The organism is Ruegeria sp. CDSC085 (genome assembly GCF_059610465.1).
Map to the genome: position 1 here is coordinate 1 of NZ_JBXWNR010000011.1, position 54,473 is coordinate 54,473.

Annotated in this window: 61 protein-coding genes (1 of these 61 running past the window's edge); 24 read left to right on the forward strand and 37 right to left on the reverse strand. The window is 57.5% G+C overall.

Going from position 1 to position 54,473, the window contains the following annotated elements:
* Window positions 1-68 precede the first annotated feature (68 nt).
* Both AC2FJB_RS15375 and AC2FJB_RS15380 read right to left on the reverse strand, forming a co-directional pair.
* On the reverse strand, window positions 69-683 hold the full coding sequence (locus AC2FJB_RS15375; RefSeq protein WP_496721227.1) for an amidohydrolase family protein: 615 nt from the start codon (window positions 681-683) through the stop codon (window positions 69-71).
* A gap of 62 nt (window positions 684-745) precedes the next feature.
* Window positions 746-2,137 carry a metal-dependent hydrolase family protein gene (locus AC2FJB_RS15380; protein ID WP_282022546.1) on the reverse strand — a complete coding sequence of 464 codons (1,392 nt, stop codon included), beginning with the start codon at window positions 2,135-2,137 and terminating at the stop codon, window positions 746-748.
* 180 nt (window positions 2,138-2,317) lie between these two features.
* Between AC2FJB_RS15380 and AC2FJB_RS15385 the strand changes: the two genes are divergently transcribed.
* Both AC2FJB_RS15385 and AC2FJB_RS15390 read left to right on the forward strand, forming a co-directional pair.
* Entirely contained in the window at window positions 2,318-3,343 is a 1,026-nt protein-coding gene (locus tag AC2FJB_RS15385) for a helix-turn-helix domain-containing protein (RefSeq protein ID WP_496818618.1), read from the forward strand.
* A complete protein-coding gene (locus tag AC2FJB_RS15390) occupies window positions 3,292-3,711 on the forward strand; it encodes a DoxX family protein (RefSeq protein WP_496719423.1) in 420 nt (139 codons plus the stop codon). Before AC2FJB_RS15385 ends, AC2FJB_RS15390 begins: the two co-directional genes overlap by 52 nt.
* A gap of 298 nt (window positions 3,712-4,009) precedes the next feature.
* On the opposite strand, the gene gyrB is transcribed toward AC2FJB_RS15390, so the two are convergent.
* Both gyrB and AC2FJB_RS15400 read right to left on the reverse strand, forming a co-directional pair.
* The gene (gene gyrB / locus AC2FJB_RS15395; protein ID WP_496719424.1) at window positions 4,010-6,427 is read right to left on the reverse strand and encodes a DNA topoisomerase (ATP-hydrolyzing) subunit B; all 2,418 of its coding nucleotides are present in this window, start codon (window positions 6,425-6,427) and stop codon (window positions 4,010-4,012) included.
* 114 nt (window positions 6,428-6,541) lie between these two features.
* On the reverse strand, window positions 6,542-7,114 hold the full coding sequence (locus AC2FJB_RS15400) for a TetR/AcrR family transcriptional regulator (protein ID WP_117872896.1): 573 nt from the start codon (window positions 7,112-7,114) through the stop codon (window positions 6,542-6,544).
* A 100-nt stretch (window positions 7,115-7,214) separates the two neighbouring features.
* Here AC2FJB_RS15400 and AC2FJB_RS15405 point away from each other — a divergent pair, with 100 nt between their 5' ends.
* Complete coding sequence (locus AC2FJB_RS15405) at window positions 7,215-7,781, forward strand: carboxymuconolactone decarboxylase family protein (protein ID WP_496675131.1); 567 nt, start codon at window positions 7,215-7,217, stop codon at window positions 7,779-7,781.
* On the opposite strand, the gene recF is transcribed toward AC2FJB_RS15405, so the two are convergent.
* The 6 genes from recF to mutM form a co-directional block, all read right to left on the reverse strand.
* On the reverse strand, window positions 7,778-8,875 hold the full coding sequence (gene recF, locus AC2FJB_RS15410) for a DNA replication/repair protein RecF (RefSeq protein ID WP_496719425.1): 1,098 nt from the start codon (window positions 8,873-8,875) through the stop codon (window positions 7,778-7,780). The genes AC2FJB_RS15405 and recF overlap by 4 nt on opposite strands.
* 59 nt (window positions 8,876-8,934) lie before the next feature.
* Window positions 8,935-10,056, reverse strand: a complete 1,122-nt coding sequence (gene dnaN, locus AC2FJB_RS15415; RefSeq protein ID WP_117870911.1) for a DNA polymerase III subunit beta — start codon at window positions 10,054-10,056, stop codon at window positions 8,935-8,937.
* Window positions 10,057-10,281: 225 nt separating this feature from the next.
* A complete protein-coding gene (gene dnaA, locus AC2FJB_RS15420; RefSeq protein ID WP_496675136.1) occupies window positions 10,282-11,667 on the reverse strand; it encodes a chromosomal replication initiator protein DnaA in 1,386 nt (461 codons plus the stop codon).
* Window positions 11,668-12,222: 555 nt separating this feature from the next.
* Entirely contained in the window at window positions 12,223-12,486 is a 264-nt protein-coding gene (gene rpsT, locus AC2FJB_RS15425; protein WP_152459792.1) for a 30S ribosomal protein S20, read from the reverse strand.
* Window positions 12,487-12,709: 223 nt separating this feature from the next.
* The gene (gene acuK, locus AC2FJB_RS15430; protein WP_117870917.1) at window positions 12,710-13,486 is read right to left on the reverse strand and encodes an acryloyl-CoA hydratase; all 777 of its coding nucleotides are present in this window, start codon (window positions 13,484-13,486) and stop codon (window positions 12,710-12,712) included.
* Between the two features lie 66 nt (window positions 13,487-13,552).
* Window positions 13,553-14,404, reverse strand: coding sequence for a bifunctional DNA-formamidopyrimidine glycosylase/DNA-(apurinic or apyrimidinic site) lyase (gene mutM / locus AC2FJB_RS15435; RefSeq protein WP_496719426.1), 852 nt, complete (start codon window positions 14,402-14,404; stop codon window positions 13,553-13,555).
* An 86-nt stretch (window positions 14,405-14,490) separates the two neighbouring features.
* Between mutM and ubiE the strand changes: the two genes are divergently transcribed.
* Window positions 14,491-15,243: a bifunctional demethylmenaquinone methyltransferase/2-methoxy-6-polyprenyl-1,4-benzoquinol methylase UbiE gene (ubiE, locus tag AC2FJB_RS15440; protein WP_299637000.1), complete on the forward strand. Its 753-nt coding sequence runs from the start codon at window positions 14,491-14,493 to the stop codon at window positions 15,241-15,243.
* Window positions 15,244-15,246: 3 nt separating this feature from the next.
* Complete coding sequence (ubiB, locus tag AC2FJB_RS15445; protein ID WP_496719427.1) at window positions 15,247-16,776, forward strand: 2-polyprenylphenol 6-hydroxylase; 1,530 nt, start codon at window positions 15,247-15,249, stop codon at window positions 16,774-16,776.
* A 95-nt stretch (window positions 16,777-16,871) separates the two neighbouring features.
* Here ubiB and AC2FJB_RS15450 read toward each other — a convergent pair whose 3' ends face one another.
* Window positions 16,872-18,047, reverse strand: coding sequence for an acetyl-CoA C-acyltransferase family protein (locus AC2FJB_RS15450; protein WP_496719428.1), 1,176 nt, complete (start codon window positions 18,045-18,047; stop codon window positions 16,872-16,874).
* 116 nt (window positions 18,048-18,163) lie between these two features.
* Here AC2FJB_RS15450 and AC2FJB_RS15455 point away from each other — a divergent pair, with 116 nt between their 5' ends.
* The 6 genes from AC2FJB_RS15455 to AC2FJB_RS15480 all read left to right on the forward strand — a co-directional run bounded on the left by AC2FJB_RS15455 (window position 18,164) and on the right by AC2FJB_RS15480 (window position 23,800).
* On the forward strand, window positions 18,164-18,727 hold the full coding sequence (locus tag AC2FJB_RS15455) for a helix-turn-helix domain-containing protein (RefSeq protein ID WP_117872897.1): 564 nt from the start codon (window positions 18,164-18,166) through the stop codon (window positions 18,725-18,727).
* A gap of 110 nt (window positions 18,728-18,837) precedes the next feature.
* A complete protein-coding gene (locus tag AC2FJB_RS15460) occupies window positions 18,838-20,025 on the forward strand; it encodes a glycine C-acetyltransferase (protein WP_496719429.1) in 1,188 nt (395 codons plus the stop codon).
* Entirely contained in the window at window positions 20,022-20,972 is a 951-nt protein-coding gene (locus AC2FJB_RS15465) for a PLP-dependent cysteine synthase family protein (RefSeq protein ID WP_496719430.1), read from the forward strand. Before AC2FJB_RS15460 ends, AC2FJB_RS15465 begins: the two co-directional genes overlap by 4 nt.
* Before the next feature lie 19 nt (window positions 20,973-20,991).
* On the forward strand, window positions 20,992-22,020 hold the full coding sequence (tdh, locus tag AC2FJB_RS15470; protein ID WP_496719489.1) for an L-threonine 3-dehydrogenase: 1,029 nt from the start codon (window positions 20,992-20,994) through the stop codon (window positions 22,018-22,020).
* A 64-nt stretch (window positions 22,021-22,084) separates the two neighbouring features.
* Entirely contained in the window at window positions 22,085-22,969 is an 885-nt protein-coding gene (locus AC2FJB_RS15475; RefSeq protein WP_496719431.1) for a tryptophan 2,3-dioxygenase, read from the forward strand.
* A gap of 3 nt (window positions 22,970-22,972) precedes the next feature.
* Window positions 22,973-23,800, forward strand: a complete 828-nt coding sequence (locus AC2FJB_RS15480) for an alpha/beta hydrolase (protein ID WP_496719432.1) — start codon at window positions 22,973-22,975, stop codon at window positions 23,798-23,800.
* Window positions 23,801-23,868: 68 nt separating this feature from the next.
* Here AC2FJB_RS15480 and infB read toward each other — a convergent pair whose 3' ends face one another.
* From infB to pip, 6 genes are all read right to left on the reverse strand, one after another.
* Window positions 23,869-26,343 (reverse strand): translation initiation factor IF-2, encoded by a 2,475-nt coding sequence (infB, locus tag AC2FJB_RS15485; protein ID WP_117870935.1) that lies wholly within the window; start codon window positions 26,341-26,343, stop codon window positions 23,869-23,871.
* 8 nt (window positions 26,344-26,351) lie between these two features.
* Window positions 26,352-26,975 (reverse strand): RNA-binding protein, encoded by a 624-nt coding sequence (locus AC2FJB_RS15490; protein WP_496675154.1) that lies wholly within the window; start codon window positions 26,973-26,975, stop codon window positions 26,352-26,354.
* Between the two features lie 22 nt (window positions 26,976-26,997).
* Entirely contained in the window at window positions 26,998-28,617 is a 1,620-nt protein-coding gene (gene nusA / locus AC2FJB_RS15495) for a transcription termination factor NusA (RefSeq protein ID WP_496719433.1), read from the reverse strand.
* Window positions 28,617-29,207, reverse strand: a complete 591-nt coding sequence (gene rimP, locus AC2FJB_RS15500; protein ID WP_117870941.1) for a ribosome maturation factor RimP — start codon at window positions 29,205-29,207, stop codon at window positions 28,617-28,619. Before rimP ends, nusA begins: the two co-directional genes overlap by 1 nt.
* A gap of 159 nt (window positions 29,208-29,366) precedes the next feature.
* A complete protein-coding gene (locus AC2FJB_RS15505) occupies window positions 29,367-30,188 on the reverse strand; it encodes an ABC transporter substrate-binding protein (protein WP_496719434.1) in 822 nt (273 codons plus the stop codon).
* Window positions 30,185-31,162, reverse strand: coding sequence for a prolyl aminopeptidase (gene pip, locus AC2FJB_RS15510; protein ID WP_496719435.1), 978 nt, complete (start codon window positions 31,160-31,162; stop codon window positions 30,185-30,187). The genes AC2FJB_RS15505 and pip overlap by 4 nt, the downstream gene beginning before the upstream one ends.
* A 48-nt stretch (window positions 31,163-31,210) precedes the next feature.
* Here pip and ubiG point away from each other — a divergent pair, with 48 nt between their 5' ends.
* Window positions 31,211-31,957 carry a bifunctional 2-polyprenyl-6-hydroxyphenol methylase/3-demethylubiquinol 3-O-methyltransferase UbiG gene (ubiG, locus tag AC2FJB_RS15515; protein ID WP_496719436.1) on the forward strand — a complete coding sequence of 249 codons (747 nt, stop codon included), beginning with the start codon at window positions 31,211-31,213 and terminating at the stop codon, window positions 31,955-31,957.
* Between the two features lie 11 nt (window positions 31,958-31,968).
* On the forward strand, window positions 31,969-32,550 hold the full coding sequence (locus tag AC2FJB_RS15520; RefSeq protein ID WP_496719437.1) for a hypothetical protein: 582 nt from the start codon (window positions 31,969-31,971) through the stop codon (window positions 32,548-32,550).
* Between the two features lie 100 nt (window positions 32,551-32,650).
* Here AC2FJB_RS15520 and AC2FJB_RS15525 read toward each other — a convergent pair whose 3' ends face one another.
* Genes AC2FJB_RS15525 through AC2FJB_RS15540 form a run of 4 tightly spaced genes read right to left on the reverse strand, consistent with a single transcriptional unit; the run spans window position 32,651 to window position 34,994 of the window.
* On the reverse strand, window positions 32,651-33,091 hold the full coding sequence (locus AC2FJB_RS15525; protein ID WP_117870951.1) for a MarR family winged helix-turn-helix transcriptional regulator: 441 nt from the start codon (window positions 33,089-33,091) through the stop codon (window positions 32,651-32,653).
* 12 nt (window positions 33,092-33,103) lie between these two features.
* Complete coding sequence (locus AC2FJB_RS15530; protein WP_496719438.1) at window positions 33,104-33,934, reverse strand: carbon-nitrogen hydrolase family protein; 831 nt, start codon at window positions 33,932-33,934, stop codon at window positions 33,104-33,106.
* Window positions 33,934-34,191, reverse strand: coding sequence for a glutaredoxin 3 (gene grxC, locus AC2FJB_RS15535; RefSeq protein WP_117870955.1), 258 nt, complete (start codon window positions 34,189-34,191; stop codon window positions 33,934-33,936). Before grxC ends, AC2FJB_RS15530 begins: the two co-directional genes overlap by 1 nt.
* Window positions 34,192-34,229: 38 nt before the next feature.
* Window positions 34,230-34,994 (reverse strand): double zinc ribbon domain-containing protein, encoded by a 765-nt coding sequence (locus AC2FJB_RS15540; protein WP_496675169.1) that lies wholly within the window; start codon window positions 34,992-34,994, stop codon window positions 34,230-34,232.
* Here AC2FJB_RS15540 and AC2FJB_RS15545 point away from each other — a divergent pair.
* Together AC2FJB_RS15545 and hemH are read left to right on the forward strand one after the other, a co-directional pair.
* Window positions 34,975-35,805, forward strand: coding sequence for a methyltransferase domain-containing protein (locus AC2FJB_RS15545; protein ID WP_117870959.1), 831 nt, complete (start codon window positions 34,975-34,977; stop codon window positions 35,803-35,805). The two genes, AC2FJB_RS15540 and AC2FJB_RS15545, sit on opposite strands and share 20 nt — an antisense overlap.
* A 56-nt stretch (window positions 35,806-35,861) precedes the next feature.
* A complete protein-coding gene (gene hemH, locus AC2FJB_RS15550) occupies window positions 35,862-36,911 on the forward strand; it encodes a ferrochelatase (RefSeq protein ID WP_299900122.1) in 1,050 nt (349 codons plus the stop codon).
* Between the two features lie 72 nt (window positions 36,912-36,983).
* Here the strand turns inward: hemH and AC2FJB_RS15555 are convergent, their stop codons facing one another.
* Together AC2FJB_RS15555 and AC2FJB_RS15560 are read right to left on the reverse strand one after the other, a co-directional pair.
* A complete protein-coding gene (locus tag AC2FJB_RS15555) occupies window positions 36,984-37,166 on the reverse strand; it encodes a hypothetical protein (RefSeq protein ID WP_117870963.1) in 183 nt (60 codons plus the stop codon).
* 139 nt (window positions 37,167-37,305) lie between these two features.
* Window positions 37,306-37,905 carry a L,D-transpeptidase gene (locus tag AC2FJB_RS15560; RefSeq protein WP_299900125.1) on the reverse strand — a complete coding sequence of 200 codons (600 nt, stop codon included), beginning with the start codon at window positions 37,903-37,905 and terminating at the stop codon, window positions 37,306-37,308.
* 169 nt (window positions 37,906-38,074) lie between these two features.
* On the opposite strand from AC2FJB_RS15560, the gene dalA reads away from it, so the two are divergent.
* Complete coding sequence (gene dalA, locus AC2FJB_RS15565) at window positions 38,075-38,590, forward strand: divisome-associated lipoprotein DalA (RefSeq protein WP_496719439.1); 516 nt, start codon at window positions 38,075-38,077, stop codon at window positions 38,588-38,590.
* A gap of 57 nt (window positions 38,591-38,647) precedes the next feature.
* Here dalA and ptsN read toward each other — a convergent pair whose 3' ends face one another.
* From ptsN to AC2FJB_RS15600, 7 genes are all read right to left on the reverse strand, one after another.
* Entirely contained in the window at window positions 38,648-39,112 is a 465-nt protein-coding gene (gene ptsN / locus AC2FJB_RS15570) for a PTS IIA-like nitrogen regulatory protein PtsN (protein ID WP_117872900.1), read from the reverse strand.
* 58 nt (window positions 39,113-39,170) lie between these two features.
* The gene (gene hpf / locus AC2FJB_RS15575; protein ID WP_117870967.1) at window positions 39,171-39,734 is read right to left on the reverse strand and encodes a ribosome hibernation-promoting factor, HPF/YfiA family; all 564 of its coding nucleotides are present in this window, start codon (window positions 39,732-39,734) and stop codon (window positions 39,171-39,173) included.
* Between the two features lie 252 nt (window positions 39,735-39,986).
* Complete coding sequence (gene lptB, locus AC2FJB_RS15580) at window positions 39,987-40,745, reverse strand: LPS export ABC transporter ATP-binding protein (RefSeq protein ID WP_299900130.1); 759 nt, start codon at window positions 40,743-40,745, stop codon at window positions 39,987-39,989.
* Window positions 40,745-41,236: an LptA/OstA family protein gene (locus AC2FJB_RS15585; protein ID WP_496719440.1), complete on the reverse strand. Its 492-nt coding sequence runs from the start codon at window positions 41,234-41,236 to the stop codon at window positions 40,745-40,747. The genes lptB and AC2FJB_RS15585 overlap by 1 nt, the downstream gene beginning before the upstream one ends.
* A 3-nt stretch (window positions 41,237-41,239) precedes the next feature.
* Entirely contained in the window at window positions 41,240-41,839 is a 600-nt protein-coding gene (lptC, locus tag AC2FJB_RS15590; protein WP_117870972.1) for an LPS export ABC transporter periplasmic protein LptC, read from the reverse strand.
* Window positions 41,840-41,850: 11 nt separating this feature from the next.
* Window positions 41,851-42,819 carry a KpsF/GutQ family sugar-phosphate isomerase gene (locus AC2FJB_RS15595; RefSeq protein WP_299637140.1) on the reverse strand — a complete coding sequence of 323 codons (969 nt, stop codon included), beginning with the start codon at window positions 42,817-42,819 and terminating at the stop codon, window positions 41,851-41,853.
* Window positions 42,816-43,430 (reverse strand): ribonuclease D, encoded by a 615-nt coding sequence (locus AC2FJB_RS15600; RefSeq protein WP_496719441.1) that lies wholly within the window; start codon window positions 43,428-43,430, stop codon window positions 42,816-42,818. Before AC2FJB_RS15600 ends, AC2FJB_RS15595 begins: the two co-directional genes overlap by 4 nt.
* 133 nt (window positions 43,431-43,563) lie before the next feature.
* Between AC2FJB_RS15600 and AC2FJB_RS15605 the strand changes: the two genes are divergently transcribed.
* The 8 genes from AC2FJB_RS15605 to AC2FJB_RS15640 all read left to right on the forward strand — a co-directional run bounded on the left by AC2FJB_RS15605 (window position 43,564) and on the right by AC2FJB_RS15640 (window position 50,732).
* Window positions 43,564-43,821: a metal-sensing transcriptional repressor gene (locus AC2FJB_RS15605; RefSeq protein ID WP_117870976.1), complete on the forward strand. Its 258-nt coding sequence runs from the start codon at window positions 43,564-43,566 to the stop codon at window positions 43,819-43,821.
* 3 nt (window positions 43,822-43,824) lie between these two features.
* Window positions 43,825-45,144: an MFS transporter gene (locus AC2FJB_RS15610; RefSeq protein WP_496675183.1), complete on the forward strand. Its 1,320-nt coding sequence runs from the start codon at window positions 43,825-43,827 to the stop codon at window positions 45,142-45,144.
* A 52-nt stretch (window positions 45,145-45,196) separates the two neighbouring features.
* Complete coding sequence (locus AC2FJB_RS15615; protein ID WP_496675185.1) at window positions 45,197-45,625, forward strand: Lrp/AsnC family transcriptional regulator; 429 nt, start codon at window positions 45,197-45,199, stop codon at window positions 45,623-45,625.
* A gap of 73 nt (window positions 45,626-45,698) precedes the next feature.
* Complete coding sequence (locus AC2FJB_RS15620) at window positions 45,699-46,397, forward strand: transglycosylase SLT domain-containing protein (protein WP_496719442.1); 699 nt, start codon at window positions 45,699-45,701, stop codon at window positions 46,395-46,397.
* Window positions 46,398-46,406: 9 nt separating this feature from the next.
* Entirely contained in the window at window positions 46,407-48,494 is a 2,088-nt protein-coding gene (gene flhA, locus AC2FJB_RS15625) for a flagellar biosynthesis protein FlhA (protein WP_496719443.1), read from the forward strand.
* The gene (locus AC2FJB_RS15630; RefSeq protein ID WP_496719444.1) at window positions 48,491-49,264 is read left to right on the forward strand and encodes a flagellar biosynthetic protein FliR; all 774 of its coding nucleotides are present in this window, start codon (window positions 48,491-48,493) and stop codon (window positions 49,262-49,264) included. Before flhA ends, AC2FJB_RS15630 begins: the two co-directional genes overlap by 4 nt.
* Window positions 49,261-50,349: a flagellar type III secretion system protein FlhB gene (gene flhB / locus AC2FJB_RS15635; RefSeq protein ID WP_496719445.1), complete on the forward strand. Its 1,089-nt coding sequence runs from the start codon at window positions 49,261-49,263 to the stop codon at window positions 50,347-50,349. The genes AC2FJB_RS15630 and flhB overlap by 4 nt, the downstream gene beginning before the upstream one ends.
* On the forward strand, window positions 50,346-50,732 hold the full coding sequence (locus AC2FJB_RS15640) for a hypothetical protein (RefSeq protein WP_117870991.1): 387 nt from the start codon (window positions 50,346-50,348) through the stop codon (window positions 50,730-50,732). The genes flhB and AC2FJB_RS15640 overlap by 4 nt, the downstream gene beginning before the upstream one ends.
* Before the next feature lie 33 nt (window positions 50,733-50,765).
* On the opposite strand, the gene AC2FJB_RS15645 is transcribed toward AC2FJB_RS15640, so the two are convergent.
* The 7 genes in view from AC2FJB_RS15645 to fliE are tightly spaced (at most 21 nt apart) and all read right to left on the reverse strand, a layout consistent with a single transcriptional unit that may run on beyond the window.
* Complete coding sequence (locus tag AC2FJB_RS15645; RefSeq protein WP_496719446.1) at window positions 50,766-51,272, reverse strand: flagellar basal body-associated protein FliL; 507 nt, start codon at window positions 51,270-51,272, stop codon at window positions 50,766-50,768.
* 9 nt (window positions 51,273-51,281) lie between these two features.
* A complete protein-coding gene (gene flgH, locus AC2FJB_RS15650; RefSeq protein ID WP_496719447.1) occupies window positions 51,282-52,013 on the reverse strand; it encodes a flagellar basal body L-ring protein FlgH in 732 nt (243 codons plus the stop codon).
* The gene (gene flgA / locus AC2FJB_RS15655; protein WP_496719448.1) at window positions 52,013-52,429 is read right to left on the reverse strand and encodes a flagellar basal body P-ring formation chaperone FlgA; all 417 of its coding nucleotides are present in this window, start codon (window positions 52,427-52,429) and stop codon (window positions 52,013-52,015) included. The genes flgH and flgA overlap by 1 nt, the downstream gene beginning before the upstream one ends.
* Window positions 52,429-53,214 (reverse strand): flagellar basal-body rod protein FlgG, encoded by a 786-nt coding sequence (gene flgG / locus AC2FJB_RS15660; protein ID WP_496719449.1) that lies wholly within the window; start codon window positions 53,212-53,214, stop codon window positions 52,429-52,431. The genes flgA and flgG overlap by 1 nt, the downstream gene beginning before the upstream one ends.
* Before the next feature lie 21 nt (window positions 53,215-53,235).
* Entirely contained in the window at window positions 53,236-53,946 is a 711-nt protein-coding gene (locus AC2FJB_RS15665) for a flagellar hook-basal body complex protein (protein WP_496719450.1), read from the reverse strand.
* A complete protein-coding gene (locus AC2FJB_RS15670; RefSeq protein WP_152459750.1) occupies window positions 53,946-54,218 on the reverse strand; it encodes a flagellar biosynthetic protein FliQ in 273 nt (90 codons plus the stop codon). Before AC2FJB_RS15670 ends, AC2FJB_RS15665 begins: the two co-directional genes overlap by 1 nt.
* A 4-nt stretch (window positions 54,219-54,222) precedes the next feature.
* A protein-coding gene (gene fliE, locus AC2FJB_RS15675; RefSeq protein WP_117871007.1) for a flagellar hook-basal body complex protein FliE crosses the window boundary here: on the reverse strand, window positions 54,223-54,473 show its 3' portion. The gene runs 40 nt beyond the window's last position; the window shows 251 of its 291 coding nt (coding positions 41-291); the start codon falls outside the window, past its right edge — the gene reads right to left on this strand; it ends in the stop codon at window positions 54,223-54,225.

The window sequence follows — 54,473 nt, forward strand, 5'->3', positions numbered from 1 at the left end:
TGGCGGTTACGATGAGCCAGAAACCCTCTCTTATCAAATCAACCTAAACTGTCCCATTGGTGCTGACGTCAGACAGTTCTGATTTCGTCTACGCCGTCTGCAACGACCGCGAGATTGAGTTCTTCCACCTGTGCGACGGGGCCACCTTCAGCCCGGGCACGAGGGCTGCGCCAGTCCGTGTGACCAGATTGTGGACCGATGCACGCACCGCTCGGGTAAATCCGTGGCCCGACAAGAATATCCTGATCGATCAGCTTTTTCATCGCATCGCCTTGGCCACAGGCATCGCGAACCGTTGTGTACCCATCCATAAGGTAATCACGCGCGTTTGCGACTGCCATCGCGCCGACGCCGTCCCAATTCGCATATTCCGCGCCGCCAAAGCTTGTGAACAGACCGGTTAGGTTCAGGTGGACGTGGCTGTCGATCAGCCCCGGCATCAATGTGCGACCACCTCCATCCACAACCGTCGCGCCAGGGGCGTCGATGGCCTCGGTGGACACTTCTTTGATCAAGTTGCCTTCAACCAAAACGCTGGCGTTCTCGATCCGCGCCTCATTTACTCCGTCAAAGACATGGACGTTGGTGAACAGGGTTTGTGGCAGGGTGTCCTGCGCAAACGCGGCAGTGGCCGTGAAAAAAACCAGGCTCGCGACGGCACCCGTCTTTGTCGAAATATTCATGTCCTTCTCTCCCTTAAAATTTAGTGCGCGGGGCGCCGAGGTAAGTTCACCCCACGCGACACTCAGTCGAGTGTGTTCTTGTAGATCACGCCATCCTTCATGATGATCTTCAGATTGGTGTCGGGATCGGATAGCAGCAGGATGTCCTCCAGCGGGTTCCCGTCGACCAATAGAAGATCGGCGTATGCACCCACTTCGACCACACCCAACGGGCCGTCCTGATAAGGATTGTTCAAACCAGTAAGACGGTTCATGCGTGCGCCGTTTGAAGTTGCGATGCGCAATATGTCGAAAGGTGTGAAATTCGCTTCAAGCAGGTATTTGAACTCGTCGCTCATCTTCTTGTCCTGCTCTAGCGTTTGGTCCCAGTTGTTGATGAGGTCAGTGCCCAGGGTATAGAGGTCGATCATGCCTGGCGTGGTTTGAATTACTTCAATCATGTTGGCCGCGGCATCCCGCACCGTCTTCCACTTCGCAAACGACGCTGGTGTGTAAAATGCTTCGGCCTGCTCGGTGGAGACCGAGTAGACCGGAGCCACGGCGGTCGCAAACATGATCTGTTTTTGAACCATGACCTCGGCCACTTCCGGAGTCAGAAACGGGATGTGTTCGACGGTCTTCGCGCCATTGTCGATACAGTTTCGGATCGCCTGTTCAGTGAACACATGGCAGGTCACATATGTGCCCCACTGTTCGGCGGTTTTGACTGCCATCTGGATTTCATCGGCTTGGTACTGAAGCGAATGCAGGGGGTCGAACTCGGACGTAACACCGCCGCTGACCATAATTTTGATCTGGGTTGCCCCGCGGCGCAGGTTCTCGCGTACGGCCATCCGGATCTGATCCGGCCCATCGGCTATAAAGCTCATTTCACTTTCGACCCAATGTGATGGTCCTTGCCCAGACAGTGTGGGATGCCGGTCGTTCAGTTTACGGAAGTCCGCGTGCCCGGATGTCTGGGTGATGAAGGCTTCAGAGGAGTAAATGCGCGGCCCGGGAAACATGCCGGAATCTATAATGCGAGCGATGGATTTTGCTGGTCCGCCTAGGTCCCGGACAGTGGTGAACCCATTCATCAGGATGCGTTCAGACCGAATTGTCGCGACGCCGCCAAGATGAAAGGGTGTGATATTCTGGCGCAAACCATCGCTGAGAGGGTTGAACACGGTAAGATGCACGTGTTGATCATGCATTCCGGGCATCAGTGTGCGCCCACCGCCCTCGATGATTTGCGCATTGGCAACGACAAGCGGCTCAGTCGAAACCTCGGCGATCAGGTTATCGACGACCAAAACGTTTGCGTTCTCGATCCGCGCCTCGTTCACCCCGTCAAAGACATGAACATTTGTGAAAAGGACCGGGAAACTTTCTTCCTGTGAAGCGGCATGAGTTGGAAATAGATAGCTCGCAGCCAGTACTGCGGGCACAAGTATGCGCATCAGACATCCGTTCATCAGGGCCCCTATCATCAAGAATCGTAAAAGGCGCAATTAGGAGTCATTATAGAATTCGAATAACTTGATGCCTGACAGATTACCGGTTCGAGAAAAATAGTTTTGGGAAATTGCAAGGTTTCATAATTTTATTGTGGGAATTTCCTACACTCGGGAATATTGCGAATTTCTGGAGAAGAGATGACAAGAAGACTTGGTAATAACACGGATCAGTCGCTGCCTCTCGTCAGGGCTTCAGTTGCGGGTCCGGTTGTCGCAGCGCTTCGCAGCGTGGGGGTCGAACCCGCGTTTGTTCTTGATCCTCTGGGGTTGAACGAAGCGCAGGTAATGGACCCGAAGAATTTCCTACGCCACGATACCGTCTACCAGATCTATCAGGCCGTGGCAGAAGCCACTTCACCGGATTTTTGCGCACGGGTCGGGCAATCCGTCGATCTTGTCAAATTTCTCCCGCTTGGCGATATGCTGGCAGAAGCCCTTACATTGGGAGATTTTTTTACCAGGTTCACACAAGCGGTTTCCAAAGAATCCAATGCCGTTACGCAATCCCTCTTTGTCGAAGGAGAGCACGCGTATTTCAGTGCCAAAAGGAACTTCCAAATTTCGGTTTCTCCCAGCCAAACCGATGCGTTTCTGACGAGTATTTGGATATCCCTGTTGGACCGTGTCCTGGATTTCAGGTGGGACCCCAACCAGGTCATTCTTCGCGTCAGTGACCCGGATGCGCTGCCCGGTCAGTTTCACGGCGTTCAGGCTATCAAGTGCAATCCTCAAGGTTTTTCGATCAGGTTTCCCTCCAGCTGGTTAAATTACAGATTACGACCAGAGGCACTGGAGAACCCGCCAGACTACAGGGTTATGGATGAGGATCTGGCCGCCCCGCAGGATTTCCTTGCGGGACTGGAAGGCCTGATCAGGGTCCATCTTGCGGATTCAGGATTTGGTGTGGATGAGCTTGCGGACCTTTGCGGTTTTCATCAGGAAACACTGAACAACCGGCTGAAACCTTACGGTCAAACGTCATCCCAAGTGATCGCGCGCATTAAGCAGGAAGAAGCCGAACGCCTGCTAGCAAAAGACAATAAATCCGTTGGCGAGACAGCGCAAAGGCTTGGCTATGCCGACCCAACCGCCTTCTCCAGAGCATTTCGTAAATGGACGGGCGTATCTCCGGCAGCCTACAAGAAATCAAACCGGAAGGACTAGCATTGCTCCTGAACATCGCCATCGGTCTTCTATCTGCATTTTTTCTCTTTGCTTCATCCATTAAGATTTTTGGGTGGCAAAAGAAGGTCTTTGAAATCCAGTTGGGCATGTTCGAAAGCTACGGCCTCAACAGGCAGATCATGTTCCTCGTCGGATGCGGGGAACTTTTCGGGGCAATTGCCATCTGGTTTCAATCGTCGTGGATCGGGCCGCTAGGAGCACTTGCGTTGCTCTGCACATCTGTCGGAGCGATATTCTGCCATCTAGTGTTCGATACCTGGAAGCAGAGTATACCGGCGACGATAACAGGGACACTTGCGGCTCTTGTTTTGAACGCTGGGTATTCAAAGCTTCTAAACATACTGTAACAACGGCCACCCGACCGATACCAGGAAATCCCAGGACAGCGATGGAACGTCCATAACGGACCTTTATTCTCGACTTTGCAAAGTCCGCTTTCTGCGCATCGCAGACCTTCGCGAGAATCCCAGGTTCCTTAGGGAGGCCCTTTGCGGGATTGAGAAATGCAAAGGGTCGTAACCACAACGACTAAGCCAAAACTGATTGAATTCGTCGCCAATGCCGACAATCGCGCAGCGCAAAACTATGGGCGAACTGCGCAAACTTATGGGGTGTGCGAAGTGTTATGCGCAAACCTACACCTGATCAGAAATCCAAATTTTCTACACTCAAAGCGTTTTTCTGGATGAACTCTCGACGAGGTTCCACGACGTCACCCATCAGTTTTGTGAACAGATCATCGGCTTCAACCATGTCATCCACGCGCACTTGCAGCAGCGTGCGCGCATCCGGATCCAGTGTGGTTTCCCACAACTGATCAGGGTTCATCTCACCCAGGCCTTTATAGCGCTGCAGGGACAAGCCTTTTTCACCCTCTTCCAGAATGGCGCGCAACAATTCCAGTGGGCCGTGGATCATCTGGCTGCGATCACGACGAACCAAGGTGGCCGGGGAATTATAGATTTCTTGCAGGCTCTGCGTAAAACTCCCGGTCTTGCGCGCCTCGCCCGAACGCAGCATCGGGCCGTCCAGCGTGCGAACCTCTTCGACACCGCGTAGAATACGGGCCAGTCGGATGCCGTGATCCTGTGTGATCCGACCCTGCCAACCGCGTTCGTATTCCAAAGCGATCAGGTCCAGCCGAGCGGCGACTTTGTCAGCCACGCCTTGCAGGTCGGCATCAACGGCGCCGGGAACAAAGGCCCCTGCGACGGCGGCCTGTTCCAGAATGTGTCGCGGGTAATGCGTCGGAAACGCATCGAGGACACGTTTCAGCTGACGCGCCTCGTCGACAACGCGGGTCAGGTCCTGTCCGATGATTTCTTCGCCCGAACCGAGTTTCAGAACCGCACCCTCGACGCCCTGATTGATCAGGTAGTCATCCAGAGCGGCCTGGTCTTTCAGGTACACCTCTGACTTGCCACGGGAGACCTTATAGAGTGGCGGCTGAGCGATGTAGAGGTATCCACCCTCGATCAGTTCCGGCATCTGACGGTAGAAGAAAGTCAGCAGCAATGTCCGGATATGTGCGCCGTCCACATCCGCATCGGTCATGATGACGATCTTGTGGTAGCGCAGCTTTTCGATGTTGAATTCATCGCGGCCAATACCAGTGCCCAGCGCCATGACAAGGTTGCCGATTTCCTGCGACGACAGCATCCGGTCAAACCTTGCGCGCTCGACGTTCAGGATTTTCCCGCGCAGCGGCAGAACCGCCTGGGTCAGCCTGTCCCGGCCGGTTTGGGCAGACCCGCCGGCCGAGTCCCCCTCGACCAGGAAGACTTCGGTCTTGGATGGGTCCTTCTCGGAGCAGTCTTTCAACTTGCCAGCCAGATAGTTCACATCCATCGCGGTCTTGCGCCGGGTGAGTTCGCGCGCCTTGCGCGCAGCCTCACGGGCCAAAGCGGCCTCGATGATCTTGCCAACGATGCTCTTGGCTTCTGTGGGGTTCTCTTCGAACCACTCTGCCAGTTTTTCATTCATCAGACCTTCGACCGCCGGACGGACTTCGGACGAAACCAGCTTGTCCTTGGTCTGCGATGAGAATTTCGGGTCCGGCACTTTCACCGACAGCACGCAGGTCAGACCTTCGCGCGCGTCGTCACCCGTAAAGCTGACCTTTTCCCTCTTCGCAATCCCGCTGGACTGCGCGTAGTTGTTGATCGTCCGGGTCAGCGCGCCGCGGAACCCAGCCACGTGGGCACCACCGTCTCGCTGCGGGATGTTGTTGGTAAAGGGCAGCACCGTCTCGTGGTAGCTGTCATTCCACCACATTGCGATCTCGACGCCGATATCGTCGCGCTCACCCTTGATATAAATCGGCTCGGGCATGGCCGGAGTTTTGGACCGGTCGAGATACTTGACGAATTCCTTTACGCCGCCTTCATAGAACAACTCGGTTTCAAGCCGTTCTGCCGGGCGTTCATCGATCAGGATGATACGCACGCCCGAATTCAGGAAGGCGAGTTCGCGCAGACGCTTTTCCAGAGTTTCGAACGAGTATTCGAGGTTCGAAAACGTGTTGGTTGACGCCAGAAACCGAACTTCGGTCCCTGTGCGATCGCCACACTCACCGACGACCTTCAGGTGCTCTACTGTTTCGCCACCCTCAAAGCGTGCCACGTGCTCTTTGCCCGCGCGCCAGATGCGCAGTTCCAGCCAATCTGACAGCGCGTTTACCACCGAAACACCCACACCGTGCAAACCGCCCGACACTTTGTAGGAATTGCTGTCGAACTTACCGCCCGCATGCAGCTGGGTCATGATAACCTCGGCTGCCGACACGCCCTCTTCCGGGTGAATATCCACGGGAATCCCACGTCCGTTGTCACTGACCGAAACGCTGGAATCCGCGTGAATTTTCACGGTCACATGGTCGGCGTGACCCGCCAGGGCTTCGTCAATCCCGTTGTCGACAACCTCATACACCATGTGGTGCAAACCCGAGCCATCATCCGTGTCCCCGATATACATGCCGGGGCGTTTGCGAACGGCCTCTAAACCCTTGAGAACTTTGATGGAATCTGCGCCGTATTCCTGGGGAGCCTGTGCGTCTTCGGACATTCAGTCAGTACCTATATTATTTTGGTACCTTATACGTTTTCTGGTGGGGATTGTCACGCGATCCCCCAATATTTTGTGTATGCTGGGGTCGTTTTCTGCGCATCCGAATCCACCTCATAACTGGTCGATGTCAGAAGCGATATCCGCCGCGATTTCCAGCGCATCGACATCCTTGCGTTCAGCCGACAATCGAAGCCCCAGAATATCCGACTGATACCGCGCCGCCAGCCGATCCGGGTCATGTTGGGGCCGGATTTCACCGGCAGTCTGGGCGCTGCGGAACAGGTCGGCGAAACACGCTTTCATTTCCGCCATGTGACGCGCGGCCTGATCCGCAAGCGCATGATCCTTCGCCTGCAACTCGGCATATGTCTTTGCCAACATGCAGGCCTTTGCTGGATTCTCGACCGCTTCGATGACCAAACGTGGTTGCGCCTTAAGCGCTGCCTTCGGCCCCAATCTTTCGGCAAGGGCTTTCAGGCGCGCCACACCTTCTTGCGTGTAGCTTTGCAGCGTCAACGCATAGAGCGCATCCTTCGACCCGAATGCCGCGTAAAAGCTTCCGGGTTTCAGCTTCAATTCCCGTTCCAGGTCCTTCAGCGACGTCCCAGCCCAGCCCTGACGCCAGAAGATGTCACGGGCCTTCGCGATCAACGCGTCACGATCATATGCGGGTTTGCGGGGCATCGGCATCACCAATTCTTGAACGTTCGCTCAAATATATACTTGAGTGATCACTCAAGAAACCCTAAATACCACCCATCGCGCCAGAAACAGGAGTTCCGACATGGCCAATTTCCCGTCTCATGACCTCGAATCCGCACCCGAAGCATCCAAACCTCTGCTGGAAAAGTCCCAGGCCGCCTTTGGCCGTTTGCCGGGCCTGCATAAGGTGATGGCAGAAAGCCCCCAGCACCTTGAAGGCTATCAAGTTCTGCACAGCCTGTTCTTGCAGACCGATTTCGACAACGATGAAAAGACCGTTGTCTGGCAGACGATCAACGTGGCGAACGAATGCCATTATTGCGTGCCCGCGCACACCGGCATCGCAAAGATGATGAAGGTATCAGACGAAATCTCCGAGGCACTGCGCAATGAAACTCCACTGCCTTCCGCCAAGCTCGAAGCACTGCGCACCTTCACCCTGCATGTGATGGAAACCCGCGGCAACCCGACCGAGGAACAGCTTCAGGCGTTCTTTGATGCCGGCTACTCGCACCGTGCGGTTCTGGACGTGGTGCTGGGTCTGGCACAGAAAACCATGTCGAACTACGTCAACCACATGGCCAAAACGCCAGTCGATGAAGTCATGCGCGGCTTCCTGTGGGAGCGTAAGGTCAACGAACCGGCCTAAGTCGCGACCACCGAGCCCTCATCGCCTTCGGCAACGATCAGCGACTGGGCCCGGCCACCCAACTCCACAAACAGTTCAGGCCCGGTGCCCGTCATCCAGGCCTGAGCGCCCAGCGCACAAATCTCGTCATACAGGGCTGAACGCCGATCCGCATCCAGATGGGCGGCCACCTCATCCAGCAAGACAATCGGTGGCGCGCCCACCATTTCGGCCAATGCACGTGCGTTCGACAGGATCAGAGAAACCAACAGTGCCTTCTGCTCACCGGTCGAGCAATCCTTGGCCGGAACGCCCTTGGCAGCAAAAACGCCGTAGAGATCCGACCGATGCGGCCCGACCAAAGTCCGGCCCGCTGCCAAATCTCTGAAACGGCTTTCATTCAAAGCCTCGCGCAAATCCTCAACCGTTTCGGGCATCGCGCCGTCGGTCTGCACCAATTCCAACTCGGCAGACGGGAAAGCCGTTTCCGCCTGATCCTGCGCCACCCGCAGATGGCTCAACGCCGCCAATCGCGCTGCGTGGATGCGATGCCCCATCACGGCCAACTGGCCCTCAAGCGCGGCATACCAATGCGCGTCACGCACCTGCTCTTTCAGCAAACGGTTACGTTCGCGCATCGCTTTTTCGTAGGTCAGCGCGGCCTCTGCGTGAGACGGATCAAAGCTGAGCGCAATGCGATCAAGAAACCGGCGCCGGCCTTCTGCCCCTTCAATCCAAAGTCGGTCCATGGATGGAACCAGCCAAACCACCCGCGCAAGTTTGCCCAGATCAATCTGGGAGGCGGTCTTTCCATCAATCCTTACCTGCCGTGCTGCACCGCCCTCAGACCAGGTTTCGATTTCGAAATTCTGCCCCTGCGACTGCAACAGCCCGGACAGTTTCCAGCCCAGCACCTCGGGCCGTCGCGTCATCTCGGCTGCACTCGCCCTCCGCATTCCTCGACCGGGCGAAAACAAGGATACCGCTTCCAGAATATTGGTCTTGCCCGCCCCGTTCGGTCCGTGAATGGCCACTGGCCGCCCGTCCAGAGACAACCGCACCAGCTTGTGAGACCGAAAATGCGAGACCGTAAGCTCGGTCAGGGCCAGTGCCATGACCCCTCCCTTCTTCTGTTCAAGAATACCTCCACCGGAGGCGTCGCGCGTCCGCGCGATCAGACGCGCATCGGCATGACAACATAAACTGCGCTCTGATCATTACCTTCGCGCATCAGGGTCGGATCGCCAGCTGAATTGAACATGAACACCGCATTCTCTCGATCCACCTGAGACGCAATCTCCAGCAGATATTTTGCGTTGAACCCAATCTCCAACCTTTCGTCACCGTACGCGACGGCCAGTTCTTCCTCGGCCGCGCCACTATCCGGTGCGTTCACCGACAGAACCAGTCTGTCGCCATCCAATTGTAGCTTTACCGCGCGCGAGCGTTCGGAAGACACCGTCGCCACCCGGTCCACGGCCTGCGCAAATTCAGCAGCATCCACTTCCAGCTTGCGGGTGTTCCCTTGTGGAATAACGCGCGTATAGTCGGGGAAGGTGCCGTCGATGACCTTCGAGGTCAGCGTGATATCCGGCGTGGCGAAGCGCACCTTGGTTTCGCTGACCGAAACAGCGATGTCCATTTCATCGTCATCCAGCAGCTTGCGAAGCTCGCCCACGGTTTTTCTGGGAACAATAACGCCTGGCATATCCGTCGCACCGTCAGGCAGATCGGCATCGATCCGAGCGAGACGGTGACCATCGGTGGCCACGCAGCGCAGCACTTTACCACCTTCGGATCCGTCGGACACGTGCATGTAGACACCGTTCAGATAATACCGTGTCTCTTCTGTTGAAATTGCGAATTTCGACTTGTCGAACAACCGACGCAGCAGGGCCGCAGATGCGGTGAAATTCGATTGATACTCCGATGACGCCATGACCGGAAAATCCTCTTTCGGCAGTGTCGCCAGCGAGAAATTCGACCGCCCGGCCTCAACCGTCAGACGCCCTGCTGCACTGTCCGCGGTCAGCGTGACCAACGCACCGTCGGGCAGTTTGCGCACGATCTCATGCAGAGTCGTTGCCGCAACTGTCGTGGCTCCTGCCTTTTCGACCTGTGCCGGGGCCTTGTCGACCACTTCGATATCCAGATCGGTCGCCCGAAACAGCGCCTGATCGCCTTCAGCTTCGATCAGCACATTGGCAAGTATGGGAATGGTATTGCGACGTTCCACAACGGATTGGGCCTGTGAAACGGCCTTAAGAAGGGTGCCGCGTTCGATGCTGATCTTCATACCCTCAGTTCCTCTGACTTGCGTACCGACATGGGCGGGACTGGCACGTTAGCGGTTCCACCCTGAGGCACAAGGATTTTTTACGGATTTCTGGGTCGGAATGTCCCAAGCGTCAAGGGCAGCGTGCCCGACAGGCATCAGTTCTGATCCAATCGTGGATTAATGCGCACAAGAAACGCCCCGGGCCCGAGGATCCGGGGCGGTTTCTTGCATTGCAGGCGCGGATCAGGCTTCTAGCGACCGGCGCAGCATTTCCACATCTTCAGCGATCTGACCATCGGTCAGCTTCAGCTCTTCAATGCGCTTGACGCCGTGCATGACCGTCGTGTGATCGCGCCCGCCAAAACGGCGGCCAATCTCGGGCAGGGACCGGCTGGTCAACTGTTTGCACAGATACATAGCCACCTGACGCGGACGCGCGTAAGAACGCAGGCGCTTTGGGCCGATGATGTCGGAGAGGCGAATGTTGTAGTATTCAGACACCTTCCGCTGAATCTCTTCGACGGTGATCTTGCGCTCGGAGGCACGCAATACATCCGCCAGACAATCCTGGGTCAGTTCCATGTCGATCTCGCGGCCAACCAATGACGCGAACGCGAACAGACGGGTCAACGCGCCTTCGAGCACGCGCACATTGGTCGAGATACGATGGGCCAGGAACTCCAGAACACCGTCGGCAATAGCCAGGTCAGGATAGGATGAGCTGTATTGCTGCACCTTGTTTTGCAGAATGCCCAGGCGCAGTTCATAATCGGTCGGGTGCAGGTCGACCACCAGACCACATTGCAGACGGGATTTTACCCGATCTTCCAGATCCTTGATCTCACCCGGGGCGCGATCGGCCGAGATGATGATCTGCTTGTTCTGATCTACCAGCGCGTTGAATGTATGGAAAAACTCTTCCTGAGTGGAATCCTTACCAGCGATGAACTGCACGTCGTCAACCATCAATACGTCAACCGAACGGAACAGGTGTTTGAAGTCCATCATCCGACGCTCGCGCAGGGCCTGCACGAACCGGTACATGAACTGTTCCGCCGACAGGTACAGAACGTTCAGTTCCGGGTGTTTGGTTTTCAACTCCCATGCAATGGCGTGCATCAGGTGGGTCTTACCCAGACCCACACCGCCGTACAAAACCAGCGGATTGAAGGTCACCGGCCCGCCCTCGGATACCCGGCGCGCGGCTGCATGGGCCAGTTCATTGGGCTTGCCGACTACAAAACTGTCAAAGGTAAAACGAGAATCCAGCGGTGCGGCCTGTAGCGATTCCAAGGCGTCCTGCGCTGTGTCCTGGTTCGGCGCGGTGACAGGTGCAGGCTGTGCCTCAGGTGCTGCATTGGCTGCAGGCTTCGGGCGCATCGGCGAGTTTGCTGCCACGCGGAAATCCAGACGCCGCACAGTTTCACCTGCGGTATTCAGTTCGTACAGAATGAGGTCCGCAAAATTCTGGCTGACGTAATTGCCCATAAAATTGGTCGGCACGGAGAAAACCGCCACGCCATCCTGAAGCTCTTTAAATTCCAAAGGCTCGATCCAGGTCGTATAGTTGTTCCGACCGATGGCCTTCAGCAATTTGTTACGCAGTAGTCCCCATTTCTCTTGTGTCATTAAGCGCCTCACGCATCCCATTCTTATTGGCCTGTCAGCCTTATTCAGACGAAGCCGGTTTCCCGGTATTGTATTCACACGCAATAGGAATCCTGTCGTCAAACCAATTGGTTTGACGGGACTGTCCCGGAGTGCTCGGTAAACCCCAAATCTGGCGCTCAAGAATAATAGAGCGCCCCGAAAATCGGGTTGCACGTCGCAATCTCAATTTTTAGACAGGGCCGAAATCACCGGGTATAACCCGGAAACCACGGCAGATCGGCAGCCTGGCTTGCGCCAGTCGTCGACAATTGTCCCCAGATCGTTCTGATGCCCGTCAGTTCAATCGGGTAAACAGCCTGTCCCCCCAAGCGAGTGAATCGCTGACATCAGTGGTAGCAATTCGAAGCGGGGCGCGGCAACGAAACTCTGATATTGACTCGGGTCTTTGGCCGAAAGAATCTCTCGGTTTCGTGAAGGCGCGGTTTTCTGGCAACACGAAAAAAGGCGTCGCAATGTGCGACGCCTTTCAGAATAGTTCAGCTTTTCTGACATGACGCAGGGTCACCCGAAAGCTTAACCCAGCGCTTTGACTCGCGAGGACAGACGCGACATTTTGCGGGCCGCAGTGTTCTTGTGGAAGACACCTTTGGTGACGCCACGCATCAGCTCGGGCTGAGCCGCACGCAGGGCCGCGGTCGCCGCGTCCTTGTCGCCGGATGCGATCGCTTCTTCGACTTTCCGCAGATAGGTGCGGATGCGCGAACGACGTGCTTTGTTGATTGCGAAACGCTTTTCGTTCTGACGGGCGCGTTTCTTTGCCTGAGGCGAATTAGCCATGTGTCTCTGACCTTTTGTTCGGTACGGTTGTCTAGGGTTGCGCGCCACGGACATATCCGCACCGGATCAGAAATCACGAGTGTGAGTCGGGCCAAGCGGGCCGCACGCGCATGTATAGCGGCGCTCTTTACCCAAGTTTGGGGGGATTGCCAAGTTGATTCTTCACACCATGGCCGGAAAAAAGGGGCGGGCTCAAGCCCACCCGCCATAGAGGTCCAGCGCGTTACTTGTCGCGGAATTGCGCCGTGCGCTTTTCGAGGAACGCGGCCATACCCTCTTTCTGATCTTCGGTTGCGAACATCGAATGGAAGACACGACGCTCGAACAGCATACCTTCGCTCAGCGGAAGCTCGTAGCTGCGGTTCACCGCTTCTTTCGCGGCCATCGCGGTCAGCTGAGACTTCTCGGCAATTTTCTGCGCTGCGCTCACAGCTTCTTCGATGAGCTTCTTGGCCGGCACTACCCTGCTCACGAGACCTGCGCGTTCAGCTTCGTCCGCATCCATGAAACGCCCCGTCAGGTTCATGTCCATCGATTTGGATTTACCCACAAACCGCGTCAGACGCTGACTTCCACCCAGACCGGCAATGACGCCCAGATTGATCTCGGGTTGGCCAAACTTCGCGGTGTCCGCCGCGATGATGAAATCGCACAGCATGGCAAGTTCACATCCGCCGCCCAGCGCATAGCCTGCGACGGCCGCAATGATCGGCTTGCGAATCGCGGTCACACGATCATTCGCGTCCGCAAAAAGGTTGATGTTGTAGACGTCGACAAAACTCATCTCGGACATCTCCTTGATGTCCGCGCCGGCGGCAAAGGCCTTGTCCGAGCCGGTGATAACGATGCAGCGCACTTTGTCATTGCTGTCCGCATCTTCCAGCGCAGTGCAGAGCTCACCCAGCAACTGGGTGTTCAACGCGTTCAGCGCATCCGGTCGGTTGAGTTTTATAAGTGCGACGTGGTCTTCGATTTCGACGATGATCGTCTCAAAAGCCATGAGGAGAAAGCTTCCGGTTGTTCCGTTCAGGTACGATTCCTTACCACGCGAAAAACTTGGATCAAGCTATCTTTGGCATTGCGCACAATAGAAGGATGAGCGACCGGACTGGGTGATTCTCTTGATCAGCGCTCCGCACCCTTCGGTCCGGCAGGCCTCGCCCTCGCGGCCATAGACATCAAACTTGTGCTGAAAATATCCAAGTTCTCCATCGGCTTGGCGGAAATCCCGCAGCGAGGACCCACCGGCTTTTATGGCGTCCTGCAACACCTGCCGGATGATCGGAACAAGCGCCGCCACGCGGGATGTAGAAATCTGTCCGGCTTTTCGACGTGGCGACACTCGGCCGCGATAAAGAGCTTCACAAACATAGATATTGCCCAGACCGGCAACGATTCCCTGATCCAGCAGGGCGGATTTGACAGGAGTGTTCTTGCCTTTGAACGTATCGATCAGGTGTTGGTCGTGAAAATCGTTGCCCAAGGGTTCAGGCCCCAGAACCGATAGCAGCTTGTGATCCTCGGCGTTGGCGGTTTGCAACAGGTCCATCGCGCCAAACCGGCGCGGATCGTTGAAGGTGATGCGCGCGCCATTGGCCATATGAAAGACCACATGGTCATGTTTTTGCACGGCGGGATGGTCATGGACGAACTGCCCCAACGGGTCGCCCGACACCGTCATCCGCCCCGACATACCTAGGTGGATCAGCAACGTCTCACCGCTGCTAAGATCCGCCAGGATGTATTTCGACCGCCGCCGCAGCCGCTCCACCCGCTGCCCGGTCAACCGTTCGGCCATACGTTCGGGGAACGGCCAGCGCAGATCGGGGCGTTTCACATCAGCCCGTTCAATCACGACCCCTTCCATCGCAGGACTCAGGCCGCGTCTTACTGTCTCGACCTCAGGTAATTCGGGCATTACGGGGCTCCTAATTCAAAGGGCCGCATTGTGCCCGCCTCTCTTGGCCCTATAACAGAGGCGAAATTCGACAAACGGCAAGGCAAATGTCCGACAACAGCGACAAGACCACTCATTTCGGTTTCGAAACCGTCCCCGAGGCCGAAAAGGCCGGGCGCGTGCAGGGCGTTTTCAACTCGGTTGCCTCGAAATATGACGTGATGAACGATGTCATGTCGATGGGCATCCACCGGGTCTGGAAGGACGCGATGATGGACTGGCTAGCGCCCCGCCCCGGCCAGCGGCTTCTGGACGTGGCCGGCGGTACGGGCGACATCTCGTTCAGGTTCCTCAAACGCGCGGGCCACGGCCACGCCACGGTGCTGGATCTGACCGAGCCGATGCTGATCGAAGGGCGGCAACGTGCCGAAGCAGATCAGATGTCGGACAGCCTGAATTGGGTTGTAGGCGATGCCATGGCCCTGCCTTTCGAAGACAGTACATTCGATGTTTATACGATCTCGTTCGGCATTCGGAACGTCACCCGCCCGCAAGAAGCTTTGAACGAGGCTTACCGTGTGCTGAAACCCGGCGGCCGCCTGATGGTTCTGGAATTCAGCCAGTTGCCCAATGACGGGCTGCAAAAGCTCTATGATCTTTACAGCTTCAACGTCATACCACGCATGGGGAAACTGATCGCCAATGACTATGACAGCTATCAGTACCTGGTCGAATCGATCCGAAAATTCCCCGATCAGGAGACGTTCCTGAACATGGTTCGCACAGCAGGCTTTGAAAACGCCAAATACCGCAACCTGAGCATGGGTATCGCCGCGCTGCATTCAGGCTGGAAGATCTGACGCATGCGTGGTCCCCATAACATCATCCGCCTGATCCGCACAGGCGCCACGCTCGAGCGCACAGGCGCAATGAACGTGGTACTGGATGCGTTCGAAGCCCCGCGCGCCGTTCGTATCCTGGCCCACGCATTGGGCAAACCCTTTCAATGGCTTGGCTACAAGGGCGACCCCGGGATGCCGCCCGCCACGCGCGCCCTGACGGCGCTTGGTCCCGCCTATATAAAATTCGGTCAAGTGCTTTCGACCCGCCCTGACGTCGTTGGAAATGAACTGGCCGAGCAACTGCGCGTTCTGCAAGACAAGCTACCGCCTTTCTCCAAAGCCGACGCGATGGCCGAAGTCGAGAAAGAACTGGGTCAGCCGATCTCAGAAATGTTCAGCGAATTCAGCGAACCGATTGCTGCAGCATCTATTGCGCAGGTTCACAAGGCCAAGCTGACCAGCACGGGTGAAGATGTCGCGGTCAAAGTCCTGCGCCCGGGTATCGAACGTGCTTTCCGCAAGGATGTCGATGCGTTCTATTTTGCCGCCCGCATGGTGCAACTCTGCGCGCCTGGCGCGCGTCGTCTGCGCCCGATGGAAGTGATCGAGCATTTCGACGGTGTCGTACGCGGCGAACTGGACCTGCGCCTGGAAAGCGCCGCTGCGTCAGAATATGCCGCCAACACCAAGGACGACGCCGGCTTCTGGCTGCCGCCCGTTGTGTGGTCGCTGTCCGCGCGCCGCGTCATGACGCTCAGCTGGGCGGACGGGGTCGCGCTCGGTGACAATGATGCTCTGGATGCCGCAGGTCATAACCGCAATGATCTGGCCGAGCGTGTCCTGCGCCTGTTCCTTCTCCATGCTCTGCGCGACGGCTTTTTTCACGCCGACATGCACCAGGGCAACCTGAAGGTGGCCGCGAACGGAGATATCGTAGCCTATGATTACGGCATCATGGGTCATATCGATGAATACACACGCCGGGTCTATGCCGAAATCCTGTTTGGCTTCATCCGCCGTGACTACAAACGCGTAGCCGAGGTGCATTTCGAAGCCGGCTATGTTCCCGCCAATCAGGACGTGGACGAGTTCGCCCGCGCTCTGCGGGCCGTGGGCGAGCCGATCTTCGGCATGGATGCCACGCATATTTCCATGGGGCGGTTGCTGAGCTATCTGTTCGAAGTAACCGAACGGTTCGGGATGGAAACACGAACCGAGTTGATTCTGCTTCAACGCACCATGGTTGTCGTCGAAGGCGTCGCGCGCTCACTCGATCCTCATATGAACATCTGGGAAGTTGCGCGCCCCGTAGTCGAAGACTACATCAAACAATCCATCGGCCCCCGGGCGGCCCTGCGGGATTTGGGAAAAACCGCGATGGTTCTGGCCCGCTTCGGTCCGCGTCTGCCGGCCCTGGTCGAAAACGCACTGATCGCGCAAACCCAGAAAGACGAACCGCAGACGCCCAACCTGTGGTCCATTGTTCTGCCTGCCACGATCGGAGCCGCGGCAGGTGCAGCGCTGGTCTTACTGATCAGCGCGCTCAACTAAAACCAACCCGCCTGCTTCATCTGGCCAAAAATATCCTCGGGGGGAATCACGCCTTGCGCGATGGGGGGCAGACAGCCCCCCGGGCCACTTGCGGATCAAAGCCGTTCGATGGCGATGGCAATCCCCTGACCGCCCCCGATGCACATCGTGACCAGCCCTTTGGACCCTCCGGTACGTTCCAACTCATACAGCGCTTTTAGCGTGATGATCGCACCCGTGGCACCCACCGGATGACCCAACGCAATCGCACCGCCGTTGGGGTTCACCTTGTTCGCGTCCAATCCAAGTTCCTGATTCACGGCCAGAGCCTGCGCGGCGAAGGCTTCATTGCTTTCAATCACGTCGAAGTCTTCTGCTGACAAGCCCGTCTTCTTCAACAGGTTTTGCACTGCCGGAACAGGGCCAATGCCCATGACTTCCGGCCGCACTCCTGCATGCGCATACCCAATGACACGCGCCTTCGGTTTCAACCCAGCCTTTTCGGCCGCATCCGCTGTCGCCAGCACCATCGCCGCCGCACCGTCATTGATGCCAGAGGCATTGCCGGCCGTCACACGCCCATCCTTTTTGAACACCGGGCGCAGCCCCGCCAGCGCTTCAGCGGTCGTCGCCTTTGGATGCTCGTCGACTTTAAAGTCGACCATGTCCCGTTTGACCTTGACCTGTATCGGTGTGATCTGACTTTCGAAGTATCCAGCCTCGATCGCCGCAGCCGCTCGTGTCTGGCTGGCCATGGCGAACGCATCCATCTGATCGCGGCTGATCTGATGCTCATCCGCCACGTTTTCCGCCGTCACCCCCATATGTCCGGTGCCAAAGGGGCAGTTCAGCGCGCCCAGCATCATGTCCAGCGAGGTAACGTCGCCCATCTTCGCGCCCCAGCGCGCCTGCGGAACGATATAGGGGCTTCGTGACATGCTCTCTGCTCCGCCCGCTACCGCGAAGTCAGCATCGCCCAGCATCAGTGACTGCACGGCTGACACAATCGCCTGCGCGCCGGATCCGCACAGGCGGTTCACGTTCATGGCCGGTGTGCCGTTGGGAATGCCCGCCTGCATCGCGGCGACGCGCGACAGATACATGTCACGCGGTTCAGTATTGATCACGTGACCGAACACCACATGCCCGATTTGCGCCCCCGCAACCCCCGAGCGCTCAAGCGCCGCTTCGGTCGCGACAGTGGCCAGATCTATCGGCGCGGTTGAAGCCAGCGCACCACCAAAGGTGCCAATTGCGGTGCGGGCACCGTCGAGAATAACAATATCGCTCATGAGTTACTCCTCCTGAATTTCGCTGCATTATGCATGCGCAGAATGGTACTGTCGCCCCAGACGTCCCGTCACGGCGGCAATTGACATTGCATTGCGCAGCACGCATGGATTCCGTCATGACGGAAGACACAGACGATATCCTGAACCTCCTGCCCGCCCGCTTGAAAGAGGCGCGTCGGGCCAAGGGCCTTTCCCTGGAAGCGGTCGCCAATCTCAGCGGCGTGTCCCGGTCCATGGTCAGTCAGATCGAACGCGGAGAAAGCAGCCCTACGATCTCGACCTTGTGGAACCTGACGCGAGCGTTGCAGGTGGATTTCGCCGGTCTCTTGGAGGGCACAAAGGCCACTGACCAGATCGAGGTGCTCAGAAACCCCGAAGTGCCCAGCATCGACAATATGGGGCAGAACTGCCGAATTCGCATCCTGTCACCGCCAGAAGAGGCCGGAGGTCATGAAGTCTATGATATCGAATTCGACGAGGACGGGGCCCTGAACAGCCAACCCCACGCCCGCGGTGCCCGTGAACAGCTCACCGTGCTGGAAGGCGCGGTCAAAGTCACTTCAGGCAATGCAGTGACCGAGTTGAACCAGGGGGACACGGCCCGATATGCCGCCGACATTGCGCATTCCATCTGTGCCATAGGACCGGCCCGGGTATTCCTGATCGTAAAGAACGCCTGACATCCGCAAAATTCCGCCTTCACGGATATTTTTCCTTCATATTGAATTTCCCCTATTTGGGAATTTCATCCGCTATGTTAGATGTGCGACTCAGATGAACGGAGGTCGCAATGGCAGATGCATTCCTGTCCCATATCACGGACACACTTGCGCAGATCGAATCTGAGGGTCTTTACAAACGCGAACGAATGATCACCTCGCCTCAGGGCGGTGAGATCACTGTGGGCGGCAAGCAGGTGATCAACCTCTGTGCCAACAACTATCTGGGTCTGGCGGATCACCCGGCGCTGATCGAGGCCGCGACACAAGCGATGGGGCCCAAAGGGTTCGGCATGGCGTCGGTTCGATTCATCTGTGGTACGCAAGACATTCACCGCGAACTGGAACAACGTCTTGCCAATTTCCTGAACAAGGACGACTCCATCCTTTTTGCCGCCTGTTTCGACGCCAATGGCGGGTTGTTTGAACCCCTTCTGGGACCGGAAGACGCCATCATTTCGGACAGCCTGAACCACGCCTCGATCATCGACGGCGTGCGGCTGTGCAAGGCCAAACGCTATCGCTATCTGAACAACGACATGAATGACCTCGAAGCCTGGCTGAAACAGGCGCGTGAGGACGGGGCGCGGCATATCATGATCGCCACCGATGGCGTGTTCTCGATGGACGGCTATCTGGCCAACCTGCCGAGAATCCGGGAACTGGCCGATAAATACGATGCGATTGTCATGGTGGACGATTGCCATGCGACCGGCTTCATGGGGCCGAACGGGGCCGGCACACCGGATCATTTCGGCGTCGATGTGGATATTCTGACGGGAACCTTGGGCAAGGCACTGGGGGGGGCAATCGGCGGCTATATCGCCGGGCCGCAGCCAGTGATCGACCTGCTGCGGCAGCGGGCGCGGCCCTATCTGTTCTCAAACTCGCTGCCGCCCTCCATCGTCGCTGCCGGATTGGAGGCGATCCGTCTGGTCGAAGAAGGCGACATGCTGCGCGCGCAACTGTTCGGCAACGCCAAGTACTGGCGCGCTGGCTTGGAAAAGCTTGGTTTTGACCTGCTGCCCGGGGAACACCCGATCATCCCGGTGATGCTGGGTGAGGCGACGCTGGCTCAAGACATGGCCTCACGGCTGTTCGACGAAGGCGTCTATGTTTCGGGTTTCTTCTTTCCGGTCGTCCCACGCGGGCAAGCGCGGATCAGAACGCAGATGAATGCGGCTCTGACCAAGGATGAACTGGACCGCGCCCTGTCCGCATTTGGCAAGGTCGGCAAAGAACTGGGGGTCATCGAATGATCCTTCCATCGGTCATTGATGTGATCGACGACACCCCCATGGTTGAACTGTCGCGCGTGTGTGCCCAGCAAAAGCTGAACGGGCGTATCATCGCCAAGCTTGACTACTTGCTGCCGGGATTTTCGAAAAAGGACCGCGCGGCAAAGTCCATCATCCAAACGGCGCGCGCAGACGGTACTTTGTCACCGGGGCAAACGGTGGTCGAACTGACCTCGGGCAATATGGGCACCGGGCTGGCCATTGTTTGCGGTATTCTGGGCCATCCTTTCGTGGCGGTCATGAGCGCCGGAAACTCGGTCGAACGCGCACGTATGATGCGGGCCCTGGGGGCCGAAGTTGTCATCGTGCCCCAGGCCCCGGGCAGCAAACCCGGCGAAGTCTCGGGCGCCGATCTTGAACTGGTCGATGTCAAGGCAAAATGCATCACAGCTGAACGTGACGCATTTCGTGCGGATCAATTTGGTCATTCGGGAAATCCCAAGGCCCACGAAACCGGGACCGGACCAGAGATATGGGCGCAATCCGAAGGCACCGTCACGGCATTCTGCGACTTTGCAGGATCCGGTGGAACACTGGCTGGCGCGGCAGAGTATCTGAACCGGCACGGCGTACGGTGTTATGCCATAGAACCCGAAGGCGCACGCGCATTGGCCGGTGAACCAGTTTCGATCCCGGATCACCCCATTCAGGGCGGTGGTTACGCCATGGGTGATCTGGTGCATCTGAAGGACACCCAATTGGCCGGACACCTTGCTGTTTCGGGAAAGGCCGCGCGGGATTGTGCCCGGCTTCTGGCCCGGACCGAGGGGATATTCGCCGGCTACTCGGCAGGCGCGAACCTTGCTGCGGCAATTGAACTGCTTCGCGGTCCCGAGGAAGGCGGCTGTGTCGCAATCGTCACGTGTGACAGCGGCTTGAAATACCTGTCGACCGATTTGTGGGAGTAAGTGCATGCGACCCAACACAATGAAAGCACTGGAAAAGTCCAATCCCGAAGAGGGGCTGTGGATGGTGCAGGCCCCGATCCCCGAAATCGGCCCGGATGAGGTGCTGATCCGTATCCACAAGACGGGCATCTGCGGCACCGACATCCATATCTGGAACTGGGACGAATGGGCCTCTCACACCGTGCCAGTTCCGATGATCACTGGCCATGAGTTTGCCGGAGAGATCGTAGAGATCGGGCGCAACGTGACAGGGCTTGAAATCGGCCAGCGGTGCTCGGGCGAAGGCCATCTGATCACCACCGACAGCCGCCAGAGCCGCGCGGGAAAGTTTCATCTGGATCCGGGCACTCGGGGCATTGGAGTGAACGAACAGGGCGCATTTGCCGAGTATCTGAAACTGCCTGCTTTCAACGTGGTTCCCTTGCCCGACGACATACCGGATGAGATCGGAGCCATCCTCGATCCGCTGGGCAACGCGGTGCATACTGCCCTCAGCTTTGATTTGCTGGGCGAGGATGTTCTGATCACGGGTGCAGGCCCCATCGGCATCATGGCCGCTGCCGTTGCTCGTCACGCGGGTGCGCGCAACGTGGTCATCACCGACATCAACGCTGACCGATTGAAACTGGCGGAACATGTGGTTCCTTCGGTGCGTACCGTCGATGTATCCACCGAGGATTTGCAGGACGTCATAGCCAAGCTTGGGATGAAAGAGGGGTTCGATGTCGGGCTTGAAATGTCCGGCTCGCAAGCCGCCCTTGACCAGATGGTCGAAGCGTTGGTGATGGGTGGAAAAATCGCACTGCTGGGGATTCCACCGGGCAAATCTCCGGTCGACTGGTCGCGCATCGTCTTCAAGGCGATCACGATCAAGGGCGTCTATGGGCGTGAGATGTTCGAGACGTGGTACAAGATGATCGCCATGCTGCAAAACGGTCTGGATGTGTCCCGCGTGATCACGCACCGCTTTGCGGTTGATGAATTCGCCAAAGGGTTTTCCGCGATGAAATCAGGCCTGTCCGGCAAGGTTGTTCTGGACTGGACCTAACGCGCTGGAAAGTTGCAACCTCAGCCCCTAGACAGGTGCAGAACCTGCACAAGGGAGGCATGAGATGGGCGAGGACAAAGACGATCGTCTGTTGCAGCGGGGGGTAGAAGACACCCTGGTCACTGATTTCGCTGAAACGCACCGCAAAAGCTATGGCGACTTCCTGCAACTGAAGACGCTGCTGAACCTGCAAAAGACCTTTCAGGACCCCGCACAACCTGACGAGATGCTGTTCATCATCATTCATCAGGTTAGTGAGCTGTGGCTGAAACTGATGCATCACCAACTGGTCGAGGTCCGCCGGTTCCTGCAAGAAGATGAATTCGGACCCGCCATGAAGAACCTCGACCGCATAAAGGCCATTCAACGGCAATTGATTGCGGCCTGGGAAACCCTGCTGACCATGACGCCGGCCGACTATATGACGTTTCGGCAGGCCCTCGGCAATTCTTCCGGGTTTCAAAGCTATGGGTACAGGCAGATCGAGTTCATTCTGGGCAACAAGGATGCCTCGACCCTGAAAGTGCACGAGCATGACCCTGAGGTGATGGAGATGCTGAACGCCGCCCTGACCAAACCGTCCCTGTATGACGAAGTGTTGCACATGCTGGCCCGACAGGGGTTCGACGTTCCAAGTGATTTGGTCGAGCGGGACTACTCCGAACCATATTCCGGCGATTCGCGAGTGGTTCGAATCTGGGTCGAAGTGTTCCGCAACACGAACAAGTATTGGGATCTGTATGCGCTGGCCGAAAAACTCATGGATGTGGAAAGCCTGTTTCAACGCTGGCGCTTTGACCACGCCACCGCAGTTGAACGTGTGATCGGAATGCAACCCGGTACCGGAGGTTCCAGCGGCGTGGCTTTCTTGCGAAAAGCGCTTGGGTTGCGGTTCTTCCATGACCTCTACGATGTGCGGACGGAACTGATGTACAGCGGACAGGACTGAGGCATGCTGTATCGTGGATTTTCACAAGCCGAATTGGAGCGGGAGTACTCTCCCAGTTCGATGATCGGTGGTGACCTGGCCCCCTATCTTGCCAGTTATCAAGCGCTCAGTGCGCAGGCCCGTACCAAGCTCCCCGTTCAAGAAAACCTGACTTATGGCGACAGCCAGACCCATGTGCTGGATTTCTTTCCCACGCAAGGGGCTGGCGCAGCGTTGCATGTCTTTATTCACGGAGGCTATTGGCAGGACCTCAGCCAACGCGAATCGGCCTTGATGGCCCCGGCGCTGATCGAAGCTGAACAATCTTTCGCAACCTTGAATTACACGCTCGCCCCGGATGCGCGGCTGGATCAAATGGTCAACGAATGCCGCGACGCGCTTCTGTGGCTTGCATCAAAGGCCGAGGCATTGGGATTCGATCCGACACGGATCACCTTGTCAGGGCACAGTGCCGGTGCCCATCTGGCAAGCATGGTCATGGCAACCTCGGCCGGCGCATTGGCCCGCGCCGGGCTGCGCGTGCGTGACGTGCTTCTGATCAGCGGCGTTTACGATCTGGAACCCATCAGTATGACGTCTGTGAATGACCCGCTGCACCTGACCCCGGTCGAGGTGAACGATCTGTCTCCGATCCGCAACCTGCCCCCACCAGGCCCCCGCTATCATGTGTCAGTGGGGGAACGGGACACGAGCGAATTCATTCGTCAAAGCCGCGACTATGCGGAACGACTGCGCAAGGCCGGGCACTCGGTCAGCTTTGCCCTGGAACAGGGAATGCATCACTTCGATATCATCATGCATTCCGGTACATTCTTACCCGACACGAAATAGCTGATTCTACAAAAGAAAACAGCGGCCCAATCTGAGCCGCTGTTTTCTTGTTTCTATCCCGCTTCGGATCAATCCAAGGTGCGGGTAACTTCTTCGCGCTCGAAAATCTCGATCACATCGCCCTCGCGAATATCGTCGTAGTTCTCGAACGCCATACCGCATTCCTGGCCAGACTGAACTTCGGCCACTTCGTCCTTGAAGCGCTTCAGCGTCTTCAGCGTGCCTTCGTGAATAACCACGTTGTCGCGCAGCAGGCGGACGCCTGCGGAGCGACGCGCAACGCCTTCGGTCACCAGACAGCCAGCAACCTTGCCGACACCAGTAACCTTGAACACTTCGCGAATCTCGGCATAACCGATGAACTTCTCGCGGATCTCAGCGCTCAGCAAGCCGGATGCGGCAGCTTTCACGTCGTCGACCAGATCGTAGATCACCGAGTAATAGCGAATCTCGACACCCTTCTGGTTTGCGGTGTTCCGGGCAGAGGCGTTGGCACGGACGTTGAAGCCAAAGATCGGAGCGCCCGAAGCTTCGGCCAGACCGACATCCGTTTCGGTGATGGCACCCACGCCCGAGTGCAGTACACGCACGCGAACCTCGTCGTTCCCGATCTTCTCCATCGCCTGAACGATGGCCTCGGCGGAACCCTGAACGTCTGCCTTCATCAGGATCGGCAGCTCGGTGACGTTTTCGTCTTCCTTGGCCTTCTGCATCAGCTGTTCGAGTGTGGTCGCAGCACCAGCGGCGGCGCGTTTGTCCTTGGCAGCCTGCTCGCGGTATTCAGCGATCTCTCGGGCCTGAGCTTCGGTCTCGGTCACGTTCAGAACGTCGCCTGCTTCGGGCGTGCCATTCAGACCCAGAACCTCAACCGGAACTGACGGGCCCGCTTCCTGGACGCGGTCACCCTTGTCGTTGATCAGCGCACGGACCTTACCGTATTGCTCGCCCACGACAAAGATATCGCCCTGGCGCAGCGTGCCGTTCTGAACCAGAACAGTGGCCACAGGACCACGACCCACATCCAATTGGGCCTCGATCACTGCACCCTGAGCGGCGCGGTTGGGGTTGGCTTTCAGCTCCAGAATCTCGGCTTGAAGCGCGATGGCTTCCAGCAGCTCGTCCAGCCCCTGACCGGTGATGGCGGACACTTCGACGTCCTGAACCTCACCCGACATTTTCTCGACGATGACTTCATGCTGCAACAGATCGGTGCGTACCTTGTCCGGATTTGCATCCGGCTTGTCGACCTTGTTGATCGCTACGATCATCGGCACTCCGGCCGCCTTAGCGTGGTTGATCGCTTCGATCGTCTGAGGCATCACCGCATCATCGGCGGCGACAACCAGAACCACGATATCCGTTACCTGAGCACCGCGTGAGCGCATCGAAGTAAAGGCCGCGTGACCTGGCGTATCCAGGAAGGTCAGCGTCGTGCCGCCATCGGTTTTTACCTGATAGGCACCGATATGCTGCGTGATACCACCGGCTTCACCCGCCACAACCCGCGCGTCGCGGATTGCGTCCAACAACGAAGTCTTACCGTGGTCAACGTGACCCATGATGGTAATGACAGGCGGACGTGGCTGCAGATCTGCTTCGCTGTCTTCGACTTCCTTGATGACGTCTTCAACATCCGAATCAGAGACACGGGTAACCTTGTGGCCGAATTCTTCGATGATCAGCTCGGCAGTGTCGGCGTCGATGGTCTGGTTCTGCGTGACCATCATGCCCATGTTCATCAGCGATTTGACCACATCTGCCACACGCTCGGCCATACGGTTGGCCAGTTCCGAAACAAGAATAGCTTCGGGCAACTGAACGTCACGGATGACCTTTTCCCGCTCGACAGTGCCGCCCATGGCTTTCTGACGCGCACGCTCCTGCTTGCGCTTCATCGCTGCCATCGACCGGTGCCGGTTGCCTTCGCCACCGGTGGCCTGACCCAGAGTCAGCTTCCCCGAACGGCGGTTGTCGTCGCGACCCTTGCCACGACCACGTTGTTCACGTTCGCGATCCTGTTTGCGCGGTGTGGCCGCAGGCGCAGGTTTACTCGCCGGGCTGCGGGCCACTTTGGGCTCTTCCGGAGCAGGCGCCGTAGCAGCGCGCTTGGCGGCTTCTTCCGCCTCTTTGCGCTTGCGCTCTTCATCCTCAGCCTTCTGTCGCGCACGCTCTTCAGCTTCGCGCTGTTCGCGTTCTTTGGCCTCAAGTTCCGCACGGCGGCGGGCGCGCTCTTCTTCGCGCGCTTTTTCAGCTGCCTCGCGGGCGGCGGCCTCTTCGACCTCGCGGGCCTTAGCAGCCTGCAGCGCCTTCATCCGGCGGGCCATTTCCGCATCGGAAATTCCCGCGGGACGACGCGACGGATCACCCGAAGGAGCAGTACCGCCACCCGGCTTTGCTGCGCCCGGCTTGGGGACCACCACGCGTTTGCGTTTGGTTTCCACCACGACATTCTTGGTGCGTCCGTGGCTGAAACTCTGTTTCACATTTCCGGGACGTGTCCCGCCACGAAGACCCAATGTCTTTTTGCCGTCATTATCGCTCATAAAGCTATTTACCCTTCCGTGCGGCCCCTGCCGCCGTCATCCGTTTCGCGCAAGCCACGCAGGCGCTGCGCTTCCTCTACAACACGTTTGGCGAGTCCGCCAGAGGCCAACGCAGCATGAATCACCGTTTGGCGCCCAAATGCCTGCCCTAATTCGTCTGCGGTTAGCCAACCTATGTATTTTCCGAAGTGCGGCGTACTCAGCTTGGACTTACCGCGCCCCGATCCATCCGCGGCCTGAATCAGCACCTGTGCTTCTTCCCGGTCCAGCCACGTCTTGACCTTTTCGTACCCGGCAACCGCATCACCGGACTTGCGCGCCAGGCTGAGCAGCTCAACAACACGGCGTGCGATCTGCTTTTCAACCTCATCTGTCAAGTCCGTGGGCACGGTCACTTGTGCCTTGAACCCCCGCGCAAACAGTTTCTTGCCAATGGCCTTTTCCAGAGCGGCACGATCCGCCGCCACATAGACCCCTCGTCCCGGCAGTTTCGCCGCGACATCCGGAAAAACCTGACCGTCCGGCCCTGCCACGAAGCGGATCAGCCCGTACTTGGGCTGAACCTCGCCTGTGGCGATGCACTTACGCTCGGGCCCCTCGGACCGATCCTTATGGACGCCACCGCGACTCATACGCGCCACCCGAAGCCTGAGATCAGGCCTCGACCTCCTCGCCTGTCGCGTCGCCGTCGATGTCTTCTTCCGCCTGTTCCAGCTCTGCGGGATCAACCCAACCCAACAGGATACGCGCAGTCATGACCATGTCTTGCGCTTCTTCCAGCGTTACACCGAAAGGCTCCAGTACACCGTCATCCTTGACGCGTTCACCATCGACGGTCGTCCAGCCACCGGCCAGTTCCCAGTCGGCACAAGTTGCAAAGTCTTCCAGGGTCTTCACATCGTCCTTGGCCAGTGCCTCCACCATCTGGGGTGTCAGACCTTCGAATTCAATGAGGCTGTCCTCGGCACCCAGTGCACGCGCTGCATCCAGTGCAGCCTTGGCCTGTGCCTCCAGATACTCACGCGCACGTGTTTGAAGTTCCTGCGCGGTGCCTTCGTCAACACCGTCGATGACCAGCAGTTCGTCAATCTCGACATAGGCCACTTCTTCGAGGTTGGTGAACCCTTCAGAAACCAGCAACTGAGCAAAGAATTCGTCCAGATCCAATGTTTCCATGAACAGTTGGGTACGGGCTTCGAATTCTTTCTGACGACGTGCCGATTCTTCGGCTTCGGTCATGATGTCGATGTCCAGATTGGTCAGCTGGCTGGCCAGACGCACGTTCTGGCCGCGGCGACCAATGGCAAGGCTCAGCTGCTCTTCGGGAACCACAACTTCGATCTTGCCGGCTTCTTCGTCCAAAACCACCTTTGACACCTCGGCGGGTTGCAGCGCGTTCACCAGGAAGGTCGGCTGATCTTCGTTCCATGGGATGATATCAATTTTCTCGCCCTGCAACTCGTTCACAACAGCCTGCACGCGGCTGCCGCGCATACCAACGCAGGCCCCGACAGGGTCGATCGAGTTGTCATACGAGATGACGGCGATCTTGGCGCGCGAACCGGGGTCGCGGGCTACGGCCTTGACCTCGATAATGCCATCATAGATTTCCGGCACTTCCATCTTGAACAGCTCGGCCATGAATTCCGGCGCAGTGCGCGACAGGAAAATCTGGTGGCCACGTACTTCGCGGCGCACTTCCTTGATGTACGCGCGCACACGGTCATTCGGGCGATAGCTTTCGCGACCGATCTTGTCATTGCGGCGCAGAACGGCTTCGGCACCGCCCAGATCAACGATCACATTGCCGAACTCCTCGCGCTTGACCGCACCGTTGATGATGGTGCCTGCGCGATCCTTGAATTCTTCGTACTGACGATCCCGCTCGGCCTCACGAACCTTTTGCAAGATGACCTGCTTGGCCGATTGCGCCGCGATCCGGCCCATTTCAACCGGAGGCACTTCTTCGACATAGACATCGCCAACTTGGGGCGCTTCCATGTATTGCTTGGCCTGCTCGACGGTCATCTCGGCCTGGTAGTTCTCTAGCTCTTCATCCTCGACCACGGTGCGAACACGGGTGAAGGTCGCCTTACCTGTTTTGCGGTCGATGCTAACGCGGATGTCCATCTCGGCGCCGTAGCGGCTCTTGGCGGCACGGGCGAGCGATTCCTCCATCGCTTCGACAACCAGACCGGGGTCGATCATCTTTTCACGGGCCACGGCCTCGGCGGTCTGCAGCAGCTCCAGCTGGTTGGCTGAGGTGATTGCCATCAGTTCGTCTCCTCTTCGGACCCTTCGGTCTCAATCTCGTCGAAAGCGTTTTCGTTCAGGGCACCGGCATCCTTGCGCTGGCGCAGCATTTCCTTGATCAGATCATCGGTCAGGACCAGCTTGGCATCGCTCAGCCAGTCGAATTGCAGACCGATGGTGATTGTCTCATCCCCCTCGGGGATGTTGATCAGAACCTCTTCCCCTTCGATCCCGGCCAGTTCACCCTTGAAACGGCGGCGGCCATCAATCAGTTCGGCGGTCTCAATCTTGGCTTCATACCCCTCAAAGTTCTCAAAATCCTTGAGACGGGTGAGAGGGCGGTCGATACCAGGGCTGGAGACCTCAAGCGTATAGGCGTCAAGAATCGGGTCCTCGACATCCAGCGTGGCACTGACCGCGTTGGAAATTTCAGCGCAATCATCCACTTCGATTCCGCCATCGGGCTTGTCGGCCATGATCTGCAGTGTGGTCAGCTTGCCGCTCATCAGTCGGATGCGAACCAACTCATACCCCAGATCTTCGATCACGGGGGTGATGATCTCGGCAAGTCGCCGGTCGATGGCAGCTTTGGCTATCAAGTCGTTTGTCATCTGGTGCTCTACCCTTCAAACGGGCACAAAAAAACGGGCGCGCGGCCCGTCGAATTTTCCGGTGGAGCCTTGGACCAGAAGTCCAACGCGCCGCTGTTGAAACTGCATATACGCAGGATGGTCCGAGTCTGCAACCCCCAGCGGGAATTGCGATCGGATTTACATCATCCACCACCGTTCGGCGATACGGCCATCGTCCAGTACGGCGTTCCCGGCAATCTGCCGCGGCATCCCGACAGCACCTGATACGGCAAGGGCCATGTCAGCCTCGGACGGGTGGAACCGGACACCGCGCTTGCCTCGAATTCCTGCCTGATCCGGGAGCGCGGCTATATCGACATACCCGTCCCGCAGCGCCTCGGCCCGTACAGCAGAGTCCGGAATCACTATGACCTCAACCGCGTCAGCCCATCCGGCCTCACCATCTTTGTAATGCCCCTCCACACGACGCCCCAGGAAATGGCGACCATCCTCAGCCCGTTCGACACGATAGCAGCCGGTGCCGTTGGCAGTGCGCAACGGTGTTACGGTTTCACCGGCGCGCGTAACAACAAAGTGGCTGTCTGCCAGCATGAAAGGCAGCCCCGGGTTTGCCTCGGCAAGCTCAAGCCGCAGGCGGTTGGAGGCAAGTGCCTCGGTTCTTCCGACTTCAGCCAAAACGGCCAAGACGTCGACAACATGCAAAGGCTCGCCATCATGGAAGACCGCGTCATCACGCAGATCAAAGCTCCAGACCCGTGCGTCGGCGTCGGTTTGCCAGCCTGTCGCAAGCTCACCACGCAATGTACCATCCGGGGCGATCTCGGTCAGCGTATCGAACACGGCGCCACGCGCGACGCGCTCAAGGCTGTCATCGCGCGGAACGGCCAGGCGCAATGTACCGCCTTTTTTGGGCGAATCCGCAAGGGATGCACCTGTCGCTGCCAGCAATGCAGCCGCGGCACCAGAGGCAAAGAGAGCGCGGCGGTCAATCCGGGTCATGCGATACCCTCCGCCACACGATCCATGATCCGTACCAGCTCTGCACTGATGCCCGGCTCTGACAATGCGTGCCCCGCCTGACGAACCATCTTCAGTTCGGCATTTGGCCAGCGTTCTGCCAGCGACCACGCGGCCTGGGGCGGGCAGATCATGTCATAGCGCCCTTGCACGATGTGGCCGGGAATGTGCGCAATTCGATCCATCTGATCCAGAATGTGCCCATCCGTTTCCAGAAACGCCTTGTTGGTGAAATAGTGATTCTCGAGCCGCGCAAAGGTGCGCGCGTATTCGCCGGGGCTTTCTCCAACTGATCCGTTGGTGTGGATCGAAGCCAGCGCATTCTCCCAATGCGACCAGGCCCGCGCGTACAGGACTTCTGTCGCACGGTCTCCCGAAAACAGACGTTTGTTATAGGCGGCAATGGTGTCCTCAAGCTCAACTTCTGGCAGCAGTGAGGTGAACTTCTGCCATTGCTCGGGCCAGAACCGCCCGGCACCGCCGCCATAGAACCAGTCAAGCTCGGCCTGAGTCGCCAGAAACACGCCGCGCAAGACCAACCGGCTGACCCGGTCGGGATGAGCCTGGGCATAGATCAGCGCCAGAGTCGCACCCCAGCTGCCACCAAATACGATCCATTCTTCGATCTCGAACAGTTTGCGCAGCCGCTCTATATCGGCCACCAGATGCCACGTTGTATTGTCTTCGACCGAGGCTGTGGGGCGCGATCTTCCACATCCGCGCTGATCGAACAGAATCACCCTGTACGCCTGCGGATCAAAATACCGCCGCATGGCTGGGCTGCAGCCACCCCCCGGACCCCCGTGCAGGATCACGACGGGTATGCCATCAGGATTGCCGCATTGTTCCACATAAATACGGTGCCCATCGCCCATATCGACCATCCGCTGATCGAAAGGATCGATCGGCGAGTACAGATATTGAACTGCGCGCTTTTGGTCCGGGTACTTGTCCATTATGGCCCTATATAGTCCTTAAGCGTAAAAGAGCACACGGAGACAGGAATGCAAGCGCATCCGAACACGGTGGACCCGTCCGAGATCGCAAAATTCGAGGCGATGGCGGCTGAATGGTGGGACCCGCACGGGAAATTCAAACCATTGCACATGCTTAATCCGTGCCGGCTGGATTATATCACGCAGCAGATCGCTGGTGAATTCGATCGCGACCTAAAGTCGCCGACGCCGTTCGAAGGCCTGCGCCTGCTGGATATCGGCTGCGGTGGCGGGCTGCTGAGCGAACCCATGGCGCGACTCGGTGCTACGGTGGTGGGCGCCGACGCCGCCGAGGGCAACCTGCCCGTGGCCCGCATCCATGCCGAGCAATCGGGGCTGCAAATCGACTATCGCCACACCACGGCCGAGGACATGGCCGCTGCGGGCGAGCAGTTCGATGTGGTACTGAACATGGAAGTGGTCGAACACGTGGCTGATCCTCTGTCCTATCTGACCGCGACACAACAGTTGCTTAAGCCCGGCGGTTTGGAGATTTGTTCAACCATCAACCGCAACCCGAAATCCTATGCGATGGCGATTTTCGGGGCCGAGGTCGTCATGCGCTGGCTGCCGCGCGGCACGCATGAGTGGAACAAGTTCATCACCCCCGATGAGCTGTTCGACCTGCTGCGCCAAGCCGGGTTGGAACCGGTGGACCGGAAGGGTTTTGTGTTCAACCCGATCCTGTGGAGCTGGTCGATCTCGGACCGGGATCTGAGCGTGAATTATGTGACGGCGAGTGTGAAGGCTGGGTGAGGTAGGTTTTTTTGATTCGATCTTTAAGTTACGCGCCGTGGCGCGCGGTATTTTTTGGTGCGGCAATTTCCGCTGCTACCTTGTTCGATAACACACTAGCCACAGCAGAAGAGAATGCGGGCGTGTTCGTGTACGAACATGAAGGCGTTCCGCTGTATGGCTATGTAAGCGATCCTAAGGTTTCTGAGGCGACTCAGGAAATAGCAGATCGTTACTTGGGTTCGAACTCGAACAACTATGATCTGGTCAGGGCGTTGTATTTTTTCGTCTTTATTGACCCCGAGATAGTTTCGGATGGCAAGTTTGTGAAACCAGTCGAAATAGAACTGACGGAGGAGACGACAGAACCATTTTCCAAACACGAACTCTCTGACGAAGGATGCAATGTAGGGAGAATTTTCTCCACGAATGAAGAAGAAAAAGGAGAGTATTTGGTATGGCTTGTTCATGGTGGGCAATATGAGGGCAAAGAAGGAATTGAATCCTGCCTTCTTTTTGCGGCGGCGGCTTCGGCCGGAATTTGGTTGGCTAATCTTCCTGCTTTGCATCCCCGTGATTTACGGCAGCTTCTGGATAGAATGCTCTTAGAATGAAGTGGCCGTTTAGTCCGAGGCACATTGCATGAGCATCAAGCCTGCCAGCGCCCGACCACACCAGTCCTGGATCCACCTTGGGACAACGGTTCGCTGATCCCTACTCCCCCTCCAACTGCAACCGCAAATCCCGCAGCACTGGCAGGGCGCTGCGGACCCGCTCCAGCCCCAGCTCTCCGACCACGCGGTTGATCAGCGGCGCGATTGACGAAATCGCCTGATCCCGCGCGCGGCGACCGGCGGGGCTGATCGCGACCATCTTGCGTCGGGCATCGTCCCAGTCGGGGCGGATGTGAATGTATCCGGCCCATTCCAACTTGGCCAAGGTGTTGGTCATCGCGCCTCGGGTCACGTGGAATGTGCTGGCCAGTTGCGCGGGGCTACGCTCGTCGCCGACAAAAACCAGATGATTCAGCACCGAGAAATGCGAAATTTCCATACCCTTGGGCAGCACCCGGCTGAGCCGGTTACGCAACAACTGGTCTGCGGTCAGGATCTCGCTGAACAGCGTGACCGCAAGGGCATTGGTGTCTTCTGTCATTGTTCAGTTCTGTCAGGGTCCAGTGAAAGACCGGGTGTGTGTCAACGACGGCACGCGACGGCGCGCCTCAGTCACAGAAGTATCATCCAAATCGAAAATGTGAATGCCTGGATCTGTCCCTGCGTCGATCAGCACCTTTCCCCAAGGGTCCACAACCATGCTGTGCCCATGGGTAAAACGAGTCTTTCCACGCGTCGTCGGGTGTTCCCCCGTTTGTGCCGGAGCCAAGACCCAACAGCCCGTCTCAATCGCCCGTGCCCGCAATAGCGATTCCCAATGTGCGGCGCCCGTTACCGGTGAAAACGCCGCCGGCACAGTCAAAACCCGTGCGCCTGCCTGTGCCAAATCCGCGTGCAAGTATGCAAACCGGATGTCGTAACAGATGGTCAGACCCACCTTGCCAAAGTCGGTTTCGGCTATGACCGCCTTTTTGCCGGGGCGGTAGTTCTTTGATTCGCGGAACGTCTCGGTTTCCGTGACCTGCACGTCGAACATATGGATCTTGTCGTAACGCGCCACGATCTGACCTTGCGGATCGATCATGAAAGAGCGGTTGGCAAACCGCCCGTCGGCGTCATGAGTTTTGATGCCCAGTGATCCGATCAACACCCAAACGCCCAGTTGGGCGGCCTGATCCCGCAGGCCGACCAAGGTGATGTCGTCTTCTTCGTGTTGAAGAACCTCGTTTTGCCGCGTCGTACTGTTTGACACGCAATTCGTGACCTCTGGCGTCAGGATAAAGCGCGCACCCTGCCCTGCCGCGTCGGCCGCCATGGCGCGCACCATGTCCAGATTTTCGACCGGATCATCCGACGAGGTGATTTGCAGCAGCGCGGTCTTCATCAGGCCGCAAGCAAACGGTCAAGCTTGCCTTGCCGCTCCAGTTCATAAAGGTCGTCGCAGCCGCCTACATGCTGTATCCCGATAAAAATCTGAGGCACGGTGCGTTTACCACCGGCACGCTGGATCATCTCAGGTTTGCGCTTGGGGTGCATCAGAACGTCAACCTCCTTGAACTCAACGCCTTTCTGCTTCAGCAGGCGTTTGGCTGCATGGCAATAGCCACAGAGCGGCGAGGTATAGATTTCTACCGACTTCATTTTCCGTTCCCCTAGGGTTTCGTGCAATCTTGGGCGAATTAGGCATCCTTGGCAACGCGCGCCAGTGCCAACACGAAAATATGATTTGCCCCTGCGACCTGACACGCACGCGTGCACGCCGCCAGCGTCGCGCCGGATGTCATCACGTCATCCACCAACAGGATATCGCGCCCCTTCAAATGCAGTGCGCGCCTTGGGTGGACGCCAATTGCGCCCTCCAGGGCTTCGCCCCTCTCCTGCGCAGTCTTCCCGTCCAGCACCGGGGTCCGACGTTTGCGCACCAGCAGATCCGGTACGCACTCCAACCCGGTTTCTCGCCCCAGGTTTCGTGCCAACAGAGCAGACTGGTTGTAACGCCGTTTCAGCAGGCGCGACCAATGCAACGGCACCGGAGCAATCACCATCTCCGGCCGCAACAGCTCGCGTCCGGCCTGTGCCAGCCAACGTGCAGCCGGACGCGCCAACTCGGTCCTGTCGCCGTGTTTCAAAGCCAAGACAAGTGACCGCGCCTTCCCATCATACAGCAACGCAGCGCGGCCCGCTTTCCAGGGCGGTGGGGCTTTCAGGCAATCGTCGCACTCCGTCCGAAACCTGTCCGCGCTCCCGATCACGGGCACACCACAGCTTTCACAAATCGTACCACCGATGAACGGCGTATCCCGCCAACACGCCCCACACAGGCCAAAATCGGATTCGGTCAACTCTCCACAGCCCATGCAACGCGGCGGATAGATCAATGCAAGGGCAGTTTGAATCCGCTGCGCAATGCGATACTTGCGACCTATGAAACTACCCGAGTCCACCGCACCCTCTCTTTTCGACCGCAACGCCATTCTGAATCATCGCGCCCGCGCGAAGGACGACGCCTTGTTCTTGCATCGCGCCGCCATTGACGAGGTGCAGGATCGGCTCTCCATGGTTAACAAAACCTTTACGGCTCCTGCGGTTGTAACACCTTTCCCACAGCTTTGGGCGGACGTTTTTCCTGATGCCGCCATTGTCGCGGATGACGATGTGCTGGCACTGCAACCCGGTGCTCATGACCTGGCGATTCATGCGATGGCGCTGCACTGCGCCAATGACCCGGTCGGCCAGCTGATCCAATGCAAAAGGGCTTTGAAGCCAGACGGGCTGGTGCTTGTCGTATGCCTTGGGGGAGAGACCCTTCACGAATTGCGCGCCGCGCTGGGTCAGGCCGAAATCGAGGTCACGGGCGGGCTCAGCCCCCGCGTCGCCCCTATGGCCGAGCTGCGCGATCTCGGCGGATTGCTGCAACGGGCCGGTCTGGCATTGCCAGTGGCCGATGCGGTACCGCTGACGGCGGAATACCGCGATGTCCGGCACCTGATGCACGATCTGCGGGACATGGGCGAGGCCAACGCTTTGACGGCTCGGTTGAAATGCCCGACCCAACGCAGAGTGTTTGAAGCCGCGCAACGCATCTATTCGGATCACTTTTCGACGGGAACAGGCCGCCTAGCCGCTACGTTCGAACTGATTTGCCTGACCGGTTGGTCCCCCGATGACAGCCAACCAAAGCCGCTGCGCCCGGGGTCAGCCCAAATGCGTCTTGCAGATGTCTTGCGCACGGAAGAGGGCAAACTGCCGGATTGACGCGCAACCAAATCCCTTTATCTCAAGTCGGAACACGATAACTCAGGAATGCCCACATGTTTGATGCCACTCGCCCCGCTCATGCCCCTGCCGACCACCCGAAGGTCAAGATGGGCCGCGTTGGCATTTTACTGGCCAATCTGGGAACGCCGGATGATTACACCTACTGGCCCATGCGCCGCTATCTGAACGAGTTCCTGTCGGATCAGCGGGTCATCGACTATCCGAAGTGGAAATGGCAACCGATTCTTCAGGGGATCATCCTCAGCAAACGGCCGTTCAGTTCGGGTGAAGCCTATAAATCGATCTGGAATCACGAAAAAGGCGAAAGCCCGCTGATGACGATCACCAAGGACCAGACTGCCAAGCTGCGCGACGCGATGCAGAATCGTTATGGCGATCAGGTGATGGTCGATTTCTGCATGCGCTACGGCAACCCGTCAACAAAGTCCAAAGTACGCGAGATGGTTGCCGCGGGCTGTGACCGTATTCTGTTCTTCGCGCTTTACCCACAATACGCGGGCGCAACCACAGCCACCGCCAATGATCAGTTCTTCCGTGCACTCATGGATGAGGCCTGGCAGCCTGCCACGCGAACCGTACCCGCGTATTTCGACCAACCCGCCTATATCGACGCCTTGGCGCAATCCGTTGAACGTGCTTATGCAGCGACGGAGACAAAACCCGATATTCTGGTCTGCTCGTATCACGGAATGCCGGAACGGTATCTGCAACAGGGTGACCCCTATCATTGCCAGTGCGCCAAGACGACACGGCTGCTGAAGGAACGGCTGGGATGGTCAGACGATCAACTGGTTTCAACGTTCCAGTCGCGATTCGGCCCCGAGGAATGGCTGAAACCCTATACAGTGGATCATGTGGCGGATTTGGCCAAGCAGGGCAAAAAGAACTTAGCGGTCATCGCGCCGGCATTCTCGGCCGACTGCATCGAAACGTTGGAAGAAATCAACGAAGAGATCAAGGAAAGCTTCGAAGAAGCGGGCGGCGAAACCTTCACCTATATTCCATGCCTAAACGACGACCCGGCGCACATAGCTGCATTGGGCACGGTGATCGAAGACAATTTGCGCGGTTGGCTGGACTGACCGGCACAGCCTTGGGAAAACAAAAAAGGCGGTGGATTGCTCCACCGCCTTCTTCGTGAATTCCGCGTCGAATTAGCTTGCAGCAACAGCAGCAGCAACAACGACCAGCAGGATCAGCGGCAGCAGGATGCCCTGCGACGAACCCTGAGTTTCTTCTACAACAACAGGTGCTTCAACAACCGGCTCTTCCAGGTTACCTGCATAAGCGGTCGAAGCAGCAGCAGTCAGTGCAGCAGCGAGAACGAGTTTCTTCATATTAACCTCCAGAATTTGCGCAGTTCCAATGCCCGGAACCGCACATCTAAGACTTACCTCGTGGTTTTTTCTAATCAGCATTGGCGCTGGAATGCAATTGCAACTTGACCGGTAAGCAGGTTCCCACACGAAAATGTCGTCAAATTAGCAACACTTGCGTGCCGACCTTCGTCATCGAGAACAGCTCAGCAATGTCTTCGTTGAACAGACCAATACAGCCATTCGACGACCGTCGCCCGATTTTGCGCGTATCGTGCGTTCCGTGAATACGGTAGTATTTCCAGGCCAGGTACAAAGCGTGTGTTCCCAGCGGGTTATCAGGACCCGGAGGGATATGGTCAGGCCATTCCGGGTTTCGCTTTTTCATCGATGGCGTCGGAGACCAGCTGGGGCCTTCTACCTTGCGAATAACGCTGGTGCGACCGCGGCGGGTCATTTCCTCGGTCAGCGGAACCGATGACGGGTAGAGTTTGTATACGGATTGATCATCTGACCAATAATGCAGCGCGCGCGACACGGTATCGACCAGAATGGCTCCGTTTCTGGTGTTCGAAAAGTACGGCTGCCAATCCAGCGCCCGAAAACCCGATACGTTCCGGCGCACGGATGCCTCGGGCTCGGGTGCGGGACGCAGCGGATCACCGGGGATGTATTGCGCCAGTGCCGGGGTTGCCAGCGTCGCGGTAGCCCCTGCCAGAAAACCTCTGCGTGTGGACGAGTGAATGCGCTTTTTGACCATGGCAACGGGTCCTGTGTTTAGATGAGGTCTGAAATCTATGACATTCTATTGCCAGAATGCTTCAGTCGCAAATCAAACCGGCAGAATCACGCAAGTTTAGGCTATTGCGCGTTTGCTCAGAACTGTCAGGCGCGCTATGCCCTGTATTGACACAATAATCAGGTCGATCATGACGCGCATCGTTTCTTTACTCTTGACTTGCATTGTCGCGCTAGCGGCATGTACAGACACCGGCACCACAACCATTGGTGCGGACGGCCGCCCGCTGCCAACGGTTTATAAAATTCGCGGCAACCCGGAAAAACTGCAGTTTCGTATGGTTGATTCGGTCAATGCCCTGCGACAGGCCCAAGGTTTGCAGCCTGTCCAGCTGAACGCGCAGCTGAACGCGGCTGCGGCGACTCATTCCAAGGACATGGCCCGGCAGAACCGGCCCTGGCACTTCGGGTCGGACGGGTCCTCTCCGATTGATCGGGCTGCACGGGTCGGCTATTTCGGCACGTTCCTCGGTGAAGCCATTTCCGAGACCTATGAAACCGAAACGGAAACCCTTGCCGCGTGGATGCAGGAGCCCGGGCCGCGTGCAGTCATCATGGACCCCAAGGCAACTCAGATGGGGTTCGCCTGGCATCAGGAAAACGGCGGCAAAATCTGGTGGACGCTGGAAATGGGTACTGGCGGCTGATGCTGAATATGGATTCAATGAATAGGCCCCCGATTTTCGGGGGTCTTTTTTTGCAGTTTATGCCGCTTGCATAGATTGTGCTTCGGTCAGGATCGCATAGAGTTTGACCGGATCAGGGTTTGCCCGAAGCTTGGTGCACACCGACGTGTCCCTCAGCGTGCGCGACACAAGGGCCAGCGCTTTGAGGTGATCGACCCCGGCCTCTTCTGGTGCAAACAGTGCAAAGGCAATGTCTACGGGTTGACGATCCACCGATCCGAAGTCGATGGGCTTTTCCAGCATGACGAATACGCCCGAAACCGAATCAAGCTCGGGCAAACGCGCGTGCGGAAGCGCCACGCCATGCCCCACGCCGGTTGGGCCCAGGCTTTCCCGCTCAAGCAGACAGTCGACGACTGCCTGAGAATCGAGGCCCAGATTAGCGGCCGCGACATCGCCGATTTCCTGAAACAACCGCTTCTTGCTGGAAGCGGCGGACAATACACGTACTGCTTCGGGCTTCAGTATGCTCGAAAGCTCCATGATAACGCTCCATGGCACAGCACCCGCCTCGGCGGGTGCGGCGCCGTATTCCTGCCTGTCAAGGATCAATCCAGCCGATGTTACCGTCTTCGCGACGATACACGACATTCAATCCATCCTTGTTCTCATTTCTGAACACCAGCACCGGGGCACCGGCAAGTTCCATTTGCATCACGGCTTCACCAACGCTCAAAGATGGGATTTTTGTTTCCATCTCAGCCACAATCATGGGCTGCAGCGATTCGGGTTCATCGGCCGTGTCCGATTCGTCAGAGGCGAGGATATAAGAGGACGCCCCAAAGAGTTCAACCGGTTCGGACCGATCCTTGTGGTGGTCCTTCAAACGACGCTTGTAGCGCCGCAGTTGTGTTTCCATTTTGTCGCAGCATGCCTCGAAAGCCGCATATATTTCGGTTGCGTGCGCCTTGGCCTGGGCGGTCAGCCCGGTAGACAGGTGCACTGTTGTTTCGCATACATATTCATGCGCTGAACGGGAAAAGACGACGTTGGCATCTGTAGGCCGCTGGGCATATTTGCCCACAACCTCGCCCAGTTCGGTCTGCACGTGTGTCTGCAGCGCCGCACCGATGTCGATCTGTTTTCCGCTGATTTGGTAACGCATGTGATCTCCTTCACAATTCACACCCATTCTGACGTCACGTTACGCGACGAACTTGTTTTTATCGGGTGGGGGGTCGAGACACTTTCCGCGGTTGCCTTAAAACCAGCCCTTCAACGAAGGGACATCGATCTCCAGACTGGAACCGGGTAAATGCCATGGGACAATTGAGGCAAGAGACGACGGAAGAGTCAATCAAAACAGGTGTGTATATACGCGATTTCCGTCATGCATCCGGCGCAGGCCAACACAAGCCTATGAAATACGGAAGTTTTCGCCCAGATAGACCCGGCGTACATTTTCGTTCTCGACGACTTCATCCGGTGTGCCGGACATCAGAACCTGCCCGTCATGCAGAATGTAGGCGCGGTCGACAATTTCCAGCGTTTCCCGCACGTTATGGTCGGTGATCAGAACACCGATTCCTCGTTTTTTCAGGTCGGCAACCAGATGCCGGATATCGCCGACACTGATCGGATCAACGCCTGCAAACGGTTCATCCAGCAGAAGGTATTTCGGGTCTGCGGCCAAACACCGCGCAATCTCAACGCGGCGACGCTCACCGCCGGAAAGGGCAAGGGCTGGCGCACGGCGCAGGTGTTCAATCGAGAAATCCGACAACAGCTCTTCCAGCCGTTCTTTCCGCCTGTGTGCATGAGGGACAGTGATGTCCAGTACCGCAGCGATATTGTCCTCGACGCTCATGCCTCGAAAGATCGACATCTCCTGCGGCAAATAACCAATGCCCATCCGCGCGCGCCGATACATCGGCAAAGTCGTAACATTCTGGCCATCTATAGTGACTTTACCGGCCTCAGGGAAAACGAGCCCGGCCACGGAATAAAATGTTGTGGTCTTACCCGACCCGTTGGGTCCCAACAGGGCAACGACTTCGGACCGGTCCAGCGTCATCGAGACGTCGCGGATCACCGTTTTTTTCCGGTAAGACTTCCGCAGCTTCTCAATTCGCAGCCCGGAACTGCCTTCGGCCACTGACAGGTTGGGTCGCGCCATCAATTGTTTCCCTGTTGAAGGATCGTTTTGACGCGTCCGGTCATTGTGGCTGTGCCCGTCGTAAGACTGGCGTTCATCTGGTCGCCGCTGATGATGCTGGGGCCTTGCGTCAGCAGGACATTACCCTTCATGACGATCACACCGGAATCGATTGTGTATTCTGCCCAATCGCCCTCCGCCGCATCCGGCGGGCTGACCAGAACAACATTCTCGGTGGCTTCCATCCGTTCGATGGCCGAGCGTTCCTCGTTATAAATCACCAGAACCCGTTCGGCAGTAAGCCGCATTTCGCCCTGAACTACGATGACATTTCCGAGGAATTCGGCAGACCCGTCCTCCTGATTGACGTTCAATGTTTCGGATGTCACCTCGACCGGAAGGCTCGGGTCGGCATTAGCAGAACCAAAAGCCACCTGCGCCTCTTGCGCAGTTGCGGTAGCGGCACCTGCAACCAGAGCCAGGCACAAAGGAACAAATCGAAAATCGAACACAGGTTATCTTTCTGCTTTTTCAGGCTCGTATACCAGCTTCACACCGTCTGTAAAAACAATATGGACCGGTCCGCCCTTTTTTTCAGCCCCGAAGGTCATGCGTCCGGCGGAAAAGTTGCCGATCGGCCCGGTTCCATTTACCCGCCCCGGAGTGTCGCCCCGGATTTCGTCCAGCGACGTGTTGAGCAGATCCGTTGTGACTTTTAGACCGTCGGCGGTTGTAATTACCACATCGCCAACGAAAGTTGCCGTGCCCTCATCTGGGCGGATCAAACCTGAATTAGAGTCCAGAAATATCGTTCCGCCACTGAGAAGCCCCAGACGTCCCCGAAACTCGGATGCGGTCGGGGTTTCGTCTTCGCTGCCCTGCTTTGCTTGGGTGGCCTCGATCTGAACATCTTCGCCTTTACGGGTTGTCCCGCGATACTTCGGCTGAGTGACCACCTGCTGCGCCAGCCGCTCGTCAATGTCTTTCTCAGCAAATGGCACCGACACGTTGGTTTCGATGCTGCGGGACAGTAAGAACACGGTGGACAGCATCAGAATGGCCGCAAGCGGCAACAGAACCTTCAGGAACTGTACCATGCGGGAATACCTGTCCACTTCAGTCTCCCTCAGCCCAGACCGACGCGCAGGCAGTCGTGGATATGCAGAAGGCCCAGGGGCTGACCTGATGAAGCCTCGTCAACCACGAACAGAGATGTGATTTTGCGATCATTCATGATCGCCACCGCCTCTTCGGCCAATGCGCCCGGTGTTATGGTGGTCGGACTGGCCGTCATGACCTGCTCGGTCGTTTTATCCAGAAGACCGTCCATGTGCCGGCGCAAGTCACCGTCAGTAATGATACCCGACAACTGCCCCTGTGCATCCGTTACACCGGCCACGCCGAAACCCTTTTGGCTGATTTCGATCAGCGCATCGCTCATCGGGGTGTTCGCTGCGACCAGAGGCAGGGCGTTGCCGGTATGCATCAGGTCACCCACTGTACTCAGCCGCGCTCCCAACTTGCCGCCGGGGTGGAAGGCACGGAAATCCTCGGGGCGGAAATCGCGATACTTCATCAGCGCAATGGCCAGCGCATCGCCCATGGCAAGAGTCAGCGTCGTAGAGATCGAAGGTACCATGCCAAAACCGCAGGCCTCACCCATTGATGGGATCAGCAAATGCACATCCGCCTGTTTCATCAACGTGCTTTCTGGCTTGCTTGAAAGCCCGATCAGCGGAATGCCAAAGCGGCGCGTAAAGGCCAGCAGGTTGGCCAGCTCAGGCGCTTCGCCGGAATTCGATATCGCCAGCACCACATCGTCTTTGGAAACCATCCCCAGATCGCCATGGCTGGCCTCGGCCGGGTGCACGAAATAGGCAGGCGTTCCGGTACTGGCCAGAGTGGCGGCAATCTTGTGGCCGATATGGCCCGATTTTCCGATACCACTGATGATGATGCGCCCGGTGGCTTTCAGGATCAGATGCACGGCCTCGGCAAAATGTTCGTCAAGGCTGTCGGCCAGAACGTCCAGCGCACGGGCTTCATCGGTGACGACCTGGCGGGCGGTTTTCAGAAATGCTTCGGTATCGGTCATGAGTGTGCAAAGATATCCGTTTCGGGCCAACCGGCGAGGTCCAGCTTCGCACGCATCGGCAGGAAATCAAAACAGGCCTGCGCCATCTCGGTCCGGCCCTCGCGCGCCAGCCGCTTGTTCAACTCGTCCCGCAGGCGGTGCAGATAAAGAACGTCCGAGGCCGCATAGTCCAGCTGCGCATCCGTCAGGATTTCAGCGCCCCAATCGCTCATCTGCTGTTGTTTCGATATATCCACGCCAATCAGTTCCTGACACAGGTTCTTCAACCCGTGCCGGTCGGTGTACGTGCGCACCAGCCGGCTGGCGATCTTGGTGCAGTAAACCGGTGCGGCCAAGGCGCCAAAGGTGTGATACATCGCGGCGATGTCGAAACGCCCGAAATGGAACAGCTTCAGGACATCGGGGTTTTCCAGCATGGCACTCAGGTACGGGGCCTCGGTCTGGCCCTTGTCCACCTGGATGATATGGCTGTTTCCGTCACCTCCTGACATCTGGACCACGCACAGGCGGTCGCGATGCGGGTTCAGCCCCATGGTTTCACAGTCAATGGCCACAACCGGGCCCAGATCCAGCCCATCCGGCAGATCGTTTTTGTACAAATGGTTCGCCACGCGACTATTCCTTTGTGCGATATCGCCCCCGAGATAGGCGGTTTGGTCCCCAAACTCAACGCCGTCCAAAAGTCGCGGGCCATTCGATGCCAAATCCTTGACCTTATCCCCATCGGGGGGATATGGATAAGCCATGTCAAATCACGCCCACCAGTCACATCCACAGATCACGGCCCGGCTGAAGCGGGCCCATGGGCACCTGGCCAAGGTCATTGCCATGCTAGAGGGGCAGGCTCCCTGTTCGGACGTCGCACAACAGCTGTTTGCTGTTGAAAAGGCCGTCACCAATGCCAAACGCGTTTTGATTCATGATCATATCGAACACTGCCTGTCCTCTGACGACGATGGTAGCGGGATCGAAGATTTCAAAGCGATCACAAAGTACCTCTGAGCCATGCTGAGTATTCTGAGAAACCGCACCTACCGCCACCTTTTCGCGGCCCAGATCGTCGCCCTGACCGGAACCGGGCTGGCCACGGTCGCCCTTGGGTTGCTCGCCTTTGATCTGGCCGGGAATGCTGCGGGCCTTGTCCTTGGCACAGCACTGACGATCAAGATGGTGGCTTACGTCACCGTTGCCCCTCTCGCTGCTGCATTTGCCGAGCGTCTGGATCGGCGCAAAATGCTGGTCGTGCTGGACCTGATCCGCGCTGCTGTTGCAGTGTGCCTGCCGTTCGTAACCGAAATCTGGCAGGTTTATGTGCTGATCTTCGTGCTGCAATCGGCCTCGGCAGGCTTCACACCCGCCTTTCAGGCAACGATTCCGGATGTGCTGCCGGACGAAGCAGAATACACCCGTGCATTGTCGCTGTCGCGTCTGGCTTACGATATGGAAAGCCTGCTGAGCCCGGTGTTCGCCGCAGCATTGCTTCTGTTGGTCAGCTTCAACAGCCTGTTCTGGGGCACTGCGCTGGGTTTTGTTGCATCGGCAATGCTGGTTGTCTCGGTTGTGCTCCCGTCACCCAAGCCAAGCAAACCCCGCGGCATCTATGACCGCACCACACGTGGCATTCGTATCTATCTGAAAACACCCCGGTTGCGCGGGCTGCTTGCTCTCAGCTGGAGCGCGGCCGCGCTGAGTTCGATGGTGATCGTCAATACCGTGGTCATCGTGCGCGCCAATCTGGGCCTCTCGGAAAGCGCCGTGGCCATTGCCCTGGCCGGGTTCGGAGGCGGATCAATGCTGGCGGCCTTTACCTTGCCCCGCCTTCTGGATCGGATCGAGGACCGTCGGGTCATGGTCGCAGGCGCCGTTTTTGCCACAGGTTCCATGGCCGTCGCCGCGATGCTGGCCGCAACTGTTCCCATGTCGCTCGGTCTGCTGACCGTGTTGTGGGCACTTACCGGTTTTGGATACTCCACCACACTTACACCTTCGGGCCGCCTTTTGACCCGGTCGGCCCATCCCGAGGATCGCCCTGCCGTCTTCGCCGCGCAGTTTACCCTGTCGCATGGTTGCTGGCTGGTTCTTTACCCGCTGGCGGGGTGGCTGATGACCGTGTTTGGTCCGACCGTGACACTCAGCAGCATGGCGACGCTGTCCGTGGCGGGCGTCGTCGGTGCAATCAGCCTTTGGCCGCGCCTCGATCAAGAGCCGATCACCCACGATCACCCCGACCTGCCGCCCGATCACCCGCATCTGGCCGGGTCAGGCCCACACGCGCATCCAATCATCATCGACGATCTGCACCCGCGCATCCCACGCGAACCTTGAGCAAGGGCTTCTATCTGATCTAAACCCGGAATGACCACGAACCGGAGCCCCAATGGACCAGCTTGACCGTCGCATCATCGCCGCCCTGCAGGCCAATGCACGCGCCTCGACCACGCAGATTGCGACCACGCTGGGTGTCGCCCGGACAACCGTGCACGAGCGAATCAACCGGATGGAACAGCGCGGCCTGATCGAAGGGTATTCCGTGCGTCTCGGGTCCACTGAAGACACACCGAAAGTGCAGGTCATCGTCATGCTCGAGGTACAGCAGAAGGAAACCACCCGGATCATCAGGCGACTCGAGGCCTACCCGGAGGTCAAACTATGCCTTTCGATCAACGGAGAATTCGACCTTATGCTGTCGGCAGAGGCGCCCAGGCTGGAAGATCTGGACATTCTGGTCGACGACCTGGCGAAGATTCCCGGTGTCCTGCGCACCAATACCAGTGTCGTGTTCGGGCGCAGGATCGACCGAAACTGAAACGGCGATAACGCTCTGTAAACCGATCGTTGGCTAGCTTGGCCGGGATAGATCAGAATCCCGGACCGGCAGAATGCCAAATCAAAAAATCCCGCTTGTTCTCATGTTGTTGCATGTGCTTTTGGCGCAGGCAGGATTTGCCATGCCAGATGCCAAAGCCGGTGACCTGTGCGATCAGGCCGCACGCCGCGCCGCTCTGTCCGAAGGCGTGCCCTTGGACGTGCTGCGCGCCATCTCGCGCGTTGAAACCGGGCGCGCACTGGACGGCCGGTTGCAGCCCTGGCCCTGGACGATCAATGTCAACGGTCAGGGGTACTGGTTCAAGTCCGAGGTCGAAGCCAAGGCCTACGTGTTCAAAATCTTCAAAACAGGCAAACGTAGCTTTGATGTGGGCTGTTTTCAGATCAATTATCGCTGGCACGGGAAAGCCTTCCGTTCGATAGACGCGATGTTCGATCCCGATGAGAACGCAACCTACGCCGCCCGGTTCCTGAATGACCTGCATGCCGAGCTTGGATCGTGGCCCGCGGCCGCGGGGGCATATCATTCCCGCACGACATCCCTTGCCGAAGCTTACAAAGGGCGATTTCAAACGGTGCTGGCACAGCTCGAAGGCACGTCCCAAACCCGGGTTGCGGCCACGCCCCGCGATCCGTTCACCGGGGCCGGTCTCCCCTTGATCCCGATGCAGACTGCTACGCCCCACACCGGGGCGCTGGGGTCTCTGGTGCCAGCCGCAGGCACCGCAACCGCGTTTATCGCCTTCAATTAGGAGTTTCGCGTGCCCAAGATCGACATCCGGTCCCTGTTTTCACCAACTGTCCTGCTGGCGATTGCGCTGATGACGGTCATCGTCATGATGATCCTGCCCATGCCAGCCTGGGTTCTGGACGTGGGGCTGGCTACCTCCTTTGCGCTGGCGATCCTGATCTTTACCCTGACACTGTTCATTGAGCGCCCACTGGATTTTTCGTCTTTCCCGACGATTCTGTTGGCGTCTCTGATGTTGCGCCTGTCGTTGAATGTATCGTCGACGAAACTGATTATCGGGCAGGGGCACACCGGCCCGAATGCGGCAGGAGACGTGATCGAAGGTTTTGCCAGTTTCGTCATGGGCGGCAGCATTTTTCTTGGCCTGGTGGTGTTTGGCGTTCTGCTGATCGTGAATTTCATGGTCATCACCAAAGGCGCTGCCCGCATGGCCGAAGTTGGCGCACGCTTTGCCCTTGACGGAATGCCGGGCAAACAACTTGCGATCGACAGCGACATGTCCGCAGGGGCAATCGATCATCAGCAGGCCAAGGAACGGCGAGAGCTGGAACAGCAGGAGACGACATTCTTTGGCTCTCTCGACGGTGCGTCGAAATTCGTGAAGGGAGACGCCGTCGCCGGGCTTCTGATTACACTGCTAAACCTCGTTATGGGCCTGGTCATGGGCGTTGTCGTGCATGGAATGCCCGTGGCCTCGGCGTTCGAAACCTATGCGATTCTGACTGTCGGCGACGGGTTGGTGTCCCAAATCCCTGCAGTTATCATTTCTATTGCTTCTGCCCTGCTGCTGGCACGGGGCGGTACGCAAGGGGCCACAGACAACGCCATCTTTTCTCAACTTGGCCGCCACCCGGCAGCATTGTCTACCGTCGCGGTGCTTATGGTTCTGTTCGCGCTGGTGCCCGGCCTCCCTTTTCTGCCATTCATCCTCGGCGCAGCAATACTGGGATTTGCGGCCTACAGTGTTCATCGAAAGCAGCGAGACACAGAGGCATTAACAAAGCTGTCTTCGACAGAAACCGAAACGCCAACATCCCAAACCATCGGAGACATTCTGGACCTGGATGATGTCCATCTGGAGTTCGCCCCGGATCTGGTCAGCATGGTTCTGAATCCGGGCACCGGGTTGGACGCCCGTATTGCCAATATGCGCACTTATGTGGCGTCGACCTTTGGCCTGATACTGCCCGAGATCCGCTTAACTGACCGTGCCGACCTGTCGACCGGAACGTATGTGATCAAGGTTCAGGGCGTCGAACAGGCGCGCGGTGTCTTGCATCCCGATCTGATCCTGGCGCTCGTGCAGGACGGTTTTGACCTGTTACCGGAGGGCAATGACGTGACCGAGCCGGTCTATGGTGCTCCAGCACGCTGGATCCTGCCCAAAGATCAGGAGGACGCCGCGTTGAATGGTGCCACTATAGTCTCGCCACCCGAGATTCTTGCCACCCATCTGCTGGAGATCATCAAACGAAACTTCTCGCGCCTGCTGACCCTGAAATCGCTCCGTCGCCTGCTGTCCGAAATGACTCGCCTGAGCGACCCGGTACGCGCCAAAGCCAACCGCAAACTGCTGGATGAACTGATCCCCGACAAAGTGCCGATCGACACCTTGCACGCAGTTCTGCGCCTGCTGCTCGACGAACGTGTGTCAATCCGCAACATGGCGCTGATACTTGAAAGTGTCGCCGAGGCGCGGCTGACCACCACTCAACCCGAAGGCATCTGCGAACTGGTGCGTCAGCGTCTTGGCTTTCAGTTGGTCGCGGATATTAAGCGCGAGGATGGCTCGATCCCTCTGATCCAGTTGGCCCCTGAATGGGAGGACACATTCGCCTCTTACCAGATCGACACCCCAAATGCCGGCGTGGATGTCGCGCTGCCCCCGAACCTGTTCAACAAACTGGCCGACGGTGTTGTAAGCAGCATCGCAAAATCTGCTGACAACGGCCTGTTTCCAGCCGTCGTGACCTCGACCCGGCGCCGTAGGTTACTGCGCACAATCATGCAGGCGCGCGGCGTTTCCAACCCGGTTTTGTCCTTCGAAGAAATCGGGTTGGAAGCCAAGCCAGCTTTGGTCGGAACTGTTGCCGCGTGATCGCCCTGCCACCAGAAATGCTGTCTCAGCTTGCCGAAACAATCTGGCAGGCCTTCGTTGTGTTTCTGCGTGTCTCTGCTCTTGTCTCGATGCTTCCAGCTTTCGGTGAACAAAGTATCCCGACACGGGTCAAGCTTGGTGCTTCTGTTGCTTTCACCCTGATCATATTGCCCGCTGCGCCCGCCGTCAGAATTGACCCCAGCCTGTGGGTGACCGTGCGACTGGTCGGGACCGAAGTTCTGATCGGGCTTTTCCTTGGGATAGGCTTGCGCCTTTTCGTTCTCGCACTGCAAACCGCAGGGTCCATTGCGGCTCAGTCAACGTCATTGTCGCAATTGCTGGGCGGCGCGGCGGCCGATCCGGTCCCCGCTATGGGATACCTGCTGACCCTGGCAGGGCTGACACTTGCGGCAATCATGGACCTGCACGTCCGGGCCGCACAGTTTCTGATCCAGAGTTACGCGTTGTTTCCATTAGGATTGGCACCCGGAGCTGCGGATGTGTCACGCTGGGGTTTGCACCAGGTCGCAAACAGCTTTGGGCTGGCTTTTGCACTGGCAACGCCATTCGTCATCGCTTCCTTGATCTATAACTTGGCCCTTGGGGTCATCAACCGGGCGATGCCGCAGCTGATGGTGGCCTTCGTGGGTGCTCCGGCGATTACCTTTGCTGGGCTGTTCCTGCTGTTTGCAGGCACACCGCTGATCCTTTCCGTGTGGGCTGACGCGCTGATCGCCTTCTTCACCAACCCGATGGGAGCGCAGAGATGAGCGCAGGTGATGACGACAGCGACAAGTCATACGAACCGACATCACAAAAACTGCTGAAAGCACGTGAGAAAGGTGAGGTTCCCAAATCCAATGACCTGTCGGTTGTGGCGGCATATACCGGGTTTCTGATCGCCCTTCTGACGGTCGGGCAATACACCGTCGAGCAAATGGGCACGGTGTTCATGGTTCTGATCGACCAGTCCGACGAACTCTCGCGGCTTCTGACGGCAGGGCCTTCGCATGCTCTGGTTGCAGGGGTTTTGAAGAGTGCCCTGCTTCCGGTGGCATTGCTGTTCTGCCTTCCCGCTGCGGCTGTTCTTCTGAACTTGATCGCCCAGCGCGCGCTGATCTTTGCCCCAAGCAAACTGAAACCAAAACTTTCGCGAATCTCCCTGGTTTCGAATGCCAAGAACAAGTTTGGGCGTGGCGGCTTGTTTGAGTTTGCCAAAAGCACCGCCAAGCTGTTGATCTACGGCACCTGTCTTGCGCTTTTTCTCAAAGCCAACCTAACCGAGATTCTGTCGGCCAGCGCGGCACCGGCAAAGTCATCCATTCTGCTGATGATGAACCTGCTGTTTCGCTTTCTGTTCATCGTTATCGCAGTCGCGCTGGCCATCGGGGTTGTCGATTTCCTTTGGCAATACGCCGAGCACATGCGCAAGAACCGTATGTCGCGCAAGGAAATTATTGATGAAACAAAGGATGCCGAGGGCGACCCCCATGTCAAACAACACCGGCGCCAGCGTGCACAGGAGATTGCTACCAACCAAATGTTGGCAGATGTTCCTAACGCGGATGTTGTGATCGTAAACCCCACCCATTTTGCTGTGGCGCTGAAATGGACACGGGTTGCGGGCAGCGCCCCGGTTTGTGTTGCCAAAGGTGTGGACGAAGTTGCCGCCACCATCCGCTCTGCCGCAGGAGAGGCTGGTGTCCCGATCCATTCAGACCCTCCTACAGCACGTGCGCTTCACGCGACCGTGGATATCGGTCAGGAGATTGCCGAAAAGCACTATCGTCCTGTTGCCGCCGCGATCCGGTTTGCCGAAGCAATGCGAAAACGCGCAAAGGAGCAAGTTCGATGAAACACACTCAGCTACCTGACTTGGAAAAAGTAACCAACGCCGCGTTTCAGAAGCATTTCCAGGCACTGCGACCGATCCTTGAGGCCGAGGCTCGGATTCAGCAACAACTTGCCAGATTGGACAGTCAACTCAATCAGGCGCGCCAAGACAGCGCCAAGATCGAAGGCTATCAGGTTTCAGGGACCGACGTTCTCTGGAATGGCTGGGAGTCCGCGACGCGGAGACAATTGAACCTGCAACTTGCCCGCACGCGCGCGCAGAAACTTGCCGGAATGGCAGCTTTACGTACAGCTTTTGGGCGAAAACAAGCCGTAGAAACATTGCGGATGAAAGTTCAGCAGGCTAACCGAAAAGCAAAGGCCAGAAAACACTTCGGGCAATAGCTCGACCGGCCCGAAATATCGGGCCAATTAGCGTCAGCTATCTTGTCGGTTTACACTCAGAATCAGCACTTTGGACACGTCTTCACCAAATTCTTTGCGCGCTACTTCCAGCAAGGAATTCCGCAATACGTCCAGGTTCCCGGATTCTGTAAAAGCCCCGTCAAAACCACCCATGTTTGCATGGTCAAAAAGAACCTGAAGAAAGCCATCTCTGAGTTTAGGCTCGATTGCATAATAGGTTTCTGTAATGGCCGGGTTCGCCTCAAGGCTCAGCGACAGCGTTACCATGGCTTCGATCTGGTCGTCTTTCACAACGGGGACGACGAATTGCTTGGTCATTTTCAGATACCCGAAGCCATCTCCCTTATCTTTTTTCTTTGACTTACCTGACTTTTTATCAACCGCCTTGACCTCTTTGACCGCTTCTTTTGCAGAAGCTGCACTTTCAGGATTTTTCGCAGGAGCAAGAACCAGACCCGCGCCAATACCCGCACCAAGCCCGACAATCAAAAAAAACACAGGTATCAATTTCGCGATCACGATCTCACCTCAGAATGGCAAAAGTGAATCAAGAACTTGCTGGCCATAACGGGGTTGCTGGACATCCGTTATCTGCCCTCTGCCGCCATACGACACCCGCGCCGACGCGATTTTGTCATAGGTGATTTCATTTTGCCTCGAGATGTCCTGCGGGCGGACGTATCCTTCCACAAGAAGCTCTCTTAGTTCGAAATTGACCCGCAACTCCTGAGATCCCTCTATCGAAAGAACTCCGTTCGGCAACACATCCAGCACTGTTGCGGCAACACGTAGAGTCAGCTTTTCGTTTCTCCTGACCGATCCCCGTCCAGAGCTTGAAGAATCCGCCTCAATCGAAACGGCTTCATCCAGCGATGCGCCCTCGGGCAAGTTCTTCTGCACACGCTGAGGCAGGCCGAAGAGGCTGGGAACTTCAAGGTTCTCGGACCCAGATCTGGATCGTCTGGTGTTGTTCGAGATTTCAGCTTTTTCATCCAGCTCGATGACAACGGTCAGGATGTCTCCTTTCTTGATCGCGCGCTGGTCGCCTAGCAGCGAATGCTGCCCGCCGCTCCACAAAGAGGACCGGTCAACATTTCGCTGGGGTTGCGTATGCAATGGCAAACCCGGCCACAACATTGCAACCTGTTCCGGGGTGTCTTCGTTTGGAGTGAAACTTGGCGGTTTGCCTAAATGATCCATTCGACCACAAGCGGACAAGACAAAAGCCGTTAGGAGAAGGGTTTTTGACAATCCGTGCATCACTTTACCTCGATTTGACCGTCCGGGCGGATTCGGCCTGTTACGGTTGTTCGGGACGAAAGGTTCATGACACGAATGCGATCCCCCGCTGCGCCACGCCCCAGGGCTCGGCCCTCTGTGGTGATCGACAAAGGTTGGCTACTGAACACCAGCACAACCAGATCGTTTCGATCGACGATGGCAGGCGGCCTAACATCGGAGTCACGAATTGGACGACCGGGGTAGAGCGCCACTCGGGCCTCTTGTCCGATCAAACGGTCAGGATCGGAAATTGCATCGGCAATATCCGTTGGTTTCAACTCGAGATCGGCCGCGGAAATGACTTCCTTGGCCCGGATCGTACGTGTCGAAACCACAATGTCAGCCTGAACGGCAATTGGCGCCATTAGCATCAGAGTAAATAAAAGACGTCGCATCACCGCACCTGCGTTGTCGCACTCATCATCTGGTCCACCGCCGTGATGACTTTGGCATTCATCTCATAGCCGCGTTGCGCTTCGATCAGCTCGGTAACCTCGCGCACGGCGTCGACCGAGCTGTCTTCCAGATATCCCTGCCGCAAAATTCCCAGACCATCTTCGCCCGGAGTGCCCAGAACCGGAGCGCCAGAGGCTTCGGTTTCCTTGAACAGATTGCCTCCGATGGCTTCCAGCCCTTTGGCGTTTGAGAAACTGGCCAGAGCAAACTCCCCAAGCAACTGACCTTCGGGAGAGTCGTCAAAATATGCATAGACCTCACCTGATGCATTGATCGAAACAGAACGAGCATCATCAGGAATGGTGATTTCGGGTGAAACCGCAAACCCGTCCGAAGTGACGATCAGACCTTCTGCCGACCGTTTCAGGCTTCCATCGCGCGTATAGGCGGCCTGACCGCTGGGCAGGGTCACCTCGAGATAGCCACGACCTTCGATCGCCACATCCAGATCGCTCCCGGTGGCCGACAAGGCGCCTTGCTCCAATTGCACTGTCACCGCTGCCGGTCGCACGCCCAGTCCCAGTTGAATACCCGTAGGCAGAACCGTTCCGTCCGATGCGTTCACAGTGCCGGCCCGGGCCATCTGCTGATAATGCAAGTCGGCGAATTCCGCCCGCCGGGCGTTGTAGCCGGTGGTGTTCATATTCGCCAAGTTGTTCGAGATCGTCTCGACCCGCATCTGTTGCGCTGTCATCCCGGTGGCCGCAATTTTAAGGGCTCGCATGTCTAACTCTCCTCATCCAATTCAGCGCATCAGCGCTTTGAGTGCGCCACGCACGCGCTCATCTTCACTCTCGAGAAAACTTTGCCCCAGCTCATAGGCGCGCTGGATTTCCACCAATCGGGTCACCTGCTGAATGGCGTTCACGTTTGACCCTTCGAGAAAGCGATGCAAAACCACCGGTTCATCGACCGGATCAATTGCGCCATCAGTACGGAAACGTGTGTTCCCTTCGCGTGCAAGTTCGCTCGTGTCGGCGACGTTGAAAACGCCCAGCTGACCCAGAAGTTGACCATTCACACTCAGCGTTCCGTCGCTGCCGACATCGATTGACGCGGCATCAGGCGGGATAAACACGGGGGCGCCATTGGCATCGAGCACACGTGCGCCATCCATTGAAACCAGATCGCCATCAGCATTGGGAGAAAAGCTGCCAGCCCGCGTCAGTCGGTTGCCATCCTGGGTTTCGACCATGAAGAACCCGTCGCCTTCGATAGCGAAATCAAATTGCCCGCCGGTTTGCGTAAGCACACCCTGTTGCATCGACGTATTTCGCGCCTCGGCCCGGCTCATGGAGAGGGAGGGGCTGTTCGGCACAACCTGAATGAACTCTGAGAACACTAACCCCTGCTGGCGATAGCCGGTCGTGTTGGCATTTGCGATGTTGTTCGCAACCAGGCGCATTTCATTCATCAGCCCGGACTGGCGGGACAAGGTGACATAGGCGGTGTCCATCAGCGACCTCCTGCGATCAATGGAACAAGCGTTCCGGTGAAAAACGTAACCAGGGTCTGAGTCATGAACCCCATCGAGATCCAGAACACGACGACGATGGCGATCAGTTTGGGAACGAAGGTCAGCGTCATTTCCTGTATCGACGTCAGCGCCTGAAACAGACCGACGATCAGACCCGAAACCAGAGCAACCGCCAGAATCGGAACCGATGTGATGACCGCGATCCAGAGGGCCTGACGCACGATGTCATAGAAAAGACCTTCGCTCAGCATGGTATCAGACCGGCATCCGCAGGATTTCCTGATAGGCCTCGACCACCTTGTTGCGAACGATCACAGCTGTCTCAACGGCCAGTTCGGTCTGTGCCAGCGCCTGCACAAGCGCGTGCGGGTCGGCTTGCCCGACCATCGCGGTCTGCGACATCTGCTCGCTGTGTCTCAGCGTGGATGCAAAGTCCTGAAAACCTGCCTTCAGTCCCTGCACCATGCCCGAGTGATCGGGGTCGGCCTGGGTTGCAGGACGTGCAC

What these genes read in the sequence shown, in the direction of transcription:
- AC2FJB_RS15375 (WP_496721227.1), bottom strand. Translation starts at nt 683, where the DNA reads ATGAATATTTCGACAAAGACGGGTGCCGTCGCGAGCCTGGTTTTTTTC.
- AC2FJB_RS15380 (WP_282022546.1), bottom strand. Translation starts at nt 2,137, where the DNA reads ATGAACGGATGTCTGATGCGCATACTTGTGCCCGCAGTACTGGCTGCG.
- AC2FJB_RS15385 (WP_496818618.1), top strand. Translation starts at nt 2,318, where the DNA reads ATGACAAGAAGACTTGGTAATAACACGGATCAGTCGCTGCCTCTCGTC.
- AC2FJB_RS15390 (WP_496719423.1), top strand. Translation starts at nt 3,292, where the DNA reads ATGGACGGGCGTATCTCCGGCAGCCTACAAGAAATCAAACCGGAAGGA.
- gyrB (WP_496719424.1), bottom strand. Translation starts at nt 6,427, where the DNA reads ATGTCCGAAGACGCACAGGCTCCCCAGGAATACGGCGCAGATTCCATC.
- AC2FJB_RS15400 (WP_117872896.1), bottom strand. Translation starts at nt 7,114, where the DNA reads ATGCCCCGCAAACCCGCATATGATCGTGACGCGTTGATCGCGAAGGCC.
- AC2FJB_RS15405 (WP_496675131.1), top strand. Translation starts at nt 7,215, where the DNA reads ATGGCCAATTTCCCGTCTCATGACCTCGAATCCGCACCCGAAGCATCC.
- recF (WP_496719425.1), bottom strand. Translation starts at nt 8,875, where the DNA reads ATGGCACTGGCCCTGACCGAGCTTACGGTCTCGCATTTTCGGTCTCAC.
- dnaN (WP_117870911.1), bottom strand. Translation starts at nt 10,056, where the DNA reads ATGAAGATCAGCATCGAACGCGGCACCCTTCTTAAGGCCGTTTCACAG.
- dnaA (WP_496675136.1), bottom strand. Translation starts at nt 11,667, where the DNA reads ATGACACAAGAGAAATGGGGACTACTGCGTAACAAATTGCTGAAGGCC.
- rpsT (WP_152459792.1), bottom strand. Translation starts at nt 12,486, where the DNA reads ATGGCTAATTCGCCTCAGGCAAAGAAACGCGCCCGTCAGAACGAAAAG.
- acuK (WP_117870917.1), bottom strand. Translation starts at nt 13,486, where the DNA reads ATGGCTTTTGAGACGATCATCGTCGAAATCGAAGACCACGTCGCACTT.
- mutM (WP_496719426.1), bottom strand. Translation starts at nt 14,404, where the DNA reads ATGCCCGAATTACCTGAGGTCGAGACAGTAAGACGCGGCCTGAGTCCT.
- ubiE (WP_299637000.1), top strand. Translation starts at nt 14,491, where the DNA reads ATGTCCGACAACAGCGACAAGACCACTCATTTCGGTTTCGAAACCGTC.
- ubiB (WP_496719427.1), top strand. Translation starts at nt 15,247, where the DNA reads ATGCGTGGTCCCCATAACATCATCCGCCTGATCCGCACAGGCGCCACG.
- AC2FJB_RS15450 (WP_496719428.1), bottom strand. Translation starts at nt 18,047, where the DNA reads ATGAGCGATATTGTTATTCTCGACGGTGCCCGCACCGCAATTGGCACC.
- AC2FJB_RS15455 (WP_117872897.1), top strand. Translation starts at nt 18,164, where the DNA reads ATGACGGAAGACACAGACGATATCCTGAACCTCCTGCCCGCCCGCTTG.
- AC2FJB_RS15460 (WP_496719429.1), top strand. Translation starts at nt 18,838, where the DNA reads ATGGCAGATGCATTCCTGTCCCATATCACGGACACACTTGCGCAGATC.
- AC2FJB_RS15465 (WP_496719430.1), top strand. Translation starts at nt 20,022, where the DNA reads ATGATCCTTCCATCGGTCATTGATGTGATCGACGACACCCCCATGGTT.
- tdh (WP_496719489.1), top strand. Translation starts at nt 20,992, where the DNA reads ATGAAAGCACTGGAAAAGTCCAATCCCGAAGAGGGGCTGTGGATGGTG.
- AC2FJB_RS15475 (WP_496719431.1), top strand. Translation starts at nt 22,085, where the DNA reads ATGGGCGAGGACAAAGACGATCGTCTGTTGCAGCGGGGGGTAGAAGAC.
- AC2FJB_RS15480 (WP_496719432.1), top strand. Translation starts at nt 22,973, where the DNA reads ATGCTGTATCGTGGATTTTCACAAGCCGAATTGGAGCGGGAGTACTCT.
- infB (WP_117870935.1), bottom strand. Translation starts at nt 26,343, where the DNA reads ATGAGCGATAATGACGGCAAAAAGACATTGGGTCTTCGTGGCGGGACA.
- AC2FJB_RS15490 (WP_496675154.1), bottom strand. Translation starts at nt 26,975, where the DNA reads ATGAGTCGCGGTGGCGTCCATAAGGATCGGTCCGAGGGGCCCGAGCGT.
- nusA (WP_496719433.1), bottom strand. Translation starts at nt 28,617, where the DNA reads ATGGCAATCACCTCAGCCAACCAGCTGGAGCTGCTGCAGACCGCCGAG.
- rimP (WP_117870941.1), bottom strand. Translation starts at nt 29,207, where the DNA reads ATGACAAACGACTTGATAGCCAAAGCTGCCATCGACCGGCGACTTGCC.
- AC2FJB_RS15505 (WP_496719434.1), bottom strand. Translation starts at nt 30,188, where the DNA reads ATGACCCGGATTGACCGCCGCGCTCTCTTTGCCTCTGGTGCCGCGGCT.
- pip (WP_496719435.1), bottom strand. Translation starts at nt 31,162, where the DNA reads ATGGACAAGTACCCGGACCAAAAGCGCGCAGTTCAATATCTGTACTCG.
- ubiG (WP_496719436.1), top strand. Translation starts at nt 31,211, where the DNA reads ATGCAAGCGCATCCGAACACGGTGGACCCGTCCGAGATCGCAAAATTC.
- AC2FJB_RS15525 (WP_117870951.1), bottom strand. Translation starts at nt 33,091, where the DNA reads ATGACAGAAGACACCAATGCCCTTGCGGTCACGCTGTTCAGCGAGATC.
- AC2FJB_RS15530 (WP_496719438.1), bottom strand. Translation starts at nt 33,934, where the DNA reads ATGAAGACCGCGCTGCTGCAAATCACCTCGTCGGATGATCCGGTCGAA.
- grxC (WP_117870955.1), bottom strand. Translation starts at nt 34,191, where the DNA reads ATGAAGTCGGTAGAAATCTATACCTCGCCGCTCTGTGGCTATTGCCAT.
- AC2FJB_RS15545 (WP_117870959.1), top strand. Translation starts at nt 34,975, where the DNA reads ATGAAACTACCCGAGTCCACCGCACCCTCTCTTTTCGACCGCAACGCC.
- hemH (WP_299900122.1), top strand. Translation starts at nt 35,862, where the DNA reads ATGTTTGATGCCACTCGCCCCGCTCATGCCCCTGCCGACCACCCGAAG.
- AC2FJB_RS15555 (WP_117870963.1), bottom strand. Translation starts at nt 37,166, where the DNA reads ATGAAGAAACTCGTTCTCGCTGCTGCACTGACTGCTGCTGCTTCGACC.
- AC2FJB_RS15560 (WP_299900125.1), bottom strand. Translation starts at nt 37,905, where the DNA reads ATGGTCAAAAAGCGCATTCACTCGTCCACACGCAGAGGTTTTCTGGCA.
- dalA (WP_496719439.1), top strand. Translation starts at nt 38,075, where the DNA reads ATGACGCGCATCGTTTCTTTACTCTTGACTTGCATTGTCGCGCTAGCG.
- ptsN (WP_117872900.1), bottom strand. Translation starts at nt 39,112, where the DNA reads ATGGAGCTTTCGAGCATACTGAAGCCCGAAGCAGTACGTGTATTGTCC.
- hpf (WP_117870967.1), bottom strand. Translation starts at nt 39,734, where the DNA reads ATGCGTTACCAAATCAGCGGAAAACAGATCGACATCGGTGCGGCGCTG.
- lptB (WP_299900130.1), bottom strand. Translation starts at nt 40,745, where the DNA reads ATGGCGCGACCCAACCTGTCAGTGGCCGAAGGCAGTTCCGGGCTGCGA.
- AC2FJB_RS15595 (WP_299637140.1), bottom strand. Translation starts at nt 42,819, where the DNA reads ATGACCGATACCGAAGCATTTCTGAAAACCGCCCGCCAGGTCGTCACC.
- AC2FJB_RS15605 (WP_117870976.1), top strand. Translation starts at nt 43,564, where the DNA reads ATGTCAAATCACGCCCACCAGTCACATCCACAGATCACGGCCCGGCTG.
- AC2FJB_RS15610 (WP_496675183.1), top strand. Translation starts at nt 43,825, where the DNA reads ATGCTGAGTATTCTGAGAAACCGCACCTACCGCCACCTTTTCGCGGCC.
- AC2FJB_RS15615 (WP_496675185.1), top strand. Translation starts at nt 45,197, where the DNA reads ATGGACCAGCTTGACCGTCGCATCATCGCCGCCCTGCAGGCCAATGCA.
- AC2FJB_RS15620 (WP_496719442.1), top strand. Translation starts at nt 45,699, where the DNA reads ATGCCAAATCAAAAAATCCCGCTTGTTCTCATGTTGTTGCATGTGCTT.
- flhB (WP_496719445.1), top strand. Translation starts at nt 49,261, where the DNA reads ATGAGCGCAGGTGATGACGACAGCGACAAGTCATACGAACCGACATCA.
- AC2FJB_RS15640 (WP_117870991.1), top strand. Translation starts at nt 50,346, where the DNA reads ATGAAACACACTCAGCTACCTGACTTGGAAAAAGTAACCAACGCCGCG.
- flgH (WP_496719447.1), bottom strand. Translation starts at nt 52,013, where the DNA reads ATGCACGGATTGTCAAAAACCCTTCTCCTAACGGCTTTTGTCTTGTCC.
- flgA (WP_496719448.1), bottom strand. Translation starts at nt 52,429, where the DNA reads ATGCGACGTCTTTTATTTACTCTGATGCTAATGGCGCCAATTGCCGTT.
- flgG (WP_496719449.1), bottom strand. Translation starts at nt 53,214, where the DNA reads ATGCGAGCCCTTAAAATTGCGGCCACCGGGATGACAGCGCAACAGATG.
- AC2FJB_RS15665 (WP_496719450.1), bottom strand. Translation starts at nt 53,946, where the DNA reads ATGGACACCGCCTATGTCACCTTGTCCCGCCAGTCCGGGCTGATGAAT.
- AC2FJB_RS15670 (WP_152459750.1), bottom strand. Translation starts at nt 54,218, where the DNA reads ATGCTGAGCGAAGGTCTTTTCTATGACATCGTGCGTCAGGCCCTCTGG.